The sequence below is a fragment of the Ruegeria sp. C11 genome (genome assembly GCF_056537725.1).
In genome coordinates this window covers 171,092-227,801 of sequence record NZ_JBQFSB010000002.1, presented here as the reverse complement: position 1 = coordinate 227,801, position 56,710 = coordinate 171,092, and the positions used below count along the sequence as shown (strand labels likewise).

General features: G+C 56.7%; 52 protein-coding genes and 3 tRNA genes (2 of these 55 cut by a window edge). 23 read left to right on the top strand and 32 right to left on the bottom strand.

Features of this window, described 5'->3' with window-relative positions; translation table 11 throughout:
* Positions 1-421, top strand: the end of a protein-coding gene (mfd, locus tag ACR0NA_RS04385; protein WP_480726393.1) for a transcription-repair coupling factor. It extends 3,035 nt beyond the left edge of the window; only the last 421 of its 3,456 coding nucleotides appear in the window; its start codon lies beyond the left edge, outside the window; the stop codon is at positions 419-421.
* A 1-nt stretch (position 422) separates the two neighbouring features.
* On the opposite strand, the gene ACR0NA_RS04380 is transcribed toward mfd, so the two are convergent.
* The 5 genes from ACR0NA_RS04380 to ACR0NA_RS04360 all read right to left on the bottom strand — a co-directional run bounded on the left by ACR0NA_RS04380 (position 423) and on the right by ACR0NA_RS04360 (position 6,267).
* On the bottom strand, positions 423-1,091 hold the full coding sequence (locus tag ACR0NA_RS04380; protein WP_480726391.1) for an SH3 domain-containing protein: 669 nt from the start codon (positions 1,089-1,091) through the stop codon (positions 423-425).
* On the bottom strand, positions 1,088-2,752 hold the full coding sequence (locus tag ACR0NA_RS04375; RefSeq protein ID WP_480726389.1) for a tetratricopeptide repeat protein: 1,665 nt from the start codon (positions 2,750-2,752) through the stop codon (positions 1,088-1,090). Before ACR0NA_RS04375 ends, ACR0NA_RS04380 begins: the two co-directional genes overlap by 4 nt.
* A 56-nt stretch (positions 2,753-2,808) precedes the next feature.
* The gene (locus tag ACR0NA_RS04370; RefSeq protein WP_480726387.1) at positions 2,809-4,017 is read right to left on the bottom strand and encodes a multidrug effflux MFS transporter; all 1,209 of its coding nucleotides are present in this window, start codon (positions 4,015-4,017) and stop codon (positions 2,809-2,811) included.
* A gap of 79 nt (positions 4,018-4,096) precedes the next feature.
* Entirely contained in the window at positions 4,097-4,753 is a 657-nt protein-coding gene (locus ACR0NA_RS04365) for a DsbA family oxidoreductase (protein WP_480726385.1), read from the bottom strand.
* The gene (locus ACR0NA_RS04360; RefSeq protein ID WP_480726383.1) at positions 4,750-6,267 is read right to left on the bottom strand and encodes a class I adenylate-forming enzyme family protein; all 1,518 of its coding nucleotides are present in this window, start codon (positions 6,265-6,267) and stop codon (positions 4,750-4,752) included. Before ACR0NA_RS04360 ends, ACR0NA_RS04365 begins: the two co-directional genes overlap by 4 nt.
* Before the next feature lie 65 nt (positions 6,268-6,332).
* On the opposite strand from ACR0NA_RS04360, the gene ACR0NA_RS04355 reads away from it, so the two are divergent.
* Positions 6,333-6,956, top strand: a complete 624-nt coding sequence (locus tag ACR0NA_RS04355) for an XRE family transcriptional regulator (RefSeq protein WP_170650115.1) — start codon at positions 6,333-6,335, stop codon at positions 6,954-6,956.
* Here the strand turns inward: ACR0NA_RS04355 and ACR0NA_RS04350 are convergent.
* The 3 genes from ACR0NA_RS04350 to ACR0NA_RS04340 form a co-directional block, all read right to left on the bottom strand.
* Entirely contained in the window at positions 6,945-7,196 is a 252-nt protein-coding gene (locus ACR0NA_RS04350; protein ID WP_480726381.1) for a hypothetical protein, read from the bottom strand. The two genes, ACR0NA_RS04355 and ACR0NA_RS04350, sit on opposite strands and share 12 nt — an antisense overlap.
* A 419-nt stretch (positions 7,197-7,615) precedes the next feature.
* Complete coding sequence (locus ACR0NA_RS04345) at positions 7,616-7,924, bottom strand: aquaporin (protein WP_480726379.1); 309 nt, start codon at positions 7,922-7,924, stop codon at positions 7,616-7,618.
* A 100-nt stretch (positions 7,925-8,024) separates the two neighbouring features.
* The gene (locus tag ACR0NA_RS04340) at positions 8,025-9,839 is read right to left on the bottom strand and encodes an extracellular solute-binding protein (protein WP_480726377.1); all 1,815 of its coding nucleotides are present in this window, start codon (positions 9,837-9,839) and stop codon (positions 8,025-8,027) included.
* 324 nt (positions 9,840-10,163) lie between these two features.
* Here ACR0NA_RS04340 and ACR0NA_RS04335 point away from each other — a divergent pair, with 324 nt between their 5' ends.
* A complete protein-coding gene (locus ACR0NA_RS04335) occupies positions 10,164-10,937 on the top strand; it encodes a 3-hydroxybutyrate dehydrogenase (RefSeq protein ID WP_480726375.1) in 774 nt (257 codons plus the stop codon).
* Between the two features lie 63 nt (positions 10,938-11,000).
* Positions 11,001-12,026: a patatin-like phospholipase family protein gene (locus ACR0NA_RS04330; RefSeq protein ID WP_480726372.1), complete on the top strand. Its 1,026-nt coding sequence runs from the start codon at positions 11,001-11,003 to the stop codon at positions 12,024-12,026.
* Here ACR0NA_RS04330 and ACR0NA_RS04325 read toward each other — a convergent pair whose 3' ends face one another.
* From ACR0NA_RS04325 to ACR0NA_RS04315, 3 genes are all read right to left on the bottom strand, one after another.
* Complete coding sequence (locus tag ACR0NA_RS04325; protein WP_170650111.1) at positions 12,027-12,704, bottom strand: DUF502 domain-containing protein; 678 nt, start codon at positions 12,702-12,704, stop codon at positions 12,027-12,029. It abuts the gene before it with no gap.
* Positions 12,705-12,781: 77 nt separating this feature from the next.
* On the bottom strand, positions 12,782-13,693 hold the full coding sequence (locus ACR0NA_RS04320; protein ID WP_480726368.1) for a pseudouridine-5'-phosphate glycosidase: 912 nt from the start codon (positions 13,691-13,693) through the stop codon (positions 12,782-12,784).
* Complete coding sequence (locus ACR0NA_RS04315) at positions 13,690-14,583, bottom strand: PfkB family carbohydrate kinase (protein WP_480726973.1); 894 nt, start codon at positions 14,581-14,583, stop codon at positions 13,690-13,692. The genes ACR0NA_RS04320 and ACR0NA_RS04315 overlap by 4 nt, the downstream gene beginning before the upstream one ends.
* A gap of 169 nt (positions 14,584-14,752) precedes the next feature.
* On the opposite strand from ACR0NA_RS04315, the gene ACR0NA_RS04310 reads away from it, so the two are divergent.
* Positions 14,753-15,898, top strand: a complete 1,146-nt coding sequence (locus ACR0NA_RS04310; protein ID WP_480726366.1) for a HupE/UreJ family protein — start codon at positions 14,753-14,755, stop codon at positions 15,896-15,898.
* On the opposite strand, the gene ACR0NA_RS04305 is transcribed toward ACR0NA_RS04310, so the two are convergent.
* A complete protein-coding gene (locus tag ACR0NA_RS04305; protein ID WP_480726364.1) occupies positions 15,895-16,515 on the bottom strand; it encodes a thiamine phosphate synthase in 621 nt (206 codons plus the stop codon). The genes ACR0NA_RS04310 and ACR0NA_RS04305 overlap by 4 nt on opposite strands.
* Positions 16,516-16,678: 163 nt before the next feature.
* Between ACR0NA_RS04305 and ACR0NA_RS04300 the strand changes: the two genes are divergently transcribed.
* From ACR0NA_RS04300 to ACR0NA_RS04290, 3 genes are read left to right on the top strand one after another with little or no spacing between them, the layout of a single operon-like run.
* On the top strand, positions 16,679-17,422 hold the full coding sequence (locus tag ACR0NA_RS04300) for an RNA methyltransferase (RefSeq protein ID WP_480726362.1): 744 nt from the start codon (positions 16,679-16,681) through the stop codon (positions 17,420-17,422).
* Between the two features lie 60 nt (positions 17,423-17,482).
* The gene (ctaA, locus tag ACR0NA_RS04295) at positions 17,483-18,628 is read left to right on the top strand and encodes a heme A synthase (protein WP_480726358.1); all 1,146 of its coding nucleotides are present in this window, start codon (positions 17,483-17,485) and stop codon (positions 18,626-18,628) included.
* Between the two features lie 4 nt (positions 18,629-18,632).
* Positions 18,633-20,102: a carboxypeptidase M32 gene (locus ACR0NA_RS04290; RefSeq protein ID WP_480726356.1), complete on the top strand. Its 1,470-nt coding sequence runs from the start codon at positions 18,633-18,635 to the stop codon at positions 20,100-20,102.
* Positions 20,103-20,153: 51 nt separating this feature from the next.
* On the opposite strand, the gene gyrA is transcribed toward ACR0NA_RS04290, so the two are convergent.
* Positions 20,154-22,880, bottom strand: a complete 2,727-nt coding sequence (gene gyrA, locus ACR0NA_RS04285; protein ID WP_480726352.1) for a DNA gyrase subunit A — start codon at positions 22,878-22,880, stop codon at positions 20,154-20,156.
* A 192-nt stretch (positions 22,881-23,072) separates the two neighbouring features.
* Here gyrA and ACR0NA_RS04280 point away from each other — a divergent pair, with 192 nt between their 5' ends.
* Positions 23,073-23,342 carry an usg protein gene (locus ACR0NA_RS04280; RefSeq protein ID WP_170650102.1) on the top strand — a complete coding sequence of 90 codons (270 nt, stop codon included), beginning with the start codon at positions 23,073-23,075 and terminating at the stop codon, positions 23,340-23,342.
* Positions 23,343-23,494: 152 nt separating this feature from the next.
* Positions 23,495-24,193, top strand: coding sequence for a lipid-binding SYLF domain-containing protein (locus tag ACR0NA_RS04275; protein ID WP_480726349.1), 699 nt, complete (start codon positions 23,495-23,497; stop codon positions 24,191-24,193).
* Between the two features lie 2 nt (positions 24,194-24,195).
* Here ACR0NA_RS04275 and ACR0NA_RS04270 read toward each other — a convergent pair whose 3' ends face one another.
* Positions 24,196-25,149, bottom strand: a complete 954-nt coding sequence (locus ACR0NA_RS04270; protein ID WP_480726347.1) for a radical SAM protein — start codon at positions 25,147-25,149, stop codon at positions 24,196-24,198.
* A gap of 164 nt (positions 25,150-25,313) precedes the next feature.
* On the opposite strand from ACR0NA_RS04270, the gene zwf reads away from it, so the two are divergent.
* From zwf to ACR0NA_RS04250, 4 genes are all read left to right on the top strand, one after another.
* Positions 25,314-26,768: a glucose-6-phosphate dehydrogenase gene (zwf, locus tag ACR0NA_RS04265; RefSeq protein ID WP_480726345.1), complete on the top strand. Its 1,455-nt coding sequence runs from the start codon at positions 25,314-25,316 to the stop codon at positions 26,766-26,768.
* Positions 26,765-27,436 (top strand): 6-phosphogluconolactonase, encoded by a 672-nt coding sequence (gene pgl, locus ACR0NA_RS04260; protein WP_480726342.1) that lies wholly within the window; start codon positions 26,765-26,767, stop codon positions 27,434-27,436. The genes zwf and pgl overlap by 4 nt, the downstream gene beginning before the upstream one ends.
* Before the next feature lie 5 nt (positions 27,437-27,441).
* A complete protein-coding gene (gene pgi / locus ACR0NA_RS04255; protein WP_480726339.1) occupies positions 27,442-29,052 on the top strand; it encodes a glucose-6-phosphate isomerase in 1,611 nt (536 codons plus the stop codon).
* A gap of 194 nt (positions 29,053-29,246) precedes the next feature.
* Entirely contained in the window at positions 29,247-30,866 is a 1,620-nt protein-coding gene (locus tag ACR0NA_RS04250) for a long-chain-fatty-acid--CoA ligase (protein WP_480726337.1), read from the top strand.
* A gap of 50 nt (positions 30,867-30,916) precedes the next feature.
* Here ACR0NA_RS04250 and ACR0NA_RS04245 read toward each other — a convergent pair.
* From ACR0NA_RS04245 to ACR0NA_RS04235, 3 genes are all read right to left on the bottom strand, one after another.
* Positions 30,917-30,991 (bottom strand) — tRNA-Asn (locus tag ACR0NA_RS04245).
* A gap of 131 nt (positions 30,992-31,122) precedes the next feature.
* Positions 31,123-31,197, bottom strand: a tRNA-Asn gene (locus ACR0NA_RS04240).
* Positions 31,198-31,272: 75 nt separating this feature from the next.
* A complete protein-coding gene (locus ACR0NA_RS04235) occupies positions 31,273-32,187 on the bottom strand; it encodes an MBL fold metallo-hydrolase (RefSeq protein WP_480726335.1) in 915 nt (304 codons plus the stop codon).
* Between the two features lie 44 nt (positions 32,188-32,231).
* On the opposite strand from ACR0NA_RS04235, the gene ACR0NA_RS04230 reads away from it, so the two are divergent.
* Entirely contained in the window at positions 32,232-33,551 is a 1,320-nt protein-coding gene (locus ACR0NA_RS04230; protein WP_480726332.1) for an ATP-binding protein, read from the top strand.
* A gap of 83 nt (positions 33,552-33,634) precedes the next feature.
* Here ACR0NA_RS04230 and ACR0NA_RS04225 read toward each other — a convergent pair whose 3' ends face one another.
* Positions 33,635-34,375 carry a porin gene (locus ACR0NA_RS04225; protein ID WP_480449395.1) on the bottom strand — a complete coding sequence of 247 codons (741 nt, stop codon included), beginning with the start codon at positions 34,373-34,375 and terminating at the stop codon, positions 33,635-33,637.
* Between the two features lie 282 nt (positions 34,376-34,657).
* Here ACR0NA_RS04225 and ACR0NA_RS04220 point away from each other — a divergent pair, with 282 nt between their 5' ends.
* Entirely contained in the window at positions 34,658-34,885 is a 228-nt protein-coding gene (locus tag ACR0NA_RS04220) for a hypothetical protein (protein WP_170650094.1), read from the top strand.
* Between the two features lie 233 nt (positions 34,886-35,118).
* On the opposite strand, the gene ACR0NA_RS04215 is transcribed toward ACR0NA_RS04220, so the two are convergent.
* Positions 35,119-35,195 (bottom strand) — tRNA-Ile (locus ACR0NA_RS04215).
* A gap of 106 nt (positions 35,196-35,301) precedes the next feature.
* Here ACR0NA_RS04215 and purM point away from each other — a divergent pair.
* The 3 genes from purM to rnd all read left to right on the top strand — a co-directional run bounded on the left by purM (position 35,302) and on the right by rnd (position 38,216).
* Entirely contained in the window at positions 35,302-36,348 is a 1,047-nt protein-coding gene (gene purM / locus ACR0NA_RS04210; RefSeq protein ID WP_480726329.1) for a phosphoribosylformylglycinamidine cyclo-ligase, read from the top strand.
* Entirely contained in the window at positions 36,345-36,941 is a 597-nt protein-coding gene (gene purN, locus ACR0NA_RS04205) for a phosphoribosylglycinamide formyltransferase (RefSeq protein WP_480726326.1), read from the top strand. Before purM ends, purN begins: the two co-directional genes overlap by 4 nt.
* A gap of 117 nt (positions 36,942-37,058) precedes the next feature.
* Positions 37,059-38,216, top strand: coding sequence for a ribonuclease D (gene rnd / locus ACR0NA_RS04200; protein WP_480726323.1), 1,158 nt, complete (start codon positions 37,059-37,061; stop codon positions 38,214-38,216).
* A 9-nt stretch (positions 38,217-38,225) separates the two neighbouring features.
* On the opposite strand, the gene ACR0NA_RS04195 is transcribed toward rnd, so the two are convergent.
* A complete protein-coding gene (locus tag ACR0NA_RS04195) occupies positions 38,226-38,714 on the bottom strand; it encodes a hypothetical protein (RefSeq protein WP_170655793.1) in 489 nt (162 codons plus the stop codon).
* A gap of 137 nt (positions 38,715-38,851) precedes the next feature.
* Here ACR0NA_RS04195 and ACR0NA_RS04190 point away from each other — a divergent pair, with 137 nt between their 5' ends.
* On the top strand, positions 38,852-39,262 hold the full coding sequence (locus ACR0NA_RS04190) for a SufE family protein (protein WP_170655791.1): 411 nt from the start codon (positions 38,852-38,854) through the stop codon (positions 39,260-39,262).
* A 16-nt stretch (positions 39,263-39,278) separates the two neighbouring features.
* On the opposite strand, the gene ACR0NA_RS04185 is transcribed toward ACR0NA_RS04190, so the two are convergent.
* Together ACR0NA_RS04185 and ACR0NA_RS04180 are read right to left on the bottom strand one after the other, a co-directional pair.
* Positions 39,279-39,947 carry a DUF1638 domain-containing protein gene (locus ACR0NA_RS04185; RefSeq protein WP_480726320.1) on the bottom strand — a complete coding sequence of 223 codons (669 nt, stop codon included), beginning with the start codon at positions 39,945-39,947 and terminating at the stop codon, positions 39,279-39,281.
* Positions 39,948-40,163: 216 nt separating this feature from the next.
* Positions 40,164-40,862: a cobalamin B12-binding domain-containing protein gene (locus ACR0NA_RS04180; RefSeq protein ID WP_170655787.1), complete on the bottom strand. Its 699-nt coding sequence runs from the start codon at positions 40,860-40,862 to the stop codon at positions 40,164-40,166.
* Between the two features lie 263 nt (positions 40,863-41,125).
* Here ACR0NA_RS04180 and ACR0NA_RS04175 point away from each other — a divergent pair, with 263 nt between their 5' ends.
* Positions 41,126-42,214, top strand: coding sequence for a PA0069 family radical SAM protein (locus ACR0NA_RS04175; RefSeq protein WP_480726317.1), 1,089 nt, complete (start codon positions 41,126-41,128; stop codon positions 42,212-42,214).
* 55 nt (positions 42,215-42,269) lie between these two features.
* Here ACR0NA_RS04175 and gltA read toward each other — a convergent pair whose 3' ends face one another.
* Positions 42,270-43,565, bottom strand: a complete 1,296-nt coding sequence (gene gltA / locus ACR0NA_RS04170) for a citrate synthase (RefSeq protein WP_170655783.1) — start codon at positions 43,563-43,565, stop codon at positions 42,270-42,272.
* 121 nt (positions 43,566-43,686) lie between these two features.
* Positions 43,687-45,087 carry a glutamate--tRNA ligase gene (gene gltX, locus ACR0NA_RS04165; protein WP_480726314.1) on the bottom strand — a complete coding sequence of 467 codons (1,401 nt, stop codon included), beginning with the start codon at positions 45,085-45,087 and terminating at the stop codon, positions 43,687-43,689.
* A gap of 79 nt (positions 45,088-45,166) precedes the next feature.
* Here gltX and ACR0NA_RS04160 point away from each other — a divergent pair, with 79 nt between their 5' ends.
* Positions 45,167-47,197 carry a ComEC/Rec2 family competence protein gene (locus ACR0NA_RS04160; protein WP_480726312.1) on the top strand — a complete coding sequence of 677 codons (2,031 nt, stop codon included), beginning with the start codon at positions 45,167-45,169 and terminating at the stop codon, positions 47,195-47,197.
* Between the two features lie 15 nt (positions 47,198-47,212).
* On the opposite strand, the gene lexA is transcribed toward ACR0NA_RS04160, so the two are convergent.
* The 6 genes from lexA to ACR0NA_RS04130 all read right to left on the bottom strand — a co-directional run bounded on the left by lexA (position 47,213) and on the right by ACR0NA_RS04130 (position 52,039).
* Positions 47,213-47,911, bottom strand: a complete 699-nt coding sequence (gene lexA, locus ACR0NA_RS04155; RefSeq protein WP_170655776.1) for a transcriptional repressor LexA — start codon at positions 47,909-47,911, stop codon at positions 47,213-47,215.
* A gap of 79 nt (positions 47,912-47,990) precedes the next feature.
* Positions 47,991-49,163, bottom strand: coding sequence for a molybdopterin molybdotransferase MoeA (locus ACR0NA_RS04150; RefSeq protein ID WP_480726309.1), 1,173 nt, complete (start codon positions 49,161-49,163; stop codon positions 47,991-47,993).
* Positions 49,160-49,633 carry a cyclic pyranopterin monophosphate synthase MoaC gene (moaC, locus tag ACR0NA_RS04145; RefSeq protein ID WP_480726307.1) on the bottom strand — a complete coding sequence of 158 codons (474 nt, stop codon included), beginning with the start codon at positions 49,631-49,633 and terminating at the stop codon, positions 49,160-49,162. The genes ACR0NA_RS04150 and moaC overlap by 4 nt, the downstream gene beginning before the upstream one ends.
* Positions 49,633-50,445 (bottom strand): indole-3-glycerol phosphate synthase TrpC, encoded by an 813-nt coding sequence (gene trpC, locus ACR0NA_RS04140; protein ID WP_480726305.1) that lies wholly within the window; start codon positions 50,443-50,445, stop codon positions 49,633-49,635. Before trpC ends, moaC begins: the two co-directional genes overlap by 1 nt.
* The gene (trpD, locus tag ACR0NA_RS04135) at positions 50,442-51,461 is read right to left on the bottom strand and encodes an anthranilate phosphoribosyltransferase (protein WP_480726303.1); all 1,020 of its coding nucleotides are present in this window, start codon (positions 51,459-51,461) and stop codon (positions 50,442-50,444) included. Before trpD ends, trpC begins: the two co-directional genes overlap by 4 nt.
* The gene (locus ACR0NA_RS04130) at positions 51,458-52,039 is read right to left on the bottom strand and encodes an aminodeoxychorismate/anthranilate synthase component II (protein WP_170655766.1); all 582 of its coding nucleotides are present in this window, start codon (positions 52,037-52,039) and stop codon (positions 51,458-51,460) included. Before ACR0NA_RS04130 ends, trpD begins: the two co-directional genes overlap by 4 nt.
* Before the next feature lie 196 nt (positions 52,040-52,235).
* On the opposite strand from ACR0NA_RS04130, the gene ACR0NA_RS04125 reads away from it, so the two are divergent.
* A complete protein-coding gene (locus tag ACR0NA_RS04125) occupies positions 52,236-53,636 on the top strand; it encodes a divergent polysaccharide deacetylase family protein (protein ID WP_480726300.1) in 1,401 nt (466 codons plus the stop codon).
* Between the two features lie 43 nt (positions 53,637-53,679).
* Here ACR0NA_RS04125 and trpE read toward each other — a convergent pair whose 3' ends face one another.
* Both trpE and ACR0NA_RS04115 read right to left on the bottom strand, forming a co-directional pair.
* Positions 53,680-55,191, bottom strand: coding sequence for an anthranilate synthase component I (trpE, locus tag ACR0NA_RS04120; RefSeq protein ID WP_480726297.1), 1,512 nt, complete (start codon positions 55,189-55,191; stop codon positions 53,680-53,682).
* Positions 55,192-55,209: 18 nt separating this feature from the next.
* Positions 55,210-56,710, bottom strand: partial view of a peptidyl-prolyl cis-trans isomerase gene (locus tag ACR0NA_RS04115; RefSeq protein WP_480726294.1) — the 3' portion only. Its footprint extends 344 nt past the window's final position; only the last 1,501 of its 1,845 coding nucleotides appear in the window; its start codon lies beyond the right edge, outside the window; its stop codon occupies positions 55,210-55,212.

The window sequence follows — 56,710 nt, the reverse complement described above, 5'->3', positions numbered from 1 at the left end:
TTACGTGCCCGATCTGGACGTTCGTCTGGGCCTGTATCGTCGCCTGTCATCCCTGTCGACCAAGGTTGAACTGGAAGGATTTGCAGCCGAATTGATCGACCGGTTTGGGGCGTTGCCGAAAGAGGTGAATACCCTGATGCTGGTCGTCCGCATCAAGGCGATGTGCAAGCGGGCGGGCATTGCCAAGCTCGACGGTGGCCCCAAGGGCGCGACGATACAGTTCCACAACGACAAATTTGCCTCACCTCAGGGGCTGGTCGAGTTCATCCAGAACCAGCGTGGGCTGGCCAAGGTCAAGGACAACAAGATCGTTGTGCGCCGCGACTGGAAGAAGGACAGCGACAAGATCAAGGGTGCTTTTGCCATAGCGCGCGATCTGGCCGAAAAGCTGATCGCCGAAAAGAAAAAGGCCCGCGCCTGAGTCAATCACCGGCAACGAACGTACACAACTGCCACTGGCCCGCGTCGGATTTCACCAACGCCGCGCGATATCCAACCATGGACCACAGGAAGTCGCTGTGCATAAACCCGGTGGTGCCGTCGGTCAGGCGGACCCGTTGATATTCGGCGGCCGGCTGAAAGTCAGAAACAATTACGACTTCGTGGCTGATTGCGTCTAGGATTGGCGCGTCTCGGGATGGCTCTTTGCGCAGTGACACGCGGTTGCCCGTCACGAAATAGGCGGTGAAGGGATCAAGTGCGGCGGGCAGTGTGATCTGCCACTGATGCGGCATCCAGAATTCACCCAGATCGTCGAAGTAACCCGGTTGCGACAGCGTTTCCTGTAGCGCGTCCCAATAGAGTTCGGTCTGCCCGACATTGCCGTCCGACGAAGTATCCGCAGTTTCAGTCAGGTTCGCCCGCAACTCCAGCGGTCCGCCGGTTCCGCCGTGACTGAGGTAAATATCCGGGCAGGCCAGATCAACGACCGCCTCAATGTCACGAGACGCGATCTTTTCTAGCAGTTCGTTCCGGAACACGACCAGCGTGTTATCATCGGCGGCCTGATCGACAGGAGGAAAGGACAGGCGTTCAGCAGTTACCGGGCTACCAATGAAAGCAATGGACAGCAGCATGGAAAAGTACTTCATTCAGCGGCCCTCATCGCAGCTTGCGCACAGAAACAGGACGCGCCGACCGCACGGTCGGCACGGGCAAGCGCAAGGTCCAGACGTTGTTTGATCTGAAGGATTTCAACAGTTTCCCCGCGTGCCTTCAGGCAATCGTGCAGTCCCTTGAGGCTCCAGACGTTGTCTGGGTGAATCGATGCGCGGCTAAGACTGCCCCCCAAACCAAGATCCTCGCGATAGACCGCTTCTGCTTCGGCCGCATGCCCCTGTTCGAACAGCAATGCCCCCAAGGCATGTCGCGTGGGCTGCATCCAGCCCCACGGCTCATCATAGGGCAGCGTGTCGTCCAGTTCGACGGACCTGCGCAAATGAGTATAGGCGAGTTCGTGGTTTCCCTTTCGGTACTCAATCTCACCACGCAGCATTTCACCAGCAATTTCAAGCAGGTCAACAACGCGGTTGTTGTGCAGAAGACGCGTTGCGGGAACCCGCTCTTTGGCCGCAAGAAACGCCCGTTCTTCTGCTTCCGCATCAGGGACCTGATCCGTCGCGGCGAAGGCTATCGCGCGTGCGTAATGCGTGGTCGCAGTCAGGGTTCGATAGAGATCGGGGTCAGAAGGCAGCTCTAGTGCCTTTGCTTTTTCCCATTGACCAAAGCGGATCAGAATATGCGGTCCCATCGCCATGTAACTTTCGAAGTAATCAGCCATGGGCGGGCTCTCTATGCGCAGCATGTCCTCGGGTGTTGTGTTCCAAAGGCCCTGATTGGCGCGCAGGGCGGGTTCCATCTGACCCAGAAACAAGGCGCCGTAGATTGCAAAGTGATAATTGTGCTGGCGATAGCCTGTATAGATATTAAACGCCCCTTCGCGCTCGTAATATTTGAGGTCGGCAACACTGGCTTGTTGGTTCCAGTGGACAACGTTTTGATAGTGACCGCATAAAACGTCGATATGGGTTGGCATATGTACAAGATGGCCCGCATCGGGGACCAATGTGCGCAACACATCACCGGCCTTGAGCGCCTTTTCGGGTGTCGGCGACATTTCCATCAGGTGTACATATAGATGCAGAATGCCGGGATGCGTCATGGCCGCAGGGTTTTCGGCCATGGCCCTTTCCAAGGCATCCTGAGCTTCGACTGTCTTTGCGCCTTTTGCTGGTTGGCCCGTGTTAAGATCCCACATTTTCCATGGCGTTAGGTTTAGCAGTGCCTCGACATAGATCGTGCGCACTTCCAGATTATCGGGTGCGGTTGCAAAACCCGCGCGCATCGCATCGGCAAATTCATGGTCCCAGATATGCATGTCATCTATCGGATCACGCTGCGGATAGCGGGCGGGCAGGGCGCCAATTAGCGCCTGCTCGACAGGCGTGCAGTATTCGGACAGTTCCAGTGCCTTTTGCGTGGCGTCATAGGCACAGGCCAGTGCCTTGGCGCGTCCGGCGTCGTCGCGTAAAGCCCAGGGCAGGTTGTAGTTCGGGCCAGCAGCATAGGCGACCCCCCAATGGGCCATTGCGCAGTGGGGATCATGTTCAAGTGCACGTTCGAAGCAGACGATGGCCTCTTCGTGATTGTAGCCATAGGTCCAGTTCAAGCCCCGGTCGAACCACAGCTGTGCCTCAGCCGACGAAGTGGATACAGGGCAGGAATAACTGCCTAAATCATAGTAGTCGCTCATCAAAACCTCCCCACGTTTTGCGGAAAGGTTAGCGCGTTTCATTTGCTCTGCACAGGTCAGGCAGGCAGTCTTTCCTCAATCCTACCCATGTGGACCATCAACCCGAAAGCGACCACGCACATCATCAGGATACCTGTTGTCAACGGAGTGATTGAGCCGTTGAAAAGCAACCCGATCGGCGCGGCGATTGCTGCGGCCAGAACCGTAGATATCGCGCCGATAACAGACGCTGCCATCCCGGCGATATGGCCCATCGGCTCCATCGCGATGGCGTTCAGGTTGCCAAGGGTGGTTCCCGCCATAAAGAAGATGGATGTTTGCCATGCGACAAACAGCGCAAATGACGCATTGGGTGACAGGTCAAGATTGCTCAGAAGGATGACCCCCGATGTCAGAAATATCTGCGCCCCCAACGTCCATGTCACCATCTTGCGCATTCCCACGCGGACTACGACGGCTGCGTTCAGCAGGCTGGCCGAACCTGAGATAAGCGCGACAAATCCGAACCAGAAGGGAAAGCTGTCTGCCCTGTCATGGATAATGTCATAAACCGGCTGCACCATGGTGAGCATGGTAAAGAGCGTACCCATGCACAATGTCTGAACCAAGATTGACAGGCGCACTGAAGGGTGCGCGAACATCTCTTGCGCCGCGGCGATCATCAGTGGCAGCCGGAATGGACGGCGATTTTCGCGAGCAAGTGACTCGGGCAGGCGCAGGCCCATCCAGATGATTGTAATCAGCGAGAACAGGATGAAGGATATGAATATACCGCGCCAGCCCGTGATGGCGATGACACCTGCGCCCAGCATCGGCGCGATGGCGGGTACAAGGGTGAATATCATCATGGCGATCGAAATGATCCGCGCCATTTCCCGTCCCGAGTACAGGTCGCGTACAATCGCCATGGCAACAACACGCGGCCCGGCTGCACCCAGACCCTGCGCCACCCGCGCTGCCAACACCAGTTCAAGCGAGGAACTGGCCCAAGCGACGGCAGAGGCGATGATATAAAGGCAGGCACCGCCATAAATCACTGGTTTCCGCCCAAATGCGTCAGACAGCGGACCCGTGAAAAAGGTGCCAATCCCCATACCCAACACAAACGATGTCAGAATCAACTGTGCCTTGTTCACGTCATCTGGGCTAAGCTGCATGCCGATTTCGGGTAGGGCGGGCAGCATCGAGTCTATCGAAAAAGCAATAGTGGCGAACATCATCGCGATAAGCGCGATGAACTCGCCCTTGGACATACGGTCAGCCATGTGGGACTCCTTACCCGTTCGCGCTATCACGCGGGATCAGGCGGCGCTAGGGATGAAAAATGCACAGACCTCTGTGCTATTATGCAGATGAAGGCTCGGATTGAGACATAATTTCACCGATCACCTTTTCCCATAGTTCAGGCGCCTGGGCGCCGGGAACGGCATGTTGATTGGCGATGATGTAGGTCGGAACCGAGTTCACACCCATTTTCCGAGAGTGGGTGTCTCTATTGCGGATATCCTCGCGGTCGGCATCCGATTTCAGCAGCTTTCGCACCACTGAGGCGTCCATGCCTGCAGCGTCGGCTATGTCGGCAAGAACATCGTGCTCGCCAATGTCCCGACCTTCCACGAAATACGCAGTGAACAGGGCATCGACGACCTCGTTCTGTTTTCCTTCGATCCCGGCCCAGTGAATCAGACGGTGTGCATCTAGCGTGTTGGGCGTTCGCCGCATGCTTTCAAAGTTGATGTTCAGACCAGCCTTTTCTGCATGTTCGACAACCGGAGTATAGGCGCGCACGGCGCCTTTTTGGCCGCCGAATTTCCGCTCAAGATATTCGCGGCGATCCATCCCACCATCGGGCATTTCCGGGTTGAGCTGAAAGGGATGCCACTCAATGACGAACGGATGATCGGGTATCGCCGCCAATGCCTTGTCCAGATGTGTCTTGCCAATATAGCACCACGGGCAAATCGGATCGGACAGAATATCGAGCTTGACGGTTTGTGTCATTTGGACTGAGCCTTGAAATAGGCCGGCAAAGCGCGGCGCAGAAGTTTGCCGTTGCCTCCGACAGGCAGGGCGGGAAGGTGGACGAAGGCGCGCGGTTGCTTGTAGCGTGCCAGGTTGGCCTCCACATAGGACTGTAACGCGGCCTCGTCCAGTCTTGCCGGTCCGGTATAGAAAGCTGCGATGACGAAGGTATCCTGTTTCACCTCGACCGAGGCCGCGCCAACCTGAGAGATTCCGGGGTATCTGCTCAAGACGGATTCGACTTCGACGGGTGAAACCCGATATCCGCCCGCATTCATCATGTCATCGTCACGACCGAGATAAGTGATCTGGCCGTCCTCGGCCATTGCTCCCTGATCGCCAGTCAGAAACCACTCATCCTGCATACGCGCCTCTGCCTCGTCCGGGGCATTTAGGTAGGTCAGCATCAGACCGGGGTCCGAGCGGTGAACGGCTATGGTACCCTCTTGTCCTGCCGCGACCGGGCCGTCCGGGCCAAGGATGGCCACACGGCGGCCTGATTGCGGTCGCCCCAATGTCTCACCCTGCGCTGGGTATGTCGGGCTGGACGAGATGAAGGTCGAACATTCGGACATTCCGTAGGCCTCGTACAGTTCGGTTTTGGTGACGTTGGACCAATGTTCGTGCAAGTGACGCGACAGTTTTTCGCCCGCACAAAGGCCGTGGCGAAGGTGGGGCAGATCAAACTCATCGATGCTTTGTAGCATTTTGCGGTACACGCCAGGCGCGGCAGCGAAAATCGTTGCCTCGTGGGTCTTCAACAGCTTGGGTAAGGATGACGGGTCCGTTCCGACTTCGGGGATCAGAGCGGTCGCGCCTGCCGTCCACGGGTCCATCAGCCCGGTGCCCAGTGTGTAGGTCCAGTTGAACGCGCCGGCGTGGCACAGCCGGTCAGCTTCGGTCAGACCGTACCACCCATCCACCATCATTTGACGCGCCCAGATGGCCCGATGTGCATGTGCAACGGCGCGCGGCTTTCCCGAGGTGCCGGAGGTGTAAACGACATAGGCCAGACGATCCGGATCCCCCATAGCGTAACCAGCTGGCGGCAGGTTCCGCATGGACGCAAGGTCGTGCAGTTCGATCTGGTGGGGATGCGTCGCGCAGGTGACTTGCGGGTCCCGCAAAACCGCTGCTGGTGACAGTTCGTCTATCATTTTGGTCGTTTCCGGCACGGTCAGTTGCGATGACGTCGGCACCGGAACAATTCCTGCAGAAATTGCACCCAGATAGGCGATGGGAAAATCAACCGTATTACCCAACCGCATCAGGACGATATCGCCGGCTTTTAAGCCCGCTCTCAATAATCCGGCACCGGTACCCAGAATGGCGGCCTCAAGCTGGGCATAGGTCCAGTCTTCGGACCCGTTTTCATAAAGGACGGAAAGTGCCGTCTTGTCTGCCAAATCTCCAGCACGGCGCATGACATGTGCTGCAAGGTTGAAGGGGGCCGGGCAGGGTGGCGGTGGGCCTTGATCGAATATCGACAACATGATCGATGGCTACCGCGCCGTCTGTCGCGTTGCAAGCGCCGGGCGCTGGCCCTATAGAAAGGCCCATGACCAACCGCGACCCCAAGTCCATCATCCGCATCGCCCGCGACAATGGCGCCGAGACCGAAGTCGAACCGCTTGACCTGGGCGCCCGGGTGCGCGAGTTGCGCAAGGCCCGGAACTGGACCCTCGAACAGGCGGCCACACAGGCAGGTCTTGCCCGTTCGACGTTGAGCAAGATTGAAAACGGTCAGATGTCACCGACATATGATGCGCTCAAAAAGCTTGCGACCGGGTTGCAGATTTCTGTACCGCAGTTGTTTACCGCACCGCAGCGCGAACAGGTGATCGGGCGGATGGCGATTACCAAATCCGGGGCCGGAACCGCTCATGCCACTGTGACATACGAGCATGAGTTATTGGCCGAGGCTTTGACCAAAAAGCAGATGCTACCGTATCGCGCACGGGTCCGTGCACGTTCCATGGACGAGTTCGATGGATGGGTGCGCCACGATGGCGAAGAGTTTCTGTATGTTCTGACGGGAGTGGTCCGGCTGTACACCGAATTTTATGAACCGGTTGAGATGCGACGTGGTGACAGCGCCTATTACGATGGCAGCATGGGCCACAACGTAATTTCCGTCAGCGATGAAGATGCATTGATCCTTTGGGTAACGTCACTCGCGTAACGAGTGGTCGAATTCCCTGTTCAAACCTTCGGTAAACAGAAAGTCCTCAAGTTCTTCGTGAGCTTCGTTAACCGTCAGATGATGGCGTTCGGCCAGATAAGCCTCGAACTGTTTGCGATCTTGTTTCACAAAAGCCATGTCTTTGTCGCGCAGGTTCGGAAATCGCTTTTTTGCACGCGCAAACGAAGCGCTCCAGTCTTGCGTGAGATCGGCCCAGTTTAACATATGTGAGCTTTCCATTCTTTGTGGTTTCAGGATCGCTCTCCCCTAGAATAGGTTACGGACGTTCAGGCGGTTTGATAGACAGGGCAAAGTGTCGCACCCCTCTTGAGCGCTGAAAGTCGAAAAAAAACCGCTGCGGAAAGGTGCAACAGGATGAACTGACCTGCATTTGAGTGGGTGGTGACCGGTCCAGTTGTTCCCCGTGTGTGAACAGCCAGTTCAGCACTATGTGGTCGATGAACACTGCAAGAATCTGCATCAGGATGAACATGGGTATGTGCCAGAGTATATGCCTGCAAATGTATTGGTGAGCCCTCTTGCGATTGTCTCGGTCGGGTTCGCAAAACTTGTGGAGGGCGTGTACCAATAGGTGCCGGTGATATAGTGGCCCACAAGGGGTGGTACCGCGTCCGGCTTGTGCCAAATTCCGCCGAAGATCACGAACAGCAGGTCCATGGTTGCGATGATTTCCGAAAATCACTGATGCAACCCTGTTCGATGCATCGTTGTCGAGGTTTGGAGAATTGACAGATCAAACATGTGATGTGTGGCCCATTAACCGATAATGCCGCCTGCGATCTGGCAGACCACATAGGGCGCGCCACCGTCTCAGGGGTGTTCTCACGCATGGCAAAAGTTAGTGTCACCGCTGGATCGAAATGTGCACCCGATATCGGACCGAGCGTCGTGATAATCGCATAGAGGATGCATCCCGTCGCGGTCGCGTTCTGCAGCTGCAAATTCATCGGCGGATTTCGAGCGCGGCATCAAGACGTAGTAGCCCTTATGCGGCAGCAGTTTCTACACTTCGGTGAGCTGACCTGCGGGAACGAAATATGGAAGTGATCACTCCTCATACCACCAGACATCGGGCATATATTGCGGCCCGTCGCCGTAAATCGGCAGAGTGTCTGGATATTTCAGTTCGGCAGCATGGGCGATACGGCCCACATCGAAGCTCCAGATGGGAATGACATAGCGTCCGGCCGTCAGAACACGGTCCAGCGCGCGGGTGGCGGCGACGAAATCCTCGCGTGTTTCCGACGCCAGCATAGCGTCGATCATGCCATCAACAGCCGGAGAGGCGACACCCATCAGATTGCGGGTGCCAGGAGTATTCGCGCCGTCGCTTCCCCAATAAAGCCTTTGTTCGTTGCCCGGAGATAGGGAAAGTGCCCGCCGAAACGGCGTCATGTCAAAATCAAGCTCCGCAATCCGACCCGCATATTGTGCGCTGTCGACCTTTTCAGCGGTCAATCCGATGCCAAGACGTTCCAGCGCACGGGCATAGATTTCAACAACAGTTTCCATTCCGGAATCGCCCTGTTGCAACAGGATGGTCAAATTGAACGTTTCTCCCTGCGAATTTCTGAGTTGCCCGTCCTGTACTGACCACCCCGCGTCAGACAACAGCCCGGCGGCCTTGCGCAGATTTCTGCGATTGCGGGCAGAGCCATCACCTTCGGGCAGATCGTAACCTTCCAGTGCGCCGGGCGGCAGATCCTGGGTGTACGGCATCAGCAGTTCTTTGACGTGCCCGGTTGCCGGGCCGGGTTGCATTGCCAGATCAGAGCCTGAGAAATAAGAGGTGATCCGGGGTTGCGCGCCGCCGGTGACGGTGTCGTTGATGTACTCAAAGTTGAAGGCAAGCATCAGCGCCTCACGAACGCGCCAATCATCAAGCGGGGGCTTTCGTGTATTCATGACGATGCCCGTCATGCCCGAGGGTTTGGCGTGCGGTATCTCGGTCTTTAGGACGTCACCGCGCTGGACTGCGGGAAAATTGTACTGATTATCCCACTTCTCGGCATTGAACTCTCGCACAGCCGTCAATTCCCCGGCCTTGAACGCTTCGAACAGGACAGTCTGATCGCCGTAGAATTCAATCCGCATTTCATCGAAATTCATTGTGCCCCGACGAAAGGGAATATCCGCTCCCCAATATTCAGGGTTCCTTCGAAGGGTCACATCGCGCCCCGCTTCGTAGTTCTCGACAACATATGGTCCAGAGCCGACCGGTACATCGTGAAGCTGCGCCTCGGCGAAATTCTTACCTTTCCACTGGGCCTTCTGCAGGATGGGGCGCAATCCGGCGATCAGTGCCAGTTCCCGGTCGGCCTCGGAAAACGTGATGCGAACAGAGCGGGGACCGGTTTGTTCGATACTGTCGATCTTGGACCAGAGCCCCCGGTACCGCAGATGGCCTTCGGTTCCCAGGGTCTCATACGACCAGATCACATCATCGACTGTGACGGGGCTGTTATCCGAGAATCGGGCATCTTCCCGCAGGGTAAATTCGACCCAGGAACGGTCCGGTGCGGTTTCAACCGATTCGGCTAAGAGACCGTAAAGAGTGAAAGGTTCGTCCCAGGAACGGCCCATCAGGCTTTCGTGAGTCCAAAATCGCAACTGCCAGGGCGACGTGCCTTTTTGCGTGAACGGGTTGAGGCTGTCGAACCCGCCGGTATTGCCAAAAACGACTCGGCCACCTTTCGGTGCATCCGGGTTTGCGTAGGGCAAGGACACAAAATCCGGTGGCAGTGCGGGGTCCCCATACATAGCTATGCCATGAACCGATTCTGCCTGAGCGATTGACGCAGACAAAAGGGCGGTGAATCCCGCGATCAAATGACGGATCGGGAGTGGATAAACTGGTCGCACTTTGGCAACAATCCTGCTCTGGCCTTATTTTCTTGGGATTCACCGTAGCGATGATTTTTCATATTTTCAAACTTTTAGCTTGGATGATGGCACGGAATTGCTTATAAAGGTTCCACTGCTCGATAGGTTTCTTGCCTGTATGAAACCTGCCTCAATAACTTAACGCCCGCTTCGTGCGGGCGTTTTTTTGTGGCCCTGTAATCACGGGGAAGTGATCATATCCGTTACAAAGTATGAGGTGAGGCAAACGACGTTTCCCCGTTTTATTTGCAAGTGCAGCATGGCAGTGTGACCCCAATTAAATCATTCATCGGGAGAGCCGCCATGAGCTTGTCGGGTAAAACAGCGATCATCACGGGATCGAATTCGGGGATTGGCTTGGGCGTCGCGTGGGAACTGGCCAGGGCCGGGGCCGATGTGGTGCTGAATTCATTTACGGACCGGGACGAGGACCATGCGCTAGCCGCGCAGATCTCTCAGGAGACGGGTACAAACGCCCGGTATATCAAGGCTGACATGTCCAGCGGCGACGAATGCCGTGCATTGATCGAGCAGGCGGGTGCTTGTGATATTCTGGTCAATAACGCCGGTATTCAGCATGTATCGCCCATAGATATTTTTCCGGTAGAAAAATGGGATGCGATAATCGCGATCAACCTGAACTCGGTTTTTCACACGACGGCTGCGGCTTTGCCGATGATGCGCAAGGCGGGTTGGGGTCGTGTCATCAATATCGCGTCAGCACACGGTCTTACTGCGTCGCCTTACAAGGCGGCGTATGTCGCCGCCAAACACGGCGTTGTAGGTATGTCAAAGACCATCGCGCTGGAGACTGCCCAAGAGCCGATAACCTGTAACGCGATCTGTCCGGGTTACGTTCTGACCCCGCTGGTCGAGGCGCAGATCCCCGACACCATGAAAGAATACAACATGAGTCGTGAGGACGTGATAAAGAACGTCATGCTTGAACGGCAGCCATCGAAAGAGTTTGCGTCAGTGGAACAGTTGGGCGGCACTGCAGTGTTCCTGTGTTCCGATGCGGCGGCGCAGATTACTGGTACGACGATCTCGGTTGATGGGGGTTGGACGGCCCTTTGATCTCTCGTGGGGGTTATTCCCCCACATCCCCGAGGCGTTTCTAAGCAGAAGAAGGGGCGAGGTTTGAAACAGATCAATCTGGCTTTGCAGGGTGGCGGGGCGCATGGCGCCTTTACCTGGGGCGTGTTGGACAGGCTTCTGGATGAAGAAGATATTGAGGTGGCGGCAATCACCGGTACGTCTGCGGGGGCGTTGAACGGCGCCGCCTTCAAGTCCGGGATGGTCAAGGCGGGCCGAGCCGGGGCGCGGGAATGTCTGGATGATTTGTGGAAGCGTATGGGGGCTGTCGGCGATATGCGGATTGCGCATTGGATGCGCGGGCTGGAACCTTCGCAGATCGCACAGGCCATAGAATATTCGGTTCCCTTTTCGGTGGCGGATGCCTGGTCGCGTATGGTGTCGCCTTATGCATATGGTCCGTTTTATCGCAATCCGCTTGCATCGGTTGTGGACAGATTTGATTTCCATGAAATCTGCGCTGATGAAGGTCCTGACCTGTTCGTCTGCGCAACTTGCGTGCGTAGCGGCAAGATCAGGGTTTTCACAGGTGGTGAAATATCGACGGATGCCATTCTGGCCTCGGCTTGTTTGCCGAACCTGTTTCAGGCGGTCGAGATTTATGACCCGAAGTCGGATCGAACCGAAGCCTATTGGGACGGGGGCTATACGGGCAACCCCGCCCTTTACCCATTGTTCAATGATGAGCTGCCAGACGACGTCGTGATCGTTAACATCAATCCGCTGGAGCGAGACGAGGTTCCCAAGACACCGCAGCAGATTCAGAATCGGATCAACGAGATCAGCTTTAATTCATCGCTATTGCGCGAGCTTAGGGCGATCAATTTCGTTCAACGGCTGCTGGCAGACGGTAAGCTGAAGGCCGGCGAGATGAACCGCGTTCTGGTTCACATGATCGCTGATGACGAATTGATGAACAGCTTGTCGGTTGCGACCAAAACGGTTCCGACCCCGGTCATTCTGCACAAGTTGAAACATGCAGGACGCGCAGCGGCTGAACGATTCCTTCAGGATCACAAATCGGATATCGGTGAACGCAGTACAGTAGACCTGCCGATGATGTTCAGTTGATCATTCCGGCGGCTGCGTCGGGTCTTTTTCGTTTGGATAGACAAGACCGGCCGAGATCACGAGTTTCGCCGCATCCTCGATCGTCATGTCCAGTAGAATGACGTCTTCGGCAGGGAAGAATAGAAGAAAACCCGAAGTTGGGTTGGGCGTGGTCGGAACGAATACGCTATACAACTCGCCAGCGGTTTCGGCCCTTTGGCTGATTTCACCTCTGGCCGTTGTCGAAACGAACCCGATGGCCCAAATTCCACGGCGCGGATACTGGATCAGACAGGCTTTTTCAAAGGACCGCTCGGTCTGCGCGAAAACCGTCTCAGATATTTGTTTGATGCCGGAATAGATAGATCGGACAACCGGCATCCGGTTAACCAAACTTTCTGCGAAATGTATCAGCGAGCGGCCCAGAATACCTTTGGCAATCCAGCCGACAATAATCGTGAAGAACAGAAAAAAGATGACACCGACGCCGTGAACATTGATGCCGACGTATTCTTCGGGCTGAAAACGCTGTGGCACCAGCGGCAGGACCGCACTGTCGATCCAGCCGACGACTGACCAGATCAGCCACCCAGTCAGCCAGACTGGCGCAATGACCACGATACCCGTCAAAAAAGAGGCGCGAAGTCCGGCCAGCAGACCTGGGCGGCGATGAGGTTCTTCGTCGAACGGTGTATTCATTACGTTTCCGAGTGGTTTACCAGATTAGTTAGGAAGTTTGGAACGCCGGCACAATAGTCTTTAATGCGTTGCTTTCATTACGTGCCGTCCGTTAGGGACTTGGCGATTTTGGCTGCAAGGCGCGCGTTGTTTCGCACAAGCGCGATGTTGGCGGTCAACGACCGGCCCTCGGTTTGTTCGAAAATCCGTTGCAGGAGATAGGGCGTTACGCCTTTTCCGGTAATCCGGTGCGCCACGGCATCCGACTGTGCCGAGGCGATGATGGGGGCCAGTTCCTCGGCTGGAATCTGTGCGTCGTTCGGAATGGGATTTGCGACCAGTTGGCCGCCCGGAACACCCAGCGCCCGGCGGGTTGTATGCGCTTTGGCGATATCTTCGGCGCTATCCATTCGTAGGGGTGCAGCAAATTGCGATTTGGCGGACCAGAATGCCGGAAACTCGTCCTGACCGTGGGCAATAACGGGGACGCCAAGTGTCTCCAACACTTCCAGAGTTTTGGCGAGGTCGAGGATCGCCTTTGCGCCAGCCGCAACAACCGTAACCGGGGTTTGGGCCAGTTCGTGCAGGTCGGCGGAGATGTCGAACGAAGTTTCTGCACCCTGATGCACACCACCGATACCGCCGGTAGCAAACACTTCGATCCCGGCGAGATGCGCGGCGATCATGGTAGCGGCAACCGTCGTGGCCCCTGTGCCACCTGTGGCGATACAGGCGGCCATGTCGGCGCGGGACAGTTTTGCAACGCCCTGAGCCTGCCCCAGTGCAGCCAGTTGTTCAGGTTCAAGCCCCACGTGCAGCGCGCCTTTGATCACGGCGATGGTTGCCGGAACGGCACCGGCATCGCGAATGTCCTGTTCAACCCTGGCTGCGACCTCGACGTTCTGCGGGTGCGGCATGCCATGTGTAATGATCGTGCTTTCCAGCGCGACTACGGGTTGACCTGCATCCTTGGCGGCGCGGACTTCGGTTGAGTATTGGATGTCGATCACAGCGGGGTTTCTCCGGAAACGTAAGTTGCGGCGGCGTGCAGGGCGCGGGCCAATGCCTCGTCCCTGTTTGCACCATTTGCTTCGGCGGCAATATGGGCCGCCATGAATGTATCACCAGCCCCGGTAACGCGGGTTACCAGAACCGATGGAGGGGTTTGTGTCACCACGCCCAGGGTACTGCCCTCGGTGGCAGAGTTGCCGCCGTCAGTCACAAGTACGCGTAGGGCGCCGCGATCGAGCAAGCCCTTGGCTGCACTTTCTGAATCGGAAAACTCGCGCTGGCAAAGCAATCCTGCTTCTTCAAGGTTCACGTACAGAGTTGCCCGCGCGTGTTTGAGAAACGGCAGAAGCCGCTCGGCCTTGCCGGGCGAGGCTGGGGCCACGCGCAGGTCTGCCCGGGCGAAAGCCGGGCTTTGAGCGATATCTTCCAGTAAATCCAGCGTCAGGTTCCCGTCCAGAGCGATCAGCCCTTCGAACGGCGTGTTTTCATATCCGAGCGGACCGTGAAGCAGGGGGCGCAGGATTTTTGCGCCTGCAGCCTCAAGCGAGTGGGCGTCGGCGATGGCTGCAATCAACCCGTTCGCGCCCTCGACCGCCATATATCTGTCGGTCGGCAGGTCCTGCGAGCGATAGACGTGATCGGTGACCATACCCAGACGCGCGCAGGAATGGACCAGTTCGTCACCTTCGGGATCGCGGCCAATCGCAGTCAGCAGGGTCGGCGTCATACCGAACCTGACCAGGGTCATGGCGATATTCATCGCGACGCCGCCGGGCAGGCGCGTAATTCGGCCCGGCACGTCCGATCCCTGACGCATATGGCTGGCGGATCGGCCGATGATGTCCCAAAGGACCGAGCCGATGCACAGGATTTCAGTGTTCTGAGTCATGGCGCTGTCATGCCGCAGCCCCGGTGCAGGCGCAAGTCGGAAGGTGGACATTAGGTCCGGGCATTCAGCAACGGATGAGCTGGATTTGCGCTTGATCTCGTCTGAATTCAGTCGGACTATTGGTGGACAGATACTTGCGATTTGCAAAAAGTTTTATGGTGATACGCAAATGAAGACTGTTTCGGGGGCTTTGCGCTCTGGTCTGCTTGGGCCGCTTTGTTTGCTTGCGGTTTTGCTTTTTGCCCCGAACCAATCCGTGTCACATGAGATCACGCCGACAGTCGCAGACTTTCAGGTCAAAAACGGCGATTTGTTTATCGAGCTTCACTTCAATGCCGAAGCATTTGTTGCCGGTATGGATCTGGATAGTCTCTCAGACACAGCCGAAGCGGACGAGTCTGTAAACTATTCGAAGCTTCGTTCTTTGGTTTCCTCGGAACTGGAACCATTGGTGCGAGAGTTCGCAATTCCTTGGATGGACAAGCTGGATGTTCAGGCTCAGGGTCGGGTCAAGCTGTCCTATGAAGGTGTTAATATTCCTGTTGTCGGCAACAGGGAGGCCGCGCGAACGTCAACTTTGCTGTTAACCGGGAATATCCCCGAAAACGCCCATAACCTGCAGGTGAGTTGGCCGGTTGGTGCCGGCTCTCTGGTTCTGCGGCAACAAGGCGTTGAGGCCCCGTATACCGGCTATCTGCAGGGTGGTGAGACCAGCCCCGCAATTCCGTTGGCCGGGGGATCAGCGCTGGGATCGACCGAAACGATGGAAACCTTTTTCTCATTGGGGTTCAGTCGTATTCTGCCCAACGGTCCTGAGCAGATCGCGTTTGTACTGGCTATGTTATTTCTGTCCGTCAGGGCCCGACCGCTGATCTTGCAACTCATCCCTTTTTCATTGGGGTTTTCCACGATGCTGGCCTTGGGTACTTTGGCGATTGTCGCCGTGCCGCAGGCTGTGGTCGCATTATTGATTCCAGCGGGTATCGTTTTGCTGTCCGTCGAGAACATATTTGCCCGCCGGTTGCACCTGTGGCGAATGATTGCTGTCTTCGGATTTGGATTGCTGCACGGATCAGATGCGGCATCGGATCTAATCAAAGGCGCGATACCACCAAATCACGCCATGTCCGCAATCATTGGCTATGGCGTGGGTGCAGGGTTGGCAATTCTGGCCATTGGCATTGCCGGATTTTCCGTCATTACACTTTTTTCTTTTGGTTCACAGCGATTTCGCAGTCGGATCAGAATACCGGCCTCGATGGTGATAGCGTTGGTTGGCGCGTACTGGTGTATCGCGCCATTCCTTGCCGTCTAGGCCATCGCCGCAGTCAGCTTTTTGAGTGTGGCCAGCGGATCATCGTTCGACCAGATTTCATCCCCCAATCCGAAGAAATCCGTGCAGGGGGTGAGGGCGCGAATGCTGTCTTCGGTCAGGCCGCCCTCGGCGACGACCGGAACCTCGATCATATCAGACCACCACTGAAACAGGTCGGCCTCTGCCACTGTTCCATCACCGAGCGAGGCATTGCCCACCGGACCGAAGGCGACATAGTCCGCACCGGCCTCACCTGCGTTCATCCCGTCGTGACGTGAGGCCCCGCAAAAGCTGCCGACGATGGCATCAGGCCCGAGCTCTTTTCTGGCGGCGCGTACCGAACGTGCTGCGTCGCCCAGATGCACACCATCAAGGCCCAAACGTTGAGCGAGAAGAACGTGGTTCGAGATTACAAGTGCTACGTCACGCGCGTGGGCAACTTCGCGACAGGCATCTGCAATGCGAGCAATAGTGTCCTCGTCATTGCCTGCGAGCGCGAGCCTTATGCAGGCAATTTCGGCCCCGTCCAGAACGCGGGCGAGTTGATCGGGGTAGGTGTCCAGTTCGATGGACGGCGGTGTGATCAGATAGATTTGCGGCTGCTCGGGGGCGTCCATCGTTGCGGTCCTTCGCGTTGTCTTTCGCGCGGTTTAGCGGATTGTGGGCGGGAAGCAAACTTTTATGCCTCCGGCGGGGATATTTGGGGCAAGAGGAAGAGTGGTGAGGGTTGCTCTGCCGGGGCCGCGCGACTAGAGCAGGCGCAGCCATTCGGAGTTTGACATGCCCAGCGACAAATCCCAGCCTTCATTTGTGCTTGTGCGCCCCCAGATGGGTGAAAATATCGGGGCCGCAGCGCGGGCGATGTGGAACTTCGGTCTGGACCGGATGCGTATCGTGGCGCCGCGCGATGGCTGGCCGAACCCCAAAGCCGTTGCCATGTCCAGCGGGGCAGGCCGATTGCTGGACGAGGCTCAGTTGTTTGACGATCTGGCGGAGGGTCTGTCGGATCGGACGTTTGTGTTCGCTACCACGGCCCGCCAGCGGGGGTTGACCAAACCGGTTTACAGCCCCGAGCGCGCGATGCAGATCGCTGCGGAAAAGGTAGCGGCTGGCGAGCAGGTGGCGGTTCTGTTTGGTCCGGAACGTGCGGGGCTTGAGAATGAAGATATCGCCAAAGCCAACGCCATCATCTCGGTCCCGGTGAACCCGGAATACGCCTCGCTGAATCTGGGACAATGCGTGTTGCTGACCGCATATGAGTGGATGCGTCAATCTGCCGATGTCGTGCACGAGGCGACTGATCTGGGCAAGGGAGATTGGGCCACGGGCATCGAGGTCGAAAAGCTGGTTGAGCACTATGAGGACCGGTTGGAGGAGGCAGGGTTCTTTTATCCGCCGGAAAAGGCCGAAGGGATGAAGGTAAACCTGCGCAATCTGTGGTCGCGGATGCGCATGACGCGCGCAGACGTTCAAATGTTGCACGGGATCATGCGTCAGATGGTCCGGTGGAAGGACAAGGGCTGAGGCTGGACCTCGGTCGGCCATGGCCCTAGCCTGCGTGAAATTCAAGGACATGAGGATGGCATGAGCGGCAAGCGCAGCATCTTTGAGGAAGTCTCGGACAATCAACAACAACAGGCGGTTCAGCCCGGCTTGATTGATCGTGGCAGGGGTGGGGCAAGGCGCGCAATCCGGGCCTGGTTGATGATCCTGTTCGCTTTGGTCGTGGCCATGATCGTTGTCGGCGGTTTGACTCGTTTGACCGACAGCGGCCTGTCCATCACCGAGTGGCGCCCGATCACAGGAGCCATTCCCCCGATGAGTGAGGCGGACTGGCAGGTCGAGTTCGACAAGTACAAGCAAATTGATCAGTGGCGCATTCAGAACCAGTGGATGGAGCTTGATGATTTCAAGTCGATCTACTGGTGGGAATGGGGACACCGTCAGCTTGGCCGGGTAACCGGTATGGTTTGGGCGCTAGGCTTTTTGGGGTTTTTGGCTGCGCGGAAAATTCCGGCAGGCTGGACCGGGCGTCTGCTGCTGCCCGGAATTCTGGGAGGCATTCAAGGCGGAATCGGATGGTGGATGGTCGCCTCGGGCGTGACGCAGGGCGAGGGAATGATTGCCGTCGCCAGCTACCGTCTGGCGGTTCACCTCGGACTTGCCTTTGTGATCCTCGGCTTTCTGGCGTGGTATATCTTTATGCTCGGCCGGGAGGAGCGGGACCTGATGCAAGCGCGGCGCGCGAAGGAGGATCGGTTGTTTTCGTTGTCGACCGGCCTCATGCATTTTGCCTTTCTGCAAATTTTAATCGGTGCGCTGGTGGCGGGTATCGACGCCGGGCGATCCTTTACCGATTGGCCATTGATCGGAGGGCAGTTGCTGCCGCCCGATGCAACAATGCTGGAACCAATGTGGCGGAATTTCTTTGAAAGCCCGGGGTTGGTGCAATTCATACACCGCTGCGCAGGTTATCTTCTGTTTGCTTTTGGAGTTGTCGTCTGGTTGCGCGGGCGGACTAGTGCGCATCCACAAACGCAGTTTGCGTTCAATGCCGTGTTTGCCGCGCTGTCGCTGCAAGTGGTGCTTGGTATCGTAACCGTCGTGTACGCCGCACCTTGGCAAATCGCCATATTGCACCAGTTAATGGCCGTTGTGGTCTGGACGCTGATCTTGCGCGCGCGCTTCCTGACCGCCTATCCGATCCCAACCTCTTTACGTGGAGCTTGAACTTATGACCGCATTTGACGAATTGATGGCCTTTCAGCGCGAAACATCTGCACTGGGCCAGATTGCGGGCCGTCTGGGCTGGGATCAGGAAACGGTGATGCCGCGCGGTGCCGCTGCGCAACGGGGCGAAGAGATGGCCGCGATCGAGGCTGTTCTGCATGCCCGTCGTTCCGACCCGCGTGTGGCAGATTGGTTGGAAGAAGCCGAAGGGACATGCGAAGTGAGTGAAGCTCAGCTTCGTGAAATCCGTCGTGCGTTCGAGCGTACGGCCAAAGTACCTGCGGACCTAGCAAAGGCCATCGCGCGCGTAACCTCACAAGCGCAGGGACAGTGGGCGCTAGCCCGTGCGGACGAGGATGTGGCCGCCTTCCTGCCGGTTCTGGAAGAAGTGGTCGCCCTCAAGCGCGAGGAAGGCGCTGCGCTGGCTCAGGGTGGCGACATCTACGATGCCATGGTCGAAGATTACGAACCCTACACAACAGGCAGCCAGATTGCCGCGATTTTTGATGAGATGCGCCCGCGGCTGGTCGCTTTGCGGGCTGCGATTCTGGAAAGGCCGATGCCCAAGGGCGTGGTCGGATCATTCGCCGAAGGCGATCAGATGCGTCTGTCGCAGAAACTGGCAACCGTGTTCGGATATGATCTGAATCGGGGGCGCGTAGACAAGGCCGTACATCCGTTCAGTTCGGGCAGCGGATCAGACGTGCGAATTACCACGCGCACCAGCGAAACCGACCCGTTCAACTGCTTTTATTCCACGATTCACGAGGTTGGCCACGCGGCATATGAACAGGGGATCGACGCAGCCTACGCCCTGACTCCGCTGGGCAGGGGCGTGTCGATGGGCGTTCATGAAAGCCAAAGCCGAATTTATGAGAACCAGCTGGGGCGCTCTCGCGAATTCACTGGGTGGCTGTTTGGACAGATGACCGATGTTTTCGGTGACTTTGGTATCGCTGATGCCGACGAGTTCTATGCTGCCGTCAACAGGGTGCAGAACGGTTATATCCGAACTGAAGCTGATGAGGTGCAATACAACCTCCACATCATGCTGCGCTTTGATCTTGAACGTGCACTGATGGCTGGTGATCTGGAAGTCAATGATTTGGAGGCGGCGTGGAACGATCGCTTTAAGTCCGATTTCGGTTATGCCGTGGACAAGCCTTCGAACGGATGTTTGCAGGATGTGCACTGGTCGGTGGGCCTGTTCGGCTACTTTCCAACGTACTCTCTGGGCAATGTCTATGCGGGATGTCTGTATGAGGCATTGCAAGCCGCAGTTCCCGATCTGAACGAACAGCTGACCCGGGGCGAAACGTCTGGCGCGACCAGTTGGCTACGTGAGAATTTGCAACGCTACGGTGGGCTTTATGCGCCGCGTGACGTAATCGAACGCGCCAGCGGCCAGAAACCGGGACCGGAGCCACTGCTGCAATATCTGGAACAAAAGTTCGGACAGATTTACGGGCTTTAACGAAAAAAAGCCCCGCCGAACATTGCGGCGGGGCTTTGGGTACAGAGTATTTTATTCCGGAGTGTCGTCGTCGCCCTGATCGGCAATCCAGGCAACGCTGACCACCTCTTCGCCCTTGCCGGTGTTAAAGACTTTGACGCCACCCGCCGAACGGGAACGGAACGAGATTCCGTCGACGGGAACCCGGATCGACTGGCCCTTGGATGTCGCCAGCATAATCTGATCGTCGATTTCGACCGGGAAGGACGCAACCAGTTCCCCGCCGCGCATCGCCTTATCCATGGCTGCAACACCCATGCCACCACGTCCGCGCACGGGATAGTCGTGGCTTGAGCTCAGCTTGCCTGCGCCTCCTGCGGTGATTGTCAGGATCAGGTTCTCGGCCGCCGACATTTCGGCATAGCGTTCCTGCGGCAATACGCTGTCCGCGTTACCTTCGTCTTCGTCGCTTTCGGTCTCATCCGTAACGCCAGCCATCAATCTGCGCATCTTGAGGTAGGCCGCGCGCTCGTCCGGTCCGGCTTCGAAGTGACGAATGACGGACATCGAGACCACCCGGTCGCCATTGGTCAGCTTGATACCGCGCACGCCAGTGGATTCGCGTGAGTTGAAGACACGAACGTCGGTGGTGCGGAACCGGATGGCGCGACCCGAATTGGTCACCAGCATCACGTCCTCATCCTCGGAACAGATGCGTGCATTCACCAGTTCCACCCCCTCGGGCAGTTTCATAGCGATCTTACCGTTACGACGGACGTTGGTGAAATCCGACAGCCGGTTACGGCGGACGTCTCCGGCGCTGGTTGCAAAGACGATCTGCAGGTTTTCCCACTCATCGTCCGGGACATCCACAGGCATGATCGCCGCGATGGATACACCGGTCGGAATTGGCAGGATGTTGACGATAGCCTTACCCTTACCGGTGCGCCCCGATTGCGGCAGGCGCCAGGTCTTGAGTTTGTAGACCATCCCGTCGGTGGTGAAGAACAGCAGCTGCGTATGCGTATTCGCCACGAAGAGGTTGGTAACTACGTCCTCTTCTTTGGTTTGCATGCCGCTCAAACCTTTGCCACCGCGTTTTTGGGCGCGGAAGTCAGCCAGAGGGGTGCGCTTGATATAGCCGCCCGAAGTTACGGTCACGACCATATCTTCGCGCTCGATCAGGTCCTCATCATCCATATCACCGGACCAATCGACGATCTCGGTGCGGCGCGGCACGGCGAACTGTTCGCGAACCTCGCGCAGTTCATCGGCGATGATGCCCATGATGCGCTCTCGGCTGGACAGAATTTCAAGGTATTCCTTGATCTTGCCTGCCAGCTCTTCCAATTCGTCGGTGACTTCTTTGACGCCGATCTGGGTCAGACGTTGTAGCCGTAGTTCAAGAATAGCCCGAGCTTGTGTTTCAGACAGATTGTAAGTGCCATCATCGTTCGCCGTATGGGTCGGATCGTCGATCAGCGCGATGTATTCCAGGATCGGCTGGGCAGGCCAGCGCCGTGTCATCAGCTTTTCACGGGCTTCCGCCGCGTCTGCTGATTGCCGAATCGTCGTGACGATTTCGTCGATATTGGTGACGGCAACGGCCAGACCACATAGAATGTGGCTGCGTTCGCGCGCCTTGCGCAGCAGGTGCGCTGTGCGACGTGCAACGACGTCTTCACGGAAATCAATGAACGACGTCAGGAACCGGCGCAGTGTAAGCTGCTCGGGGCGGCCACCGTTCAACGCCAACATGTTGCAGCCGAAATAGGTCTGCATTGGTGAAAACCGGTAGAGTTGGTTCAGCACCACTTCGGGCGTTGCGTCCCGTTTCAGTTCGACCACGACACGCACGCCGTTGCGGTCGGATTCATCCTGAACGTGGGCGACACCTTCGATCCGTTTCTCGCGCACTGCCTCGGCGATCTTTTCGATCATTGCAGCTTTGTTCACCTGATAGGGGATCTCGTCCACCACAATCGCGTATCGGTCCTTGCGCAGTTCTTCGACGCGGGTCTTGGCGCGGATGATGACGCTGCCGCGCCCTTCCAGATAGGCTTTGCGCGCACCGGATCGGCCCAGCATCACGCCCCCGGTCGGGAAGTCGGGGCCGGGGACGTATTCGATCAGTTGCTCGGATGTCAGATCCGGATCGTCGATCAGCGCCAGAGTGGCGTCGACCACTTCGCCCAGATTGTGAGGCGGTATGTTGGTCGCCATACCCACGGCGATGCCGCCGGCACCATTGACCAGCATGTTCGGGAAGCGGGCGGGCAGGACGGTCGGCTCTTTGTCCTTGCCGTCGTAGTTGTCCTGAAAATCAACCGTTTCTTTCTCGATGTCTGCCAGCAGGGCCGCGGCAGGCTTGTCCATGCGAACTTCGGTATAACGCATGGCCGCCGGGTTATCACCGTCCATCGAACCAAAGTTGCCCTGACCATCCAGCAGCGGCAGCGACATCGAGAAATCCTGAGCCATCCGCACGAGCGCGTCATAGATCGCGCTGTCACCATGCGGGTGGTATTTACCCATCACATCACCAACCGGACGGGCCGATTTGCGATAAGCCTTGTCATGGGTATTCCCGGTCTCGTGCATCGCATAAAGGATGCGCCGGTGCACCGGTTTCAACCCGTCGCGCAGATCGGGGATCGCGCGGCTGACGATGACCGACATCGCATAATCGAGGTACGACGTTCGCATCTCGGATTCGATAGACACCGTCGGGCCGTCATAAACGGGGCGTTCCGGTGGGGTTTCGTCCATGTTTTCAGGAGTTTCTGGCGTATCGCTCACGTAACGGCCCGTTCTTTGTGCAGGGTCTATATCTTGTGGATGCATCTTATCAGACCCGGCACATAAGGTGCAAGCAAGCAACGGAATTGGGGCGAATTTCACCGCTCACGCAAGGTTAACGCATTGTTTTAATGAGAGTTCGGTTGAATTCGTGCTATGCTAAAGAGACCTTGCAATAAATTGGAGGTCTGCATGGAGCAAAGCGAAACAGAATTAATGCTTAAGGGTTACGGGCTGACTACGGCTGAATTCTATTATCACATGCCCGACTACATTCACGTTTTGAATACCTTCACATGGCAGGAATATGATCTGGCGCCTGATCATCCGAGGCTGTTTGATTTCATTGAGTTCTGGCAGCGCGAAATCGAAGGGCCACTTCATTCCGTCCGTTTCACACATCGCAAAATGATCGCTCCGGGTGAGTGGCGTAATGTAGTGGGCGAATTCAGACTGAATTGACCGATGCCTAAGCGGCGCATTTGGCGTTTCCCGGGCTAGTTTGACGATTGTATTTCGTATTAGGTCGCGATGTTCGCGACGAACCGGATTTTATTTTTGACAACAATGGGTATTGTCAGTGTCGAACGCAGGTTCTGACATTGGATCATTCCATGATGAAGTTACCAATTTCCATCGTTGCGGGGCTTCTGCTTTGCGGAACTGTCTCAGCCGAAAATTTGCTCGATAAGGTCAAAAAGGGCGCTGAAAGTACGGCAAACGCCATTAGCCGCGGCGCTGAAAGCGCTGGTGAGGCTGTTGGCAAGGGCGCCGACATCGTCAGTGATACGTTCGATTCCACCGCTGATTTGGTGACCAATGAGGCGACGCCCGAAGAAACACGCGCCAAGCTGGATACGATGTCTAATGAAATTCTGACGCGCCTTCTGGCAGAGAATTCGGATGCTGATGCGCTTTATCCGGATAGCGCGGGATATGCCGCTTTTGATACCCGCAAGATAACAGTGTTTCCCGTATCCGCGGGATACGGTCGTGGTGTTGCTGTTTCAAAGGAAGACGGCAGCCGTACATACATGAATATGGGGACAGGCGGCGTTGGGGCGGCCATTGGTATCGGTGGGTTTGAAACCCAGCTGGTGATCTTGTTCGAAACACAGGCAGATTTCCAGAAGTTCATTACCGAAGGCTATGATGCCACGGCGGAAACAGGCGCCATGTATGGCGATGAGAGGGCGGACCAGGCCGCCAGGTTCGTCAACGGGAGATCGATATTCGTGCTCGACAAAAAAGGCTGGCGCGTTTCAGCGAACGCGTCCGGAACCAAGTATTGGAAATCACCCGAACTGAACTGACGTCAGGCCGAACAGCTTGCTCCGCCCAGAACGCAGAACTTCGCACAATGAGGGTGGTTCAGGTGAACATCCGCTTCGGCTTCGGCCAATGTTGTTCCCAATTCGAATTCCGGTGAATAGGGCAGCAGGGTACAGGCCAGAACGGCTGGCTTGGATGCGCCCTTGCGTTTGACCACCATGCGGGAACTGGCGCACATCACGGCACTCGGTGTTTTGTCGAGAATCCCCCAGCAGGCTGTGGTTATTTCAGGTACTTCCGAGGTTTCGTCCATTTCGGGGAACAGTACTGTTTGGCCAGGGTTATTGGCATCAATGTCAAAGCCATGTTCGGCGTAGAACGCGGCATAGCCCGCGCGACTTTCCGCATCGGACTCGCCCCAGACAGTGCGTCCTGCCACAGTCATCCGAAATCCATTGTCCCGAAGCCATTTCATTCCATCGAGGGTTTTTTCAAAACTGCCAGCGCCCCTTTCCGCTTCGTGCAGTTCAGAGCGATAGTGATCGACCGAAATCCGAAGTGTAAGCTTTTCCCCGTAAACGCGATGAAGTTCCAGTAGTCCTTCGCGCACCTTTCGGCGCATCATCGGGCGCATCGCGTTGGTCAGAATCAAAACCTCATATCCGCGTTCAAGGGCGGATCTTGTGATTCCGATAATCTCGGGGTTCATGAAAGGCTCACCGCCGGTAAAACCGATCTCGCGCACTGGCCAGTTCCGCGTTTGAATCTGATCCAGAAATTCGATGACCTCGGATTCCGAAATGTACACCAGTGCATCATTTGTGGGGCTGCTTTTGATATAGCAGTTCAGGCATTCGATGTTGCACAGCGTACCGGTATTGAACCACAACGTCTCTGGATTGCTCAGCGGTACTGCTGCACGCTGCTGGCCATCGGCTGTCACGAATTTGTTCTGAAACTTTCCGATATTGGCTAACTGAGGCGCGTTGTCTTTCATTCCGGCATCCGGTTCCTTGCAACTGTCCAACTGATCTAGCTTATTGCCACAGGTGAATTAAAGACGGACGCGACGTATCTGACAGAGTTTTGATGGTGGGTAACGAAAACGAAATGATTGCGCTAACATTGGACACGCGACGGATTGGGAGTTAAGGAAAACCCATGGTTTCTCGCATCATACCGGTAGATCCTTTTGATCTGGTCATATTCGGCGGAACCGGCGATCTTGCCCAGCGTAAGATTCTGCCGGCGCTGTTTCGCAGATATTGCGCGGGACAATGGCCCAAGGACGTTTTAATCGTCGGCGCGGCGCGAAGCGATCATGATGACGAGTCGTTTCGTGCGCTCGTCGCCGAATCTTTGCGACAGCTTGTTCCGGTGTTGTCAGCCCGGCACGCCGTCCTGAATGAGTTCCTGCAGCGGATTGTCTATTCCCGGGTTGATGCATTGTCCAATGACGGATGGGAAGGTCTTGCTAAACGGCTTGATCCGCAACGGGTCAGGGCGTTTTACTTTTCCGTTGGCCCCCGTCTGTTCGAACCGCTTGCGGAGAGGATCGAAGCATTTGGTATGGTCACGGATCAGACGAGGGTTGTGGTCGAAAAGCCCTTTGGTCATGACCTCGCCAGTGCTCGTGGGCTGAACGCGACGCTTGCTGCGTATTTCGATGAAAAGCAGATTTACCGCATTGATCACTATCTGGGCAAAGAGACGGTCCAGAACCTCATGGCAGTCCGCTTTGGAAACATGTTGTTCGAGCCTTTGTGGAACAGCCAGTATGTCGACCATATCCAGATCACGGTGGCCGAAACCGTAGGTGTGGACGGGCGCGAGAATTACTATGATCGCGCCGGTGCCATGCGCGATATGATACAAAACCATCTGATGCAGCTTCTGTGTCTGATCGCCATGGAGCCACCGGCGAAGTTCGACCCCGATGCGGTACGTGATGAAAAACTCAAGGTGATCCGCGCACTGGACCCCGTTGAACCGCACCATATCGTACGCGGTCAGTTTGTGGCCGGGGCCGACGGGCCAGGCTATCGAGATGTGGTTGGCAAAGAGAGATCGTCAACCGAAAGCTATATCGCTTTGCGCGCGCATATCAGCAACTGGCGGTGGGCCGGAACACCGTTTTATCTGCGTACAGGAAAGCGGTTGGTTGCGCGTTCATCCGTGATCAATGTGATGTTCAAGGACGCGCCGCATTCGATTTTCGGTGAGGGGGCAGGGCGACACGCAAACGTGTTGTCGATCCGCTTGCAACCGAACGAGGGAATTACGCTGAAAGTGACGATCAAAGAGCCGGGCCCAGGGGGGATGCGTCTGGTCGACGTCCCACTGGACATGAGCTTTGCCGAGGCATTGGGGGCGGAAAACCAAGACCCGCCGGACGCCTATGAGCGCCTTGTGATGGATGTAATCCGAGGTAACCAGACCTTGTTCATGCGCGACGACGAAGTCGAAGCTGCCTGGGCCTGGACCGATCCGATCATCGCTGGATGGCAGGCGCGCGGCGATGTACCAAAACCATATGACAGCGGCAGCACCGGGCCGGGCGACGCCGAGCTGCTGATGAAACGCGACGGTCGCCGCTGGCAAGGGATCAAGCCATGAATATTCAGGAATACGCTGACAGGGATTTGCTGGCCATTGATGTGGCCAACAAACTGGCGGGAGAACTTGAAGCATCTCTGTTGCACAATGATACCATCGCTTTCGCTGTCCCCGGGGGAACCACGCCAGGTCCGGTGTTCGACAGCCTGTGCGCGGCTGACCTGGAATGGGATCGGGTGCGTGTTCTGCCAACGGATGAACGTTGCGTGCCGTCAGATCATGAGCGTTCAAACGAGCGCCTGATCCGCGAGCACTTGTTGGTCAGCCGTGCTTCGGCGGCAGAATTTGTTCCGCTTTATGTTCCGTCGGAACATCCCGAGGATGCATTGGCACACATCGAAGCCCTGATCGCACCGGTTTTGCCGTTGTCTGTGCTGGTACTGGGGATGGGCGAAGACATGCATACTGCCTCGCTGTATCCCGGGATGGATGGGCTGGCACAGGCCCTTGACAGCGACGCGCCGACACTTGCCGTCGCACGAACAGCGGTGCAGCCCGAACCTCGTATCACGCTAACCGCACCTATTCTGGACGGTGCCTTGTCCAAGCACCTGATTATCTATGGCGCGGCCAAGCGCGACGCGCTGGAGCGTGCCATGTCATTGCCTCCCGAAGAGGCGCCAATCGCTGCGGTTCTGAGTGGGATCACAGTCCATTGGGCGGAGTAGAAAAGATGGATATTGGCAGACTTGCGGAACAAGCTGATCACGTGCGGGACCGCAGGATAACTGACTTGTTCGATTCCGATCCAACCCGGGCGCAGGGGTTTTCCGCCTCGTCCGGTGATTTGTTGTTCGATTATTCAAAAACTCAGATCGACGACCAGATCCGCGCGTCGCTGCTGCGGCTTTGCGAAACGGCTAATTTGGCCGCAAGGCGCGATGCCATGTTTTCCGGCAACAAGATTAACGAAACCGAAAATAGGGCTGTTCTGCACACCGCTCTGCGCAATCTTGACGGTGATCCGGTCGAGGTCGATGGGACAGATGTCATGCCCGGAGTGCTGGAGACCCTTCAGCGGATGAGGGTTTTTGCAGAAGAGGTCCGAGGCGGGGCTATCGAGGGGGCAGGTGGGCCGTTCACTGATGTGGTGAACATCGGCATCGGCGGGTCCGATCTTGGGCCGGTCATGGCTACACGCGCTTTATCGCCTTATCACGACGGGCCTCGGCTGCACTATGTATCGAATGTTGATGGCGCGCATATCGCGGACACGCTACGCCCGCTGGATCCTTCGCGCACGCTGGTCATTGTCGCATCCAAGACGTTTACGACTATCGAAACCATGACCAACGCCCGCACAGCTCGTGCGTGGATGCAGGATGGCGGCGGTGATCCGGCCAAACAGTTCGCCGCAGTTTCCAGCAATCTGGACAAGACCAAGGCATTTGGCATTCCGCAGGAGAGGGTGTTCGGTTTTGCGAATTGGGTTGGCGGGCGTTATTCGATCTGGGGGCCAGTTGGCTTGCCGGTCATGATTGCCGTAGGCTCAAATGCATTCGACGCGTTTCTGCGCGGCGGGCAGGCGATGGACCTGCATTTCCGCTCGGCCGACTTGGTGGAGAACATGCCGGTGATGCTGGCCTTGGTCGGGATATGGCACCGCCAGATTCTAACTTATTCCAGCCGCGCCGTTTTGCCATACGATCAGCGATTGAACCGCCTTCCGGCGTACCTGCAGCAGCTTGAGATGGAATCGAACGGAAAATCCGTTGCCATGGACGGCTCTGCTTTGATCGGCCCGTCAGGCCCGATTGTCTGGGGTGAGCCGGGTACCAACGGACAGCACGCATTCTATCAGTTGATCCATCAGGGAACGGATGTTGTCCCCTGCGAATTCATGGTTGCAGCCGAGGGTCACGAGCCTGAGTTGGAACATCACCACCGGCTTTTGCTGGCAAATTGTCTGGCCCAGTCCGAGGCACTGATGCAAGGCCGCTCATTGGACGAGGCGCGCGCGCTTTTGGCTGACCGCGGGCTCGGTGATGAGGAACTGGATCGTCAGGCCCGGCATCGAGTTTTCCCCGGCAACCGCCCATCGACCACGCTGATGTATCCCAAACTGACGCCCTATGTTCTGGGGCAGATCATCGCCTTGTACGAACACCGGGTTTTTGTCGAGGGCGTGATCCTTGGCATCAATTCATTCGATCAATGGGGTGTGGAGCTGGGCAAGGAGCTTGCAACTTCGCTTGGTCCAATTGTGGATGGCGATCGCGGGACCGAGGGAAAAGACAGCTCAACAGCCGCCCTTGTTGCCTATGCGTTGCGCCACCGAAGCTGACTTTGGCTTGTGAAATCAGGCCTGCCGTTACGGCAGATCGTATTCACGTTGTTGTCAGCGGGGGAATTGCTTGGCAGGTTCTTCCTCATGGAAGAGCCATGAGTGATCCGACAAGCACAGCCTTGCCGCCGCTCATTCATGCAGAAACAACAGGCGCTGTTCAGTAAGTGCGGCGCCGACAGGGGAGGACGCCCATGCTGGGACAGATGATGACGCAGCCCTTGCTGATTTCGTCACTGATAGAACATGCCGAAAAATACCATGGTCAGACTGAGGTATGGTCGGTTGAAACCGATAACACGATAACCCAGACCAACTGGGCGGAAATCTCGAGAAATGCCCGGCGAATGGGGTCTGCGCTGGCCAATCTTGGGCTGGAACCGCAGGACCGTATTGGAACGATCGCATGGAATAATCGCCGCCACCTTGAAATATATTACGCGGCCTCCAGTGCTGGCTTTGTCTGCCACACGATCAACCCGCGTCTTTTCCCCGAACAACTCACCTACATCATCAATCATGCTGAAGACAGGGTGCTGTTCTTTGACGCGACCTTTGCTCCGCTGATTGCCGCGCTCAAAGACAAGCTGACCGCGGTCCGTCATTTTGTACTGATGGGGCCACGAGATGAGGCCGCGTTGTCTCAGGTGCCTGGCCTGTTGTTCTATGATGAACTGATCGAAACAGGAGATGCGGATTTCGAATGGCCGGGCTTGGATGAAAACACGGCTTCCAGCTTGTGTTACACATCCGGTACGACCGGCAATCCCAAAGGTGTGTTGTATTCCCACCGGTCTACGGTTTTGCACAGTTTTGCTTCGAATACGCGTGATGTGATCGGCTACTCGGCGATGGATGTCGTGCTGCCGGTTGTTCCGATGTTTCACGTCAACGCATGGGGTTCACCCTATGGGTGCGCCATGTCTGGCGCCCGGATGGTGTTGCCGGGGCCGGATCTGCATGGCGAAGCTCTGGTCAATTTGATCGATACCTACGATGTCACGCTGGCGATGGGTGTTCCGACGATCTGGCAGGGTCTTTTGGCCCATGCGGAAAAATCGGGCAGTAAATTGGAAAGCCTTGAGCGCACAGTAATTGGCGGATCGGCATGTCCGCCATCGATGATTCAAACCTTCCGTGAAACCTATGGCGTCGATACCGTCCACGCCTGGGGGATGAGCGAGATGAGCCCCCTTGGCACAGCCAACATTCCCTTGGCCAAGCATCGGAATCTGGCCACTGAGGATCAGCACAGATTGCGAGAAAACCAGGGCAGGCCGCCTTATGGTGTCGAGCTGAAAATCGTCGATGACGACGGGAAGGACTTGCCGAATGACGGTGTGACCCAGGGCGATCTGATGGTGCGTGGGCATTGGGTTCTGGACAGTTATTTCCATATGCAGGACCAGCCCTTGTTGCAGGATGGCTGGTTCGCCACGGGCGATGTCGCAACCCTTGATCCGGATGGGTACATGACTATCCGCGATCGTTCCAAAGACATCATCAAATCCGGGGGTGAATGGATCAGTTCGGTTGAGTTGGAAAATATTGCCGTGGCGCATCCCAAACTGGCAACTGCAGCCGTCGTTGGAGTGCCTCATCCGAAATGGGATGAACGGCCATTGCTTGTCGCTGTCAAAGCCGAAGGCGAGGACCCGTCCCAAGAAGAGCTGCTAACATTTTTCGATGGAAAAATCGCGAGTTGGCAGGTACCAGACAAGGTCGTGTTTGTGGATGCATTGCCGCTGAACGCCACGGGCAAGGTCCTGAAACGCAATCTGCGGGCTGAGTTCTCGGACGTGCTTTCCGACTGAGAAAATGGCAACGAGCCGCACAAATGGTCCGATTTGAGGAAGAGGAGATATGGCTCCGGCGGTAGGGATCGAACCTACGACCAATTGATTAACAGTCAACTGCTCTACCGCTGAGCTACGCCGGAACGGTTCGCGCCGTATAGCAACCAGAATATCGGTCGTCCAGAGGGGTGATAAAGTTTTTTCGACGAAAAAACTCACCCGTCTGCAGCGGCCTAGAAGGGCTCTTACATTGTGTCATTTTGTCAGTGAAAATTGGCTCCGGCGGTAGGGATCGAACCTACGACCAATTGATTAACAGTCAACTGCTCTACCGCTGAGCTACGCCGGAACTGCGGGCCGTATAACAATCCGACATTTTCCCGTCCAGAGGGGAATGACGCGAAAACAATATTTTTTTCCAGCATCAGTCAGCTATGCTGAATTCTGCCGTTATCGAAATCTCGCTGGCCGGTGAAACATGAGATTTTTCGGCAAGATCAACCAGATGTGCAAACACATTGCGCTCTGCGGCAGGCAGCAGGCGGGGCGGAGTGTCCGTATAGATTCGCTCGGCCAGGTTCCGTGCCGTTCCGGGTTGATCGGCTAACGCGGTCAGAATCTGTGCCTCGCGGCTCTGGCGGTGTTGGATCAGCCAGTCCAGACGCCCTGCGGGATCTGTGACAGGTGCTCCGTGACCGGGATGGAACACGGACCAGTTTCGAGCGCGCAGCTTGCGGCATGCCGACATAAAGTCGGTCAGGTCGCCGTCAGGAGGCGATACCAGCGAACTGGCCCAGCCCATCACATGGTCTGCGGTGAAACAGATATCGTTCCAAGCAAGTGCGATATGGTTCCCCAGATGCCCGGGAGTATGAATGACTTCTAGGTTCCAGCCGTCGCCGTCGATCATCTGGCCATCCTCAACTTCGATATCGGGGCTAAAGGCCCGGTCAATCCCTTCACCACCCCCGGTGAGGCCCCGCGATGCCAGGCGTGTCATGACCGCACTACGCCCCGCTTCCGGCCCTCCGAAGGCAAGGACCGGGGCGCCGGTTTTTGCCGACAACGGAGCAGCCAGCGGTGAGTGGTCCAGATGGCTGTGGGAAACGATGATGTGACTGATTCTCTGCCCCGGTTTCAACGCATCCAGAATCGCCTGCAGATGACGATCATCCGCCGGACCGGGATCGATAACCGCTACGTCGCGGCGACCCAGAATGTAAGTGTTTGTACCACGATAGGTCATAGGTGAGGGGTTTGGCGCAACAACCCTCAGCAGATCATCGTCAAGCTGAAACGGGATGCCAACTGGCGGATCGAATTCATCGGGCGGTAGCATCTTGGCCTCTTTCTCTTGCCGGGGTGCAGGGTTAGGCTTAGCGCATGTCCTTCCGTTGGCTCAAACCTTATATGCCCCGCAGCCTTTATGCCCGCGCAGCGATCATTCTGGCACTACCGATGATTGTTGTTCTGCTGGTTGTTGCGATTGCGTTTCTGCAACGTCATCTGGAAGACGTTACCACTCAGATGACGCGGACTGCGTCGCGTGAAATTGGATTTGTGACGCAAGTCATGCAGTCGGCCGAAACTCAGCAGCAGGCGTTGGCCGCAGCTCGGCCGATTCTTGCGGCGCTTGAGATGAAGGCCGTTTTTCTCAATCAAAATGAAAAACCAACTGTTGCGTCGCGCCGGTGGTACGACTTCATTGCGCCACTGATTGTCACGCAATTGCAAGGGTGGCTGCCTGATGTCGCTGCGGTATCGTTGCCAAGCAGTCGTGAGGCGCGTGTTTATCTGAACACTGATCTTGGCGTTCTTGAGTTGACGTTTGATCGCAGGCGTTTGTCACCTGCCGCTCCGCATCAATTGATCGTCACGATGGTGTTCTTTGCCGTGCTCATGACGTCGATATCCTTCCTATATATGCGCAATCAGCTGCGCCCGATCACAAAGCTGGCCGAAGTTGCGCAGGCCTTTGGGCGTGGCCGGGTGGTTCCATATTCGCCCGGCGGAGCGATTGAGGTACGTGCCGCAGGCAGTGCCTTTCTTAACATGCGCGCGCGCATAGAGCGGCAAATCGAACAGCGGACGCTGATGTTGTCCGGTGTCAGTCATGATCTGCGAACGCCACTAACTCGGCTAAAATTGGGTCTTTCCATGCTGCCAGCGGAAGACGCCAAGCCGTTGCTGCAGGACGTGGATGAAATGCAGTCTTTGCTGGATGCGTTCCTTGATTTCTCGCGCGGCGCCGCAGAAGGGGCGCCTGAAGCGGTGAAACCAGCCGTTTTGCTGCGCCAGATCGCAGAGGATGCAAAGCGGGCAGGGCGGGTTGTAGAACTGGTGCCAACCGAGGAACAGGGAGAGGTCATGCTACGCCCTGTGGCGATTCGGCGCGCAGTTGAAAACCTGATCGGAAACGCCGTGAGATACGGAACACGGGCCCGGGTCAGTCTTGTGATGACACCAAAATCAATGCGCATCCGTGTCGAGGATGACGGGCCGGGCATTCCACCGGAACAAAGAACCGAAGCTGTCAAGCCGTTCTCCCGGCTTGATCCCGCACGCAACCAGAATCAAGGAAGTGGAGTGGGGCTTGGGCTTGCCATCGTGGCAGATATCGCCCGCGCGCATGGAGGGGCCTTGCGTCTTGGCGTAAGTGAGGAGCTTGGGGGTCTGTGCGTAGACATTGTTATCGGGCGATAACAATGGGTTCTAGCTGAACATTATCTAAAGAACGTACAGGAGATTGAGATGCCCCGACCTGTTCAGGCCGGGGCAATCCGAACTTAAAGACCTGGAATTTTCGCGGCAACGCCGCGGGTTCCGAATGTAGTGCCGCGCGATGCGCCCAGATTGATACGGACACCCACACCGACATACGTCTCGTTGGTGCTGCCGTTTCCGATGGCGTAGCGGGCATTGCCAACTTCGCCATAGACCTTGGCATTGGGGCTCAGATCGTAGTCGGCGCCAATCGACAGCGTGCTGATGTCTAGCGCGCCCTCAATATTGTCCACCAAGTCGTAGTTCAGTGAAAGTTCCCAGCTATCGGTTACGTAGCTGTTAACAGAAATCCCGAAAATGGTACCGTTAGCGTTGTTGACGACATCCACGTCCTGTCGGCCTAGATACCCTTCGATATCCACCTGACCGGCATCATATCCACCTTCGATACCAAAGAACCGGAAATCTTCGGAAATGAAACCGTTGGTTGCCGGCAGGTTCTCCTGACCATAGAAAACCCCCAAAGAACCGTTCGGGCTAACGTGAAAAACACCGTGCAAGGTGGCGTTCGTTACGGTTTCATCAAGGGTGTCGAAACGGTAGGCGCCAAGGTCCAGCTGAAGCCCGACGCTGCGCGAAAAGGCAATTTCACCCGCTCCGTTCAGGTTGTATCGCTGAAAGTCGGTCTGGTCGGTCAGGCCCGAGTAACCGAGATCAACGTAACCTCCGGTAACTTCTACCGCCTGTGCAGCACCAGCGTAAATTCCGGCGGTCAAGGCGCCGAATACAAAAAGATTTTTCAATGTCCTGCTCCGTCTTCTTTTTTACGACCGCCCATTCCAAGGAGCGATGCGTTGATTGTCAGTATCGCGATCCTGCGCGTTAGGGTAGAATCCGTCGTGTGAATTTTAAAACTGTGACTATGCAGGCACATGTTTCCGGGTAACCCTCAGATTGGTTGGGAACAACCGATTGGACCCTCTACCAATGCACTATTCGATTATCCTGGGAATTTTGTATTATGCTAAGGCAGCCCGAGAGCCTGCGTAAACACTCGTGTAACCCATCTGAGCAGAGGAGCCAGGATGCCCCAGTATAATGACGTGTTCGAGTTGTCGGTTGAAGACATGGATTTGATCGAACTGGCGCTGAGGCAGGCTTCGGCCTCATTCTCGCAGGAACAGATGGGTGAATCGGACGAAGCGAATGCTGATCGTCAGGATACCATTAGACGTATACACGATCTGTTGGGGCGCCTGCATGACCAAAAGATCTTTTACCGACCCAAAGATGGGGTCTATGTCGGTGGGTAAGCGCGTTGCCATGATACAACCCGACCGCCCGAACAAGCTTAAAACCGTGGACAGGGCCTGATCGTTTGGTTTGAATTTTACGCCGTCCGAAACAAGTTCATGATTTCCAATTGGTCGAACTCATAACGCATTGAAATTGAGTTAAATATTCAAGGCTGTCACTGGTGCATGGGGGTTGACCTTCCCGGCGGGTTGGGTGATCTGGTATCTTTTCTAGGAAAAAATGCGGATTTTGGTAGGCCCGGAGGGACTCGAACCCCCAACCAAAGCGTTATGAGCGCTCTGCTCTAACCAATTGAGCTACAGGCCCGCCTGAGCGCCTTGGGTATCACGCTTGTCGTCCGCGTCAAGCCTGACCGTTGCATGAAAGGCCACAATCGACTAACCCGCGCAAAAGCAATCATGAGGGATTTGCCATGACAGCGGGCAAGAACGGCATGACCTATGCCGATGCAGGCGTGGATATTGATGCAGGAAACGCCTTGGTGGATCGGATCAAGCCAGCCGCCAAGCGGACCAACAGACCTGGAGTGATGAGTGGTCTGGGTGGGTTTGGCGCATTGTTCGACCTTAAGGGGGCAGGCTATCAGGATCCGATTCTCGTGGGTGCCACGGATGGGGTCGGAACCAAATTGCGGATCGCCATTGATACGGGTGTTGTTGATGGCGTTGGCGTCGATCTTGTTGCCATGTGTGTTAATGATCTGATCTGTCAGGGCGCCGAACCGCTGTTTTTCCTGGATTATTTTGCGACCGGCAAGCTGGAAACCGAAACGGCGGCACGGATCATCGAGGGGATTGCAGAGGGGTGCGTACAATCCGGATGCGCTCTGATCGGTGGTGAGACTGCTGAAATGCCCGGCATGTATCCCGAAGGTGATTTCGATCTGGCCGGGTTTGCGGTTGGAGCAATGGAAAGGGATGCTCATCTGCCTGCGGATGTTCAGGAAGGCGATGTTCTTTTGGGGCTTGCCTCGAACGGTGTTCATTCGAATGGATATTCCTTGGTGCGCCGTCTGGTTGAACATTCCGGTCTGGAGTGGGATTCGCCGTCGCCCTTTGGCGAGGGTCTGCTGGGCGAGGCCCTGCTGACACCGACTCGGCTGTATGTGAAACAGGCGCTGGCTGCGATCCGTTCCGGTGGGGTTCACGCCCTTGCCCACATTACTGGTGGCGGGCTGACCGAAAACCTGCCGCGTGTTCTGCCCGAGGAGCTGGGTGCGCAGATCGATCTGAATACCTGGGACTTGCCGCCAGTCTTCAAATGGATGTCCGAAGTTGGTGGAATTGCCGAAGCGGAAATGCTCAAAACCTTCAACTGTGGGATTGGCATGATTGTGGTGTGCGCTTCCGACCAAGCCGAAGAGCTGGCGAACACGCTGCGTGAAGCCGGTGAAACAGTGTACCCGATCGGCAGTGTCACCAATGAGCCGGGCGTAGAATACTCGGGCACTCTGTCGTGACCAAAAAACGCGTTGCGATCCTGCTGTCGGGTGGCGGTTCAAATATGGTGTCGCTGGTCGACAGCATGACTGGCGATCATCCGGCACGCCCCTGTCTGGTTTTGTCCAACGACCCTCAGGCGGGCGGATTGAAGAAGGCCGCCGCCCGGGGAATTCCTACTGCGGCAGTCGAACATCAGCCATTTCGCGGGGATCGTTCAGCGTTTGAGGCTGAATTTCTGAAGCCATTGCTGGCGGCAGAGCCGGATATCGTCTGTCTTGCTGGTTTCATGCGCGTTCTCACCGCAGACTTCGTTTCGCGGTTTCAGGGCAGGATGTTGAATATTCATCCGTCGCTTCTGCCCAAGTACAAAGGGTTGAACACGCATGCTCGGGCGATTGAGGCCGGTGACAGGGAACATGGTTGCACCGTGCATGAGGTGACGGCGGCCCTTGATGACGGTCCTATTCTTGGGCAGGCGAAAGTACCTGTCGAAATGGACGATACACCGGAAACGTTGGCTGCGCGGGTTCTGTCGTGGGAACACCGGCTTTATCCCGCCGTGTTGCAAAGGTATGCGAAAGGTAACAGGTCTCCGGTTCTGTTGCCCTGAAAGCTCGACGGTGATTTACACGCATGTGTTTATCGGCCTATGTTCACCGGGATCGCTCGGAACGAGGACAGGTTTATCGGGCAGTAACAAGAACAAGAGCAAGACCTAGCACAGCGCATGAGAACCCTGAAAACGACGCAAGAGCTGGCCGAATTTTGCAAGGCCGCCGCCGCTTATCCCTATATCACTGTAGACACAGAGTTTCTGCGTGAGCGGACATATTATTCCAAACTGTGTCTGGTTCAGTTGGCTGTACCTTCGGACGACAAGGACAGTGCCGTTCTGGTTGACCCGTTGGTCGAAGGCATGTCGCTTGAGCCGTTGTATGATCTGTTCCGCGATGAAAACGTGGTCAAGGTCTTTCACGCGGCCCGGCAGGATCTGGAGATTTTCTGGGTCGAAGCGGGTATCTTTCCGAAACCGCTTTTCGACACTCAGGTCGCGGCCATGGTCTGTGGGTTCGGTGAGCAGGTGGGCTATGAGACGCTTGTGCGCAAGATCTGCAAGCAGGGGCTCGATAAGACTTCCCGGTTTACCGACTGGTCGCGCCGCCCACTAACCGATGCGCAAAAAACTTATGCGCTGGCGGATGTGACGCATCTGAGAAAAATCTATGAATATCTGGCGGATGAACTGGCCAAGACCAATCGTAGCCACTGGGTCGCCGAAGAGTTGCAGGTGCTGACCGGCGCCGAAACCTATGATATTCGCCCCGAAGACGCGTGGCGCAGGGTCAAGACCCGCACCAATTCCGCAAAATTTCTGGCGGTCGTTCGCGAGTTGGCGCAATTCCGCGAGGCATATGCGCAACAAAACAACGTCCCGCGGAGCCGGGTTTTCAAGGATGACGCGCTGATCGAACTGGCGTCAACTAAGCCCAAAACGCCTTCAGACCTAGGCGGTTCCCGTTTGTTGCTGCGTGAGGCCCGTAAGGGTGCAATCGCCGAAGGGATTCTGGGGGCAGTCAAGCGCGGTGTGAATTGCCCGCCCGAGGACATGCCTAAACCGGATAACAGCCGGGAAAAGCTGAAGGTCAATCCTGCGCTGGCGGATCTATTGCGGGTTTTGCTTAAGTCGAAAACCGAAAGTTCCGGTGTGGCCGCTAAGTTGATTGCCACCAGTTCGGATTTGGATCTGATTGCTGCCGGTGAACGTGAAGTGCCCGCCATGTCCGGTTGGCGCTATGAAGTCTTCGGACAGGATGCGCTGCGGCTGTGTGAGGGCAGGATAGCACTGGCGGCCAAAGGGCAATCGGTCGACGTCGTTTCACTCTGACCGCTGGTTTCAGCGTCTTCTTGTATCAAGCGTATTTTGCTGGCCGATGACCCGGACCAGACGCACGCCCTGTAAGTCCTGATTGCTGATATCCACCGCCTCGACAATTGTCCGCGAACGTTCCGGCCCTTGGGGCGTCGGGCCTTCGGGATAAACGACGCGGAAGGTATAGGCCAGAATGCCGTTCTTGGTGTTTTCTTCGGATATGACCGGTCGCAATTCCGCGTTGAATGCACCCTGGCGGGAGGCAATCCCCTCAACATAGATGATCGCACCGGTCGAGGTCGGATCAACACGCAATTCGCTGATGACCGCAATAGGTACGCTGAGGTCCGGGCGATCGGGGCGCGAGAGCAATCCTTTACCGCTTCTCTGCGGCACCAGAGCCGTGGCGGCGTCGGTTGTCGGTGCAGTTGTCGCAGATTTGGATTTTCTTGAATTTCCGCAAGCAGACAGGGCCAACGCGGTAACCAGAAGTACGGATAGAGTTTTTTTCATGAGACCCGGCGATCTGAGTGGATTGTCTTGCAATGGGTTAGCCCATCTTGCACGTCTTGAAAAGCCACCGCAGGACTGGACACGCCCTGTGCGGCGTCATAGTTCACTATCGTGAACCGCAACAAAAGGATCGCTGCATGGCAAGCCCCGCCTTTGAAGAAATCGTCGAAGATTTCGAATTCCTGGAAGATTGGGAAGACCGCTATCGCTATGTGATCGAACAGGGTAAGGCGATGGAGCCGCTGGACGACGCGCTAAAGGTTCCGGCGACCAAGGTTCATGGCTGTGCGAGTCAGGTCTGGCTGCATCCAATGATTGACGGCGGTACGTTCCGGTTCGACGGCGACAGTGACGCAATGATCGTGCGGGGTTTGATTGCGGTTTTGCGAGCGCTCTACAATGGGTTGCCGGTCGATGGAGTGCCAAAAGTCGATGCGCGGGCGGAAATGGCAAGACTTGGCCTGAATGACCACCTGTCATCCCAGCGTTCAAACGGTTTGCGCGCGATGATCGAGCGGATTCGGGACGTCGCGGCCGAGCACGCCTGAGCTGGCAGGGAAAGGTTCAGGAATTCGCGGGGGCGACTGCCCATTCTTCCAGTGTTTTTGCCAAGTCACCGTATCCGGTAAATCGGCGCTCGAAAGATAGGCCCATTTTGTCAGCGCATTCGCGGGCACGCTCGGTCAGTTTCGGGTCATCGGTCTGTGCCTGATACACCAGCTTGGTGTAGTTTCCGAAATACATGTCCCGCAACTCGGGGTGTCGATCCAGGCCCAGTGGCTTCCAGACGAATGCATCGAACTGCCGGGCCAGAAAGTCCGTCAGATAGAATGCTGTCGTCTCATCCTCACCATGTTCGGAAAAGATGTCATTGCCTTCGAAAAACGAATAGCAATGCGGCCCCTTTACCATTTCAACACCCAAACGGTCGCAAGCCTGTTGCAAAAGGCCACCGGTTCCGCAGTCGGCATAAACCACAAAGATTCGGTCAAAATTTTCGCGATGTTTTTCAACAGATTCCTCAACAGCCTGCGTAATTTTTTCCGGATGGACATGAAGGATTGCGGGTAGGCATGTCAAAGATAGATGGTCCCAACCATTGCGGTTCTTCAGGTCAAGAATCTCTCTGGCCAACGCACCGCAAGCTATCAGCAATATGCGCCCGTTGTCGTTTCCGGGCGCGAGACCATTGTCGGTCAGGCTTTCATCATCTGGCAATTGCTGTTGGGTCATTCGATTGCCTCCGTCAGGTTCCGGTCCAGAAAATCGTGGAACGCGGTCCGAAACAACACCGCAGCCGACGTCACATATCCGCCCCGCGACATAAAGGGGAACCGCCGAAAGCCGTCGTTTGATTACATAGTAAATAGAGCGCCGGAGTCGTTGGTGCAAATTTCAACAAAAAAACCCCACCGTTTTGGTGGGGTTTGAATTTTCGGGTTGGTGGATTTAACCGGCCAACTGATTGTGTTTGCGCGACACAAAATCCTTTGCCGTTTCCACGGCAACCGCAGCATCGCGGCAATAGGCGTCGGCGCCAATGGCTTTGCCGAACTCTTCGTTCAGCGGAGCGCCGCCAACCAGGACGATATAGTCGTCGCGTACGCCTTGCTCGACCATGGTGTCGATCACGACCTTCATATAAGGCATGGTGGTCGTCAGCAGAGCCGACATGCCCAGAATGTCAGGCTGTTCGTTTTCCAGTGCCTCAAGGTAGTTTTCGACCGGGTTGTTGATGCCCAGATCGACCACTTCAAAACCTGCGCCTTCCATCATCATCGACACAAGGTTCTTGCCGATATCGTGGATGTCGCCCTTTACGGTGCCAATCACCATCTTGCCAACGCGCGGTGCGCCGGTTTCGGCCAGCAACGGTTTGAGGATGGTCATGCCGCCCTTCATGGCGTTTGCGGCCAGCAGCACCTCGGGAACGAATAGAATGCCGTCGCGGAAATCGTGCCCCACGATGGTCATGCCGCCCACCAGTGCCTTGGTGAGGATGTCGTAAGGGGTCCATCCGCGTTCCAGCAGGATGTTCACACCTTCTTCAATCTCTTCCTTGAGACCGTCATAAAGGTCGTCAAACATCTGTTCGACGAGTTCCTCGTCGTTCAGTTCCGACAGGACGATGTCTTCTTCATCCGACATGAGTCGTTTCCCTGAGCTGTAAGGGGCCGCGGCCCGCAGTGGCAATTTTTTCCGTTTTGGCCATTTCGCCGCAGTTCGACTGCGTTGATTGCGACGTCGGCAGTTCTGCAACCGACCTATAGGTCAGATTTTACCCCGACTCGACAGAATTTTCCGCATGATCTTGTTTCATTGTGCTCACATCAGCATTGCCGAACGCTGGCTGAGCATCGAAATCTGCGCCTGAGTATTGTGAATGTTCATGCAATGTTCTAGTTTTTGATATGGAAGCTCGCGGGAACAAAGAAAACGTGCACAGAACCGTAAAGGGCAGGGGAGCTGTATCCAATGACACGCCCAGATTCGAACGTTTTGTGACAACGCCCACAGATGACGGTTGGGATACAAACGAAGACGCTCCTTTGCTTCGAACGCAGGTTCGCGATGAAATTGCGCGCAGTTTGATCTCCTACAATCGTTCGCCGGATTTGCCATTCGATCGCTCAATCAATCCCTACCGCGGTTGCGAGCATGGCTGTGTTTACTGTTTTGCGCGCCCGACGCACGCTTATCTGGGATTGTCTCCTGGATTGGACTTCGAAACCCGCCTGATCGCGCGACCGAACGCAGCCGAGCTGTTGCGCAAAGAGTTGTCCCGACGATCATACAAGGTCGCTCCGCTAGCCTTGGGTACAAACACGGATCCATATCAACCAATCGAAAAAGAGCGCATGATCACAAGGTCTTGCCTAAAAGTTCTGGCCGAATTCAGGCATCCGCTGGCAATCGTCACCAAAGGCGCCCTGATCGAGCGTGATCTCGAAATACTTGCCCCCATGGCCGAACAAGGGTTGTTACGTGTGGGTATTTCACTGACGACATTGGATGCAGAACTGTCGCGCAGTATGGAACCACGCGCCCCTGCACCCGAACGGCGTCTACGTGTTATTGAGCGCTTGACCGAGGCTGGCGTACCGGTGCGCATCATGACCTCGCCGATCATACCCGGATTGACGGACCATGAACTTGAAAACCTGTTGCAGGCCGGCAAACAGGCGGGGGCGGACTCAGCAAGCTGGATCATGTTGCGTCTACCGCGCGAGGTCTCGCAGCTTTGGCAGGAGTGGTTGGCTGATCACCAGCCGGCGCGCGCAGAGAAAGTCATGAGTCGCCTTCGCGAAATGCACGGCGGGCGCGACTATGACCCACGTTGGGGCCACAGGATGCGGGGTGAGGGGGTCTTTGCCGAAATGATCGCAAAACGGTTCAAGGCGGCGGTGAAACGATTTGATCTTGAAACCGAAACTCAACCTTTGCGATGTGACTTGTTTGGCTGTCCCGCTCAGGCGGGCGATCAACTCTCGTTGTTCTGAAACGAAACAAGCCCCGGAGTTTTCCGGGGCTTGTTTGTAGGGTGCGCTGTTAGATTCAGCGGTTTTCGATGTCCACATAATCGCGGGTCGTTTCGCCAAGGTACAACTGGCGTGGACGGCCGATTTTGTTCTGCGGGTCGGCGATCATCTCTTTCCACTGGCTGATCCAGCCCACGGTGCGCGACAGCGCAAAGATCGGTGTAAACATCGAAGTCGGGAAGCCCATCGCCTCCATTACGATTCCCGAGTAGAAATCCACATTCGGGAACAGCTTTTTCTCGATGAAGTACGGATCTTCCAGAGCCTGCTTTTCAAGGGCTTTCGCAACCTGAAGCTTTGGGTTGTTTTCAACGCCAAGCAGATCCAGGACCTCGTCCGCCGATTGCTTCATCACAGTCGCGCGTGGGTCAAAGTTTTTATAAACCCTGTGACCGAAACCCATAAGGCGGAAGGGATCGTTCGGGTCTTTAGCGCGGGCGATGAATTCGGGGATGCGGTCAACCGTCCCGATTTCCTCCAGCATTTCCAGACACGCCTGATTTGCACCGCCATGCGCAGGACCCCACAAACACGCGATGCCAGCAGCGATACAGGCAAATGGGTTTGCACCCGAAGAAGAAGCAAGTCGCACAGTCGATGTCGAGGCGTTTTGTTCGTGATCGGCCTGCAGCATGAAAATCCGGTCCATGGCGCGGGCCAGGATCGGGTTGACCTCATAGTCTTCGGCCGGAACGGCGAAGCACATGCTCAGGAAGTTCGACGCATAGTCCAGGTCGTTGCGCGGGTAAACGAAGGGCTGGCCGATATGATACTTATAGGCCCAGGCCGCAATCGTCGGCATCTTGGCGATCAGTCGATGCGAAGCAATCTCACGCTGTCGCGGGTCCGAGATATCGGTCGAGTCGTGATAGAATGCCGACATTGCGCCCACAACGCCAACCATGATGGCCATTGGGTGCGCATCACGGCGGAAGCCGCGATAGAAATACTGCATCTGTTCATGCAGCATCGTGTGGCGGGTGATCGTGGTTTCAAATTTTTCCAGATCCTGAGCAGCCGGAAGCTCTCCGTAAAGCAACAGATAGCTGAGTTCCAGAAAGTGCGATTTTCCGGCGAGTTGCTCGATCGGATAGCCGCGATGCAACAGCTCACCCTTTTCTCCGTCGATAAAGGTGATGGTGCTGTCACAGCTTGCGGTTGAGGTGAAGCCGGGATCGTAGGTGAACACGCCCGCCTGACCATAAAGCTTGCGAATGTCGATTACATCCGGGCCGGCGGTCGGGGAAAAAACCGGCAACTCGTAGCTTTCGCCATGGACAGACAGTGTGGCTGTTTTTTGGCTATCGGTCATGGTTGTCCCTTTCTCATTCATGCGTATGTCGGTTCGCTGTCCGACATTACGGGCAACGGCTGCGCGTAGCCGCGCAGTCCGGGTCATAGCGGAGCAGCGTTACCTGAATGTGAAGCCAGGATTAACCCGCTGCATCGGAAAGCCGCGCCAGGGTTTCTTCTTTCCCCAGCACAAGCATCATGTCAAAGACCGAAGGGGTCACTGCCCGACCTGCCAGTGCGGCCCTCAGTGGACCAGCCAGCTTGCCAAACTTCAGCCCATTCGTTTCGGCGAACGTGTTAAGGGCTGCCTCCAGTTCGTCTCGTGACCAGCTAGCATTTTGCACGTGCGGCGTCAATTCGTTCAGTATACCATCGGATACAGAAGTGAGCGCTTTTTGTGCTTTCTCATCAGGTTCAACAGGTCGCGATGTCAGCACAAAATGCGCTTTTTCAAGCAGTTCCGGGAAAGTTCGGGCGCGATCCTTGAGGCAATACATCGCACGTTCCAAATCACCGGATTGTGCACTTGTGAGAGGCGCTAGTTTCGCTGCGTCCAGATACGCTTCGATTTCATGCCGCAATGCAGCATCGTCGCTGATGGCAATGTGCTGACCGCACAGATTTTCCAGTTTTTTCAAATCGAACCGGGCCGGACTTTTGCCGATTCCGTCAAGGTCGAACCACTCCAGTGCCTGAGCGTCCGTAAAGAACTCGTCGTCGCCATGGCTCCAGCCCAGCCGCGCCAGATAATTGCGCATGCCCGCCGCCGGATAGCCCATTGCCTGGTATTCCTGCGCACCCAGCGCGCCGTGGCGTTTGCTGAGCTTTTTGCCGTCCGGCCCGTGGATCAACGGGATGTGGGCCCAGACAGGGACGTCCCAACCCATCGCTTCATAGATCATCATCTGCCGCGCGGCATTGTTCAGATGATCATCGCCGCGGATCACATGGGTTACCCCCATGTCATGATCGTCCACAACCACCGCAAGCATATATACCGGCGTTCCGTCCGAGCGGAGCAGCACCATATCGTCCAGTTGGTCGTTCCGGATGGTCACGTCCCCCTGTACGTGATCCCGGATCACGGTGGTTCCGTCTTGCGGCGCCTTTATCCGGATCACGAATGGCGCATTTGGGTGGTCGGCTGGATCGGCCTCCCGCCATGGGCTGCGGAACAAAGTCGACTTGCCTTCGGCCCGCGCATTTTCGCGGAAGGCGGCAATCTCATCCTGTGTCGAAAAGCACTTGTAAGCCTTGCCGTCTGCCAACAGTTGGTTGGCGACCTCAGCATGACGTTCGGCCCCCTCGAACTGGCTGATGACCTCGCCATCGTGGTCCAGACCAAGCCATTCCATTCCCTGCAGGATCGCTGCTGTGGCTTCAGGTGTTGAACGTTCGCGATCAGTGTCCTCGATCCGCAGCAGGAACTTGCCGCCGCGCCCACGCGCATAGAGCCAGTTGAACAGCGCGGTACGGGCACCACCGATGTGCAAAAAACCGGTGGGGGACGGGGCAAAACGGGTGACAACCTGATCGGACATTTTCTTGATTAACCTTTTGGTAACCACAGCGGGTATAGCGTTTCCGCCTGTCTAACGAGCCCGAAGGACGGGGGCAACCATGCGAGTTCTGACAGCGGTCGAGGCCGCGTTTCTGAACCAGCGCGGGCATCTGTTCCTGTGGTCTCCGATCTGCCTGGCAATTGGGATCGGTCTCTATTTTGCCTTGCGGTTCGAGCCGGGTCTGCAGATCTACGCCGCCCTTGTGGTGCTGTCCGCAGTGATGGCCGCAATGGGGCGCAGATTGCCTGAGGCCTGGGCGCCGTTGGCGTGGGGGATGGTGTTGATTGCGGCGGGCTTTGCTCTCGCGGGTTTTCGCACCCACAAGGTTGCAGAGCCGGTTCTGCAGTGGCGCTACTACGGCCCGGTCGAGGGGAGGGTCGTGTCACTGGACCGCTCTGCGTCGGATGCGTTGCGGGTCACACTGGATCAGGTGCGCCTCGGGGACGTGCCTGTGTATGACAGGCCCGCACGCATCCGGCTTTCGGTTCACGGCGAAAGTGTGCAGCTGGCACCGGGCCAGCGCATTATGACAACTGCACATCTGTCGCCACCGCAAGGTCCGGTTGAACCCGGTGGTTTCGACTTTCGACGCCATGCATGGTTTCAAAAGCTTGGGGCCGTTGGTTATTCGCGAAACCCGATTATGACCATTCATCCGCCAAGTGCGGGCCTTGGCGGTTTGCACGTGACGTCGCTGCGGTTCGCAATATCGGATAGGGTTCAATCCGAGCTGCCGGGCGATGTCGGGGGGTTTACAGCTGCCGTTACAACCGGTGATCGTAGCGCAATTGGTCAGGCCACACTTGAGAATCTCCGCGTATCAAATCTGGCGCATCTACTGGCCATTTCGGGTTTGCACATGGGCCTTTTGACCGGTTTCGTTTTTGTGGCCTGTCGTGTTCTGCTTTCCCTTGTTCCATTCTTGGCGTTGCGCCTGCCAGTGCGAAAGATCGCGGCGGTTTGCGCGCTTGTGACCGCAACAGGGTATCTTCTTTTGTCTGGCGGCGCAGTTGCGACCGAACGTGCCTTTGTCATGGTATCTGTAATGCTGGGCGCCGTTCTGTTGGATCGCCGTGCCATTTCCTTGCGAGCGGTTGCCGTGGCCGGTCTGATCATTCTTGTGCTGAGGCCTGAGTCGTTGCTGAGCCCGGGGTTCCAGATGTCGTTTGCAGCTACAACTGCATTGGTCGCGGTATTCGGATGTATCCGGGAAGCACAGCTTTCCCTCGGACCGAAATGGCTCCGCCCTGCAACCGCGTTGCTTCTTTCGTCGTTTATCGCGGGATTGGCCACGGCTCCAATCGGGGCGGCGCATTTTAATACAGTGTCGCACTATGGTCTGTTGGCGAACATCCTTTCGGTTCCGGTTATGGGGTCCGTGGTAATCCCGGCTGCGGTCATGGCCGCTTTGCTTGCACCTTTTGGTCTGGACTGGATTGCGTTGAACCTCATGGGTCTTGGACTTGGATGGATTTTAGGTGTTGCGGAATGGGTGTCCGGGTTGGATGGGGCGAGAGGGTTTGTGCCAAGTCCGCCCAAATTTGTCCTACCCATGATCGCATCGGGCGCCTTGTGGTGTGTTGTCTGGCAGGGACGGTCGAGGTGGTTCGGAATTGCCTCAATAATCTTCGCGATTTCGTTTTGGGGGCAGGGTGATCGACCGGAGGTGCTGGTGGCCGATACGGGCGGCCTTATTGGTGTGATGACCCAGAATGGCCGGGCTCTGAGTAAGGCAAAAGGCAGCGGCTTTGTCGCCTCGGTCTGGCTTGAGAACGATGGCGACGGTGCCGAACAGCCTACGGCAGCATCAAGATGGCCCGATGGCCAAAGCGGTGTGCGCCGCTATTCGTTCGGCGAAAGAGAACTAATTCACCTGATTGGGAAGCGCGCCGTATCGGAATTTTCGGCATGCTCCGAAAATCAGATCGTTATCTCATCCATACCGGTAAAATTCACCGATTCATGCACGCTTTTTGATCCCGACGACCTGCAACAAACTGGCAGTCTGGCCATTAAAAACGGAGAGATCGTGACAAGCGCGCAGGTTTCTGGTGCGCGCCTTTGGTCGCCCCGATTAGGCACAAGATGAAAGCCTGACAGTTCCTCAGTAGGTGCGGATCAGGCCGACCAGTCGACCCTGAACCTTGACCTTGTCTTCGGGCAATACACGGGTTTCATAAGCCGGGTTCGCAGCTTCGAGGGCGATTGCATTCCCGCGCCGGAAAAACCGTTTCAGGGTTGCCTCCTGATCTTCAACCAGCGCCACGACGATGTCGCCATTATCTGCGACCGACGTTTCCTGAATCACAACGACATCACCGTCATTGATGCCTGCGTCAATCATCGAGTCACCGCGAACCTCAAGCGCATAGTGATCGCCCTGACCGGAAATCATCGATCCAGGTACGGCCACGCGATGCGAAACATGGCTGATTGCTTCAATCGGAACACCGGCGGCGATACGGCCCATGACTGGCAATTCCATTGCGTCAACCGTGACCGGTTCAAAATTGGCAGGCCGGGGCGCCGTTGGTTTGTCGCCTTCAATCACACGCGGTTTGAAGCCTGCGGTAGGCTCTCCACCAAGGCTTTCCGGCAGTTTGACGATTTCGATAGCACGAGCGCGATGGGCGAGGCGGCGAATAAAGCCGCGTTCCTCCAGCGCGGTGATCAGGCGGTGAATGCCTGATTTCGAGCGCAAATCCAACGCGATCTTCATTTCGTCGAAACTGGGCGGTACTCCGTCCGCCTGAACGCGTTTGTGGATGAATTCCAGCAAATCCAACTGCTTCTTGGTTAGCATCGCTCACACCTCGTCGCTCATGCGTTTTCTTTTGTTCTACGCATGTTCACGTTTTGTGTCAACTGGGTCGCGAAACGTTCTAGATGGGCAGGTAAAGCACGTCGTCACCGACATCCCGCGGGGGATCTTCCGGAGGCCGTACCAAAAGCGCGTCAGCCTGCGCAAGAACACTGAGCAGAGAACTATCCTGATCCTCACAGGCGCGAATTCCGTCCTGATCCAGTGTCGCGCGCATATAATGCTCGCGCGGGCCATTGGCTTTTATCGGTTCAGCCAGTTTTGCATGCCGGAATGCAGGCAAGGCATCATTTAGGCCCAACATCCGGCGGATCATGGGGGCAATAAACAGATATCCGCAGACCATGGCACTGACCGGATTTCCGGGGAGGCCAACCATTGCGCTGTTACCCATACGGCCCGCCATCAGCGGTTTTCCGGGGCGCATCCGGATTTTGTAGAAAGACCGTTCCAGCCCGAGGCCCTGCGCAACATCGCCGACCAGATCGTGATCGCCCACGGATGCGCCGCCGATTGTGATCACCAGATCTGCGCTAGCAGCCAGATCAAACGCCGTTTCCAGCGACGACACCGTATCGCGCGCAATTGGCAGAACCCGGACATGTGCCCCAAGCTCCTCCAGCAAAGCCTTGAGGCCAAAGGTATTTGACGCGATGATTTGGTCTGGTCCGGGTGTTTCGCCCGGCATCACCAATTCGTTTCCAGTCGAGATCAACGCGACCTGCGGTTTACGCGTGACCGGCACCGAGGCAATGTTCATCGCCGCCATCAGAGCAACGTCTTCGGCCCGGATGCGGCGCGGTGCGTCGATGGTTGTTCCGGCCGTGAAATCAACGCCAACTGGGCGGATGTTGGTTTTGGGACCCGGTTCGTCGGTGATTGTAATCAGATCGTCGCGCCGATCTGCATCCTCTTGAATCACAACGAAATCGGCACCTTCGGGAACAGGTGCGCCGGTAAAGATGCGGACGGCCTGTCCGGGGCCGACTTGCCCAACAAACCGATGCCCGGCTGCGGCCTCGCCGATGACCTTGAACATCGCGTGTAGTTCGACCTCAGCGGCCTTGAGGGCGTATCCATCCATCGAAGACGACCGAAAGGGCGGCTGGTCCCGCGTGGCGGCGACATTCTGCGCCAGGATCCGCCCGGGTGCTTCGATAAGGGGAATAGTTTCGTGTGGAAGTGGTGCCACAAGATCAAGCAGCAGAGCGCGGGCTTCGTCGACAGTAATCATTCCGCCTCATAACGTCCTGATTTGCCGCCGTCTTTCAGCAAAACCCGAATGCCGCCAATTTCCATTGACTTATCAACGGCCTTTGTCATGTCATAGACGGTCAGCGCTGCGGTTGATACTGCCGTCAGTGCCTCCATCTCAACCCCGGTCTGGCCCGAAGTCTTTACCGTTGCCTCGAGGCGAACACCTGGAAGGTCAGGGTCCAGTGACAATTCGACGGCAACCTTCGTAACCGGCAGCGGGTGGCACAGGGGGATCAGATCGGGGGTCTTTTTGGCCCCCATGATCCCAGCGAGACGAGCAATACCCAGAACGTCGCCCTTTTTGGCGCGACCTTCACTAATGATATCAAAGGTTTCCCGCGCCATTTTGATGTGACCTTCGGCGACTGCAATGCGATCGGTCACCGCCTTGTCCGATACATCAACCATATGCGCCTGGCCTTTGGCGTCGAAATGCGTCAGCGGCATCACATTACTCCGGGGACCAGAGGGTTCGCCAAAAGTGCCTGGGTTGCAGCTTCGACGTCGTCCTGACGCATCAGGCTTTCACCAATCAGAAAACAACGAGCGCCGTATCGGGCAATGTCAGCCAGATCAGCGGGCGTGTTCAGACCGCTTTCGCAAACTATTGTACGATCACCGGGCACAAGTTTGGACAGACGTCGGGTTGTGTCCAACGACGTCTCAAAGGTTTTGAGGTTGCGGTTATTGATCCCGATCAGCGGGCTTTTCAGTTGAGTTGCTCGCTCCAGCTCTTCTTCATCATGTACTTCGATCAGAACGTCCATGCCCCAATCAAAAGCGGTTTGCTCCAGCTCAGAAGCCTGTGCATCCCCGACCGAGGCCATGATGATCAGAATGCAATCCGCGCCAAGTGCGCGCGCCTCGACCACCTGATAAGGGTCGTACATGAAATCCTTGCGCAGCGCGGGTAGGGAACACGCGTCGCGCGCAGCTGTCAGATACTCTTTGGCGCCCTGAAAGCTGGGTGTATCGGTCAAGACCGACAGGCAGCTGGCACCACCAGCCTCATAGGCATTGGCGAGTTCAGGCGGGTTGAAATCCTCTCGGATCAAACCTTTGGAAGGGCTTGCTTTCTTGACCTCGGCAATTAGACCGTAACCCCGACGCGTCGCGGCGTGAAGGGCGTTGGCGAAACCACGTACCGGAGAGGCACCGCGCGCTTCAGCCTCCAGATCATCCAGTGATTTCAGCTCTTTATCCGCTGCAACTTCTTCAAGTTTATAGGCTTTGATCCTGTCCAGTACAGTTTCGGTCATGCAGCTTCCTGTGTGATTTTGGCCAAAGCGGCGATCTTGTTTCTGGCGTTTCCGCTGTCAATGCTTTCTGCGGCCATGGCGACACCTTCCCGGAGGTCGCTGGCGGCATTGGCCACAACCAGAGCGGCGGCAGAATTCAGCAATACAGCATCCCGATAGGCAGATGGCGTGCCGTCCAGCAGGGCGCGGAAGGCAACGGAATTCTCTTCGGGCGTACCGCCAACGATGTCTTCAAACGGGTGAACCGACAGGCCCGCATCTTCGGGGTGCAACTCAACCTCTTTGACGATACCATCTTCCAAAGCGGCAACCCAGCTCACGCCGGTGATCGTCAGTTCGTCGGTACCATCTGACCCGTGCACCAGCCATGCCCGCTCGGCCCCTAGAACGCCCAGTGTTTCGGCCATAGGGCGGATCAAGTCGCGGCTGAATGCGCCGGTCAGCTGCCTTTTGACACCTGCCGGATTGGTAAGTGGGCCAAGGATATTGAAAATCGTGCGCGTCCCAAGTTCTTGCCGGGTCGGCATGACGTGGGCGATGGCCGGATGATGCATGGGCGCCATCATAAAGCCTATGCCGGTTGAATTCAGCGCTTTTTCAACAGTTTCCGGGCCAACCATCACGTTGATGCCCATCTGACCAAGCGCGTCGGCAGCGCCGGATTTGGAGCTGAGATTGCGGTTGCCATGCTTGGCGACCGTTACACCGGCACCAGCCACAACAAATGCGGTCGCCGTTGAAATGTTCAGCGTACCTTTCCCGTCGCCCCCGGTGCCGACGATGTCCATCGCACCCTCAGGTGCTGTGACTGAGTTGCACTTGGCGCGCATGACGGCGGCCGCAGCGGCATACTCATCCACGGTTTCGCCACGTGTTCGCATTGCCATCAGCAAACCGCCGATCTGACTGGGCGTGGCTTCACCTTCAAACAGGATCGTAAAGGCTTGTTCCGCTTCGGCGCGGGTCAAAGGGCGGTCTGCTGCCGCTCCGATCAGCGGTTTCAACGCGTCGCTCATGCGGGGACTTTCATTTCATTCAGGAAATTCCTGAGCAGGGCGTGACCGTGCTCGGATGCGATGGATTCAGGGTGGAACTGAACACCGTGAATCGGCAGCTCTTTATGCTGCAGGCCCATGATTGTTCCATCGTCCAGTTCGGCGGTAATCTCAAGGCAGTCGGGCAGCGACTCACGCTCGACCACCAGCGAGTGATAACGGGTCGCTTCGAACGGTGACGGCAGACCGGCAAACACGCCTTTGCCGGTGTGGCGCATGGTTCCCATCTTGCCATGAACGATTTCGTGGCAACGAACCACTTTTCCGCCGAAGGCCTGCCCGATGGTCTGATGCCCAAGGCAAACGCCCATCAGCGGGATACCGGTTTCAGCCGCAGCTTCGGTCAACGCCAGACAAATTCCGGCCTGATCGGGGTCGCAAGGCCCTGGGCTTAAAAGGATTCCGGCGGGTTTCATCGCCATCGCTTCCTGCACGTCCAGCGCATCGTTGCGGTGCACTTCCATTTCGGCACCAAGCTCACCCAGATAGTGAACGAGGTTGTAGGTAAACGAGTCGTAGTTGTCGATCAGCAGCAGCATTTGGCTCTTGGTCTCGGCTTTGGCAATTCGGGCTGGCGGTACAGCCTTGGTACACGGTATAATGTCGCGACATACATGCTCAGGCTTGTGCGGCAGCGTCAAGGGGACATCCATCCCAAGTCGCTTGTGCAGGCAAGCGCCGCATAAGACGGCATATGTGCAATTGAGGCGAACGACGAGATCAGAGGCAACGAAAATGGGCGGTTTTCTCGGAGGTATGATCGCGGGTGCGGTCACGGTTCTTGCTGTTGGTGCGTATTTTTCCCTGACGTCGCCACTGCCGGTCCGGACGAACGTTGCTGTCTCTGCTCAACAGGTGGCACCAGCAAGTGAACCGGAAACGAACAGTGACGTCAGCGATCCCGGCGCAGATGCCGATCTGGTGGAACTGGCCCCGCACGCACCGCAAGGCGCCAAATCCCGGCCGGATACGCTTTCGGCACTTGATGGGGCGGATACCGTGCCCACGGAACGTCCGGATGTGGGCGCGGCCACGGATGGGCTAACACAGCCTGACAGCGGTCGATCCGAAACAGTTGAGATCGCTGCCGTCGCGCCGATCGCACCTGCACAGCCCGGTCCCGCGCCAAAGTCGCCACAAGATGACGTTCAGCCTGTGGTAGTTGATGATGAACCCGCCACACCTTCGATCTCCGAGGCGGTTGTGGTGCCGGAACCCGAGGTGCAAATCGAAAACGAACAGCGCGCACCTGAAATCGCCCTGCAGACAGACGAGGAATCAGCCACCCCGCAATCAAAAGCAGCCGATAGTTCCGAAGGCCGGACACTTCCCAGGCTGGCAGCGGTTCCTCAGATCGGAAGTGAGCAGTCGTCGCAAACCCGCAAAATCGCCGGAAAGCGGGTCGTTCCACTGACTGATCGGGATGATTTTCCAAGTGGCGAGGAGCAGTCACAGACGGCGAAAAAGCCAATTGAGGCTTTTGCCGCCAGTTTCGATAATCCCGACGACAAACCGTTGATGTCCATCGTTCTGATTGACTTCGAAGGCGCATTTGGTGCCGAAGCGTTGCAAGGTTTCCCTTATCCGCTGAGTTTTGCCGTCAGCCCGACCGATCCAGAGGCCGCAGAGAAAATGGCGCGCTATCGTTCAGCAGGGTTCGAAGTTCTGGCCTTGGCGGACCTTCCCGAAGCTGCAAGCGCACAGGATGCGGAAACATCCCTTTCAGTCTGGCTGGATGCCCTGCCTGAAACGGTTGGAATTCTGGAAGGCGTCGACACAGGCATTCAGGGCAACCGACAACTAGCGGATCACGTCGCCGCCATCGCTGGTGGGACCGGACGTGGGCTGCTGACCCAGAACAATGGATTGAACACCGTACAAAAGTTGGCCGCCCGCAGTGGCATTCCCGCCAGCGTCGTTTTCCGCGATTTCGACGGGGCGCAGCAGGACGCCAAAGTAATGCGGCGTTTTCTGGATCAAGCCGCGTTCCGTGCAGGGCAGGAAGGTGCGGTCGTCATGCTTGGCCGGGTCCAGCCTGAAACCATCTCGGCCCTTCTGCTTTGGGGGCTCGAGGACCGGAGCAGCCGTGTGGCAATGGCTCCGATCTCAGCAGTGTTGATGAACGAAATCCAATAGGGCGCCTTGATACAGCCCCCTAAGGGGCTGCACCGTTTCGTATTCAGTGGTTGCCCGACCCAGTAAATCGCGACGCATCTGCGGCCGCGCGTCTGATGGCATTGGATTTATGCACCGTTTCCATATATTCGGCCTCGGGGTCACTGTCATAGACAACGCCGCCGCCCGCCTGGATGTATAGTTTACGATCCTTGACGATGGCCGTACGCAAGGCAATGCACATGTCCATGTCACCGCCGGCGCTGAAGTAACCTACGCCACCGCCATAGACACCGCGCTTTTCAGGCTCAAGCTCGTCAATGATTTCCATCGCGCGGACCTTGGGGGCACCCGATACCGTACCTGCAGGCATTCCAGCGAAAAACGCGTCCAGCGCATCTTTGTCTTCGGCCATCTCACCGACGACATTCGACACGATGTGCATCACGTGACTGTAGCGTTCGATGATGAATTTCTCGGTCGGGCGCACCGTGCCGATCTTCGCCACGCGACCTGTATCGTTGCGGCCCAGATCCAGCAGCATCAAATGCTCGGCCAGTTCCTTTTTGTCGGCCAGCAGATCGGCTTCCAATGCGCGATCCTCTTCCGGGGTGGCCCCGCGCGGGCGCGTACCTGCGATGGGGCGGATGGTAACCTCATCGCCGAAGACCCGAACAAGAATTTCTGGGCTGGCGCCGACAACCTGAAACCCGCCGAAATTGAAGTAGAACATGAAAGGCGAAGGATTCGTCCGACGTAGCGACCGGTACAGCGCAAACGGCGGCTGAGGGAAATCCTGTGTCCAGCGTTGAGCTGGAACCACCTGGAATATGTCACCGGCCCTGATGTACTCCTTGGCCTTTTCAACCGCTTCCATATAGCCGGATTTCGTGAAATTCGACACCGGCGGTGCAACTTCGTGCGCGTCGCCTAGATCGCGTGTTTCGGCGGGCATGGCCCGCTCCAGATCCCGGACGGCGTCCATGACGCGCTCGGCAGCTTGGGCATAGGCCGCCTTGGCCGTTTGACCATCGCTGACCCACGCAGGCGAAACAACGGTTACTTCGCCCTTAACGCCATCCAGAACGGCGACAACGGACGGCCTCAGCATCACTGCATCCGGCAGGCCCAGCGGATCAGGGTTGACGTTTGGCAGGTATTCTACCAGTCGCACCATGTCATAGCCCAGATAGCCGAATAGACCTGCAGCGGCCTGCGGCAAATCTTCGGGCAGGGCAATTCTGCTTTCCGCAAGCAGTGCTCGCAGGTTGTCCATGGGATTGCCGGACTGCGGTTCAAACGCATCCGCGTCGAACCGCGCAGACCGGTTGAGTGCTGATGTTTCTCCGTGGCAACGCCAGATAAGGTCGGGCTTCATGCCAATGATCGAGTACCGGCCCCGCACCTCGCCGCCAGTGACGGATTCAAGCATGAATGCGTCCTTCTGGGCACCGGTAAGCTTTAACATCAGCGAGACCGGAGTATCCAGGTCGGCGGCAAGCCGGGTGTACACGACCTGATTTTCACCGGCCTCATAGGCGCGAGCAAAAGTATCAAAATCTGGGGTCAGGGCCATGTCCGGTCTCTTGGAACGTCAGTTGTAATTTGCCTGCACGGCGTTCAGCGCACGCTGATCCACCGTTGGGCGGGCGCGGGTTTGCGCATCCTGGACGTAGATATTGAAGATGTTCTGCGCCAGGGCCTGATCCAGCTGGGCAGCCAGTGCTTGCTGCATCTGCTCAAGCTCAGCGGATTCGGCGGGTGGCAGTTCTTCATCCAGACGCACGATCAATGCCGTGCCGTTCCCGGCAACAACACGCAGTTCGCCCGGTTCCATTTCAAACACCTGAGGCATGAAATCGACGGGGACATCTTCCAGAAACGCCGTTCTGGTCAGACCGTTTTCGACCCGGAAGGGCAGTCCGATTGCGGTGAAATCCCCATCAGTGGCCAGTTGGGTCAGTACAGTGTTGGCCTGATCCTGCAACGCTTTGCTGGTCTCGTCCTGTACCCAGGCCGCAATAACCTTGTTGCGTGCACTTTCCAATGGCTCTGGCCGGGGTGCCAGTTCTTCGTCCAGACGCAGGGCAAAGATCGACCCGTCTTCCAGAAATGCGATTTCAGGAAAGTCACCTTCAGCCACGGCTTCAGCAGCCAGCCGGAAACCACCATAGGCGGCCACACCATCTGTGCTTTGGGTGGTCCAGTCGATTTCTCCCAACTCCATCTCGGATTCAGAGGTCACTTCTTCGAGTGTTGCACCGCCTGCCAGAAGGTCGTTGATATCCTCGGCCTGTGCCTCAATCAGACGACGGGCGCGGTCGGCAGCCAGTTCGTCGCGAAGTTCGGCCTGAGCTTCTTCAAAGGTGACGACCTGTTCGGCAAGTGAGCCGTTGATCCGAAATAGCGCGGGGCCAAGCGAAGAGGGCAGCGGGCCAACAACATCGCCCACTTCTGCGGCAAACACATCCGCAGCAGCTTCACCAAGATCATCAACGGTGACATCACCCAGATCCGTATCGCTCAGCTCAAGCCCGCGATCCTGAACCAGTTGCTCGAACGTGGTGCCGCCAACTTCGACCTGCGCCAGTGCGTCTTCTGCACTGGCTTCGTCAGAGAAAACAAGGCGTTCAACCAACCGGCGCTCGGGCTGCTGATAGGTCGACTTACGTTCGTCGTAACGGGCGCGCAGCGTATCCTCATCAATCTCAATCCCGTCCAGCAACATTTCCGGCGCAAGCAACGCGTATGTCAGGCGCTTGGTGCGGGGCAGGGTGAATAGATCGGTGTTTTCATCATAGAACGTCTGAACTTGCTGGTCCGTCGGTTCTGATACCGGGGTCGTCAAGGCATCTGCGCTCAAGGTGGCAACGGTGAAGCTGCGGCGCGCATGTACGTAGTCTGCCAGCGCCTCTACCATGGCCGGGGGCATGGTTACGCCGCTTGAGACTGCATTCTGAACGATGGTTCTGGCCGCTTCTTTCCGCAGGTCATCTTCGAATTCCGATTCCGACAATCCGGCCTGTTCCAGAGAAAACCGATATCCTTCGCGATCGAAGTTACCATCGACACCCTGAAATGCGGGGATGGCCACG

Coding starts and splice junctions, on each gene's coding strand:
- ACR0NA_RS04380 (WP_480726391.1), bottom strand. CDS start 1,091: ATGAAGTACTTTTCCATGCTGCTGTCCATTGCTTTCATTGGTAGCCCG.
- ACR0NA_RS04375 (WP_480726389.1), bottom strand. CDS start 2,752: ATGAGCGACTACTATGATTTAGGCAGTTATTCCTGCCCTGTATCCACT.
- ACR0NA_RS04370 (WP_480726387.1), bottom strand. CDS start 4,017: ATGGCTGACCGTATGTCCAAGGGCGAGTTCATCGCGCTTATCGCGATG.
- ACR0NA_RS04365 (WP_480726385.1), bottom strand. CDS start 4,753: ATGACACAAACCGTCAAGCTCGATATTCTGTCCGATCCGATTTGCCCG.
- ACR0NA_RS04360 (WP_480726383.1), bottom strand. CDS start 6,267: ATGTTGTCGATATTCGATCAAGGCCCACCGCCACCCTGCCCGGCCCCC.
- ACR0NA_RS04355 (WP_170650115.1), top strand. CDS start 6,333: ATGACCAACCGCGACCCCAAGTCCATCATCCGCATCGCCCGCGACAAT.
- ACR0NA_RS04350 (WP_480726381.1), bottom strand. CDS start 7,196: ATGGAAAGCTCACATATGTTAAACTGGGCCGATCTCACGCAAGACTGG.
- ACR0NA_RS04345 (WP_480726379.1), bottom strand. CDS start 7,924: ATGAATTTGCAGCTGCAGAACGCGACCGCGACGGGATGCATCCTCTAT.
- ACR0NA_RS04335 (WP_480726375.1), top strand. CDS start 10,164: ATGAGCTTGTCGGGTAAAACAGCGATCATCACGGGATCGAATTCGGGG.
- ACR0NA_RS04325 (WP_170650111.1), bottom strand. CDS start 12,704: ATGAATACACCGTTCGACGAAGAACCTCATCGCCGCCCAGGTCTGCTG.
- ACR0NA_RS04315 (WP_480726973.1), bottom strand. CDS start 14,583: ATGACTCAGAACACTGAAATCCTGTGCATCGGCTCGGTCCTTTGGGAC.
- ACR0NA_RS04310 (WP_480726366.1), top strand. CDS start 14,753: ATGAAGACTGTTTCGGGGGCTTTGCGCTCTGGTCTGCTTGGGCCGCTT.
- ACR0NA_RS04305 (WP_480726364.1), bottom strand. CDS start 16,515: ATGGACGCCCCCGAGCAGCCGCAAATCTATCTGATCACACCGCCGTCC.
- ACR0NA_RS04300 (WP_480726362.1), top strand. CDS start 16,679: ATGCCCAGCGACAAATCCCAGCCTTCATTTGTGCTTGTGCGCCCCCAG.
- ctaA (WP_480726358.1), top strand. CDS start 17,483: ATGAGCGGCAAGCGCAGCATCTTTGAGGAAGTCTCGGACAATCAACAA.
- ACR0NA_RS04290 (WP_480726356.1), top strand. CDS start 18,633: ATGACCGCATTTGACGAATTGATGGCCTTTCAGCGCGAAACATCTGCA.
- ACR0NA_RS04280 (WP_170650102.1), top strand. CDS start 23,073: ATGGAGCAAAGCGAAACAGAATTAATGCTTAAGGGTTACGGGCTGACT.
- ACR0NA_RS04275 (WP_480726349.1), top strand. CDS start 23,495: ATGATGAAGTTACCAATTTCCATCGTTGCGGGGCTTCTGCTTTGCGGA.
- ACR0NA_RS04270 (WP_480726347.1), bottom strand. CDS start 25,149: ATGAAAGACAACGCGCCTCAGTTAGCCAATATCGGAAAGTTTCAGAAC.
- zwf (WP_480726345.1), top strand. CDS start 25,314: ATGGTTTCTCGCATCATACCGGTAGATCCTTTTGATCTGGTCATATTC.
- pgl (WP_480726342.1), top strand. CDS start 26,765: ATGAATATTCAGGAATACGCTGACAGGGATTTGCTGGCCATTGATGTG.
- pgi (WP_480726339.1), top strand. CDS start 27,442: ATGGATATTGGCAGACTTGCGGAACAAGCTGATCACGTGCGGGACCGC.
- ACR0NA_RS04250 (WP_480726337.1), top strand. CDS start 29,247: ATGCTGGGACAGATGATGACGCAGCCCTTGCTGATTTCGTCACTGATA.
- ACR0NA_RS04235 (WP_480726335.1), bottom strand. CDS start 32,187: ATGCTACCGCCCGATGAATTCGATCCGCCAGTTGGCATCCCGTTTCAG.
- ACR0NA_RS04230 (WP_480726332.1), top strand. CDS start 32,232: ATGTCCTTCCGTTGGCTCAAACCTTATATGCCCCGCAGCCTTTATGCC.
- ACR0NA_RS04220 (WP_170650094.1), top strand. CDS start 34,658: ATGCCCCAGTATAATGACGTGTTCGAGTTGTCGGTTGAAGACATGGAT.
- purM (WP_480726329.1), top strand. CDS start 35,302: ATGACAGCGGGCAAGAACGGCATGACCTATGCCGATGCAGGCGTGGAT.
- rnd (WP_480726323.1), top strand. CDS start 37,059: ATGAGAACCCTGAAAACGACGCAAGAGCTGGCCGAATTTTGCAAGGCC.
- ACR0NA_RS04195 (WP_170655793.1), bottom strand. CDS start 38,714: ATGAAAAAAACTCTATCCGTACTTCTGGTTACCGCGTTGGCCCTGTCT.
- ACR0NA_RS04190 (WP_170655791.1), top strand. CDS start 38,852: ATGGCAAGCCCCGCCTTTGAAGAAATCGTCGAAGATTTCGAATTCCTG.
- ACR0NA_RS04185 (WP_480726320.1), bottom strand. CDS start 39,947: ATGACCCAACAGCAATTGCCAGATGATGAAAGCCTGACCGACAATGGT.
- ACR0NA_RS04180 (WP_170655787.1), bottom strand. CDS start 40,862: ATGTCGGATGAAGAAGACATCGTCCTGTCGGAACTGAACGACGAGGAA.
- ACR0NA_RS04175 (WP_480726317.1), top strand. CDS start 41,126: ATGGAAGCTCGCGGGAACAAAGAAAACGTGCACAGAACCGTAAAGGGC.
- gltA (WP_170655783.1), bottom strand. CDS start 43,565: ATGACCGATAGCCAAAAAACAGCCACACTGTCTGTCCATGGCGAAAGC.
- gltX (WP_480726314.1), bottom strand. CDS start 45,087: ATGTCCGATCAGGTTGTCACCCGTTTTGCCCCGTCCCCCACCGGTTTT.
- ACR0NA_RS04160 (WP_480726312.1), top strand. CDS start 45,167: ATGCGAGTTCTGACAGCGGTCGAGGCCGCGTTTCTGAACCAGCGCGGG.
- lexA (WP_170655776.1), bottom strand. CDS start 47,911: ATGCTAACCAAGAAGCAGTTGGATTTGCTGGAATTCATCCACAAACGC.
- ACR0NA_RS04150 (WP_480726309.1), bottom strand. CDS start 49,163: ATGATTACTGTCGACGAAGCCCGCGCTCTGCTGCTTGATCTTGTGGCA.
- moaC (WP_480726307.1), bottom strand. CDS start 49,633: ATGCCGCTGACGCATTTCGACGCCAAAGGCCAGGCGCATATGGTTGAT.
- trpC (WP_480726305.1), bottom strand. CDS start 50,445: ATGACCGAAACTGTACTGGACAGGATCAAAGCCTATAAACTTGAAGAA.
- trpD (WP_480726303.1), bottom strand. CDS start 51,461: ATGAGCGACGCGTTGAAACCGCTGATCGGAGCGGCAGCAGACCGCCCT.
- ACR0NA_RS04130 (WP_170655766.1), bottom strand. CDS start 52,039: ATGCTGCTGCTGATCGACAACTACGACTCGTTTACCTACAACCTCGTT.
- ACR0NA_RS04125 (WP_480726300.1), top strand. CDS start 52,236: ATGGGCGGTTTTCTCGGAGGTATGATCGCGGGTGCGGTCACGGTTCTT.
- trpE (WP_480726297.1), bottom strand. CDS start 55,191: ATGGCCCTGACCCCAGATTTTGATACTTTTGCTCGCGCCTATGAGGCC.